The sequence below is a fragment of the Roseomonas gilardii genome (assembly GCF_001941945.1).
GTDB lineage: Bacteria > Pseudomonadota > Alphaproteobacteria > Acetobacterales > Acetobacteraceae > Roseomonas.
The window spans coordinates 2345716-2400334 of record NZ_CP015583.1; the positions used below are offsets into that span (position 1 = coordinate 2345716).

General features: G+C 71.9%; 57 protein-coding genes and 1 other RNA gene (2 of these 58 running past the window's edge). 24 read left to right on the forward strand and 34 right to left on the reverse strand.

The features are described 5' to 3' along the window. The 4 genes from secD to RGI145_RS10735 form a co-directional block, all read left to right on the forward strand. Positions 1-371 carry the final stretch of a protein translocase subunit SecD gene (gene secD / locus RGI145_RS10720; protein ID WP_075799990.1) on the forward strand. It extends 1213 nt beyond the left edge of the window, so 371 of the gene's 1584 nt are visible here — the last part of the coding sequence; the start codon falls outside the window, past its left edge; its stop codon occupies positions 369-371. Positions 372-385: 14 nt separating this feature from the next. Then, entirely contained in the window at positions 386-1399 is a 1014-nt protein-coding gene (gene secF / locus RGI145_RS10725; protein WP_075798319.1) for a protein translocase subunit SecF, read from the forward strand. A gap of 75 nt (positions 1400-1474) precedes the next feature. Then, positions 1475-2449 carry a tripartite tricarboxylate transporter substrate-binding protein gene (locus RGI145_RS10730; RefSeq protein WP_156878491.1) on the forward strand — a complete coding sequence of 325 codons (975 nt, stop codon included), beginning with the start codon at positions 1475-1477 and terminating at the stop codon, positions 2447-2449. Positions 2450-2598: 149 nt separating this feature from the next. Continuing rightward, entirely contained in the window at positions 2599-3768 is a 1170-nt protein-coding gene (locus tag RGI145_RS10735; protein ID WP_075798321.1) for an EAL domain-containing protein, read from the forward strand. Here RGI145_RS10735 and RGI145_RS10740 read toward each other — a convergent pair. Continuing rightward, the gene (locus tag RGI145_RS10740) at positions 3734-6004 is read right to left on the reverse strand and encodes a glycosyltransferase family 4 protein (protein ID WP_167668265.1); all 2271 of its coding nucleotides are present in this window, start codon (positions 6002-6004) and stop codon (positions 3734-3736) included. The genes RGI145_RS10735 and RGI145_RS10740 overlap by 35 nt on opposite strands. A 182-nt stretch (positions 6005-6186) precedes the next feature. Here RGI145_RS10740 and RGI145_RS10745 point away from each other — a divergent pair, with 182 nt between their 5' ends. Then, positions 6187-7482: a serine/threonine-protein kinase gene (locus RGI145_RS10745; RefSeq protein ID WP_075798323.1), complete on the forward strand. Its 1296-nt coding sequence runs from the start codon at positions 6187-6189 to the stop codon at positions 7480-7482. A gap of 37 nt (positions 7483-7519) precedes the next feature. Here the strand turns inward: RGI145_RS10745 and RGI145_RS10750 are convergent, their stop codons facing one another. Both RGI145_RS10750 and RGI145_RS10755 read right to left on the reverse strand, forming a co-directional pair. Beyond that, a complete protein-coding gene (locus RGI145_RS10750; RefSeq protein ID WP_075798324.1) occupies positions 7520-8809 on the reverse strand; it encodes an adenylosuccinate synthase in 1290 nt (429 codons plus the stop codon). A 2-nt stretch (positions 8810-8811) separates the two neighbouring features. Then, the gene (locus tag RGI145_RS10755; protein WP_075798325.1) at positions 8812-9978 is read right to left on the reverse strand and encodes an ATP phosphoribosyltransferase regulatory subunit; all 1167 of its coding nucleotides are present in this window, start codon (positions 9976-9978) and stop codon (positions 8812-8814) included. 112 nt (positions 9979-10090) lie between these two features. On the opposite strand from RGI145_RS10755, the gene RGI145_RS10760 reads away from it, so the two are divergent. Beyond that, positions 10091-10645: a hypothetical protein gene (locus RGI145_RS10760; protein WP_075798326.1), complete on the forward strand. Its 555-nt coding sequence runs from the start codon at positions 10091-10093 to the stop codon at positions 10643-10645. 18 nt (positions 10646-10663) lie between these two features. Here RGI145_RS10760 and RGI145_RS10765 read toward each other — a convergent pair whose 3' ends face one another. Then, entirely contained in the window at positions 10664-11836 is a 1173-nt protein-coding gene (locus RGI145_RS10765; protein ID WP_075798327.1) for a phosphoserine transaminase, read from the reverse strand. A 243-nt stretch (positions 11837-12079) separates the two neighbouring features. On the opposite strand from RGI145_RS10765, the gene RGI145_RS10770 reads away from it, so the two are divergent. Together RGI145_RS10770 and RGI145_RS10775 are read left to right on the forward strand one after the other, a co-directional pair. Further along, on the forward strand, positions 12080-13117 hold the full coding sequence (locus RGI145_RS10770; RefSeq protein WP_075798328.1) for an AI-2E family transporter: 1038 nt from the start codon (positions 12080-12082) through the stop codon (positions 13115-13117). Positions 13118-13188: 71 nt separating this feature from the next. Continuing rightward, on the forward strand, positions 13189-14256 hold the full coding sequence (locus RGI145_RS10775; RefSeq protein WP_075798329.1) for an AI-2E family transporter: 1068 nt from the start codon (positions 13189-13191) through the stop codon (positions 14254-14256). Here RGI145_RS10775 and RGI145_RS10780 read toward each other — a convergent pair. The 3 genes from RGI145_RS10780 to glmM are packed head-to-tail and all read right to left on the reverse strand — an operon-like array spanning position 14223 to position 17289. Further along, the gene (locus RGI145_RS10780) at positions 14223-15041 is read right to left on the reverse strand and encodes a PhzF family phenazine biosynthesis protein (protein ID WP_167668351.1); all 819 of its coding nucleotides are present in this window, start codon (positions 15039-15041) and stop codon (positions 14223-14225) included. The genes RGI145_RS10775 and RGI145_RS10780 overlap by 34 nt on opposite strands. After that, entirely contained in the window at positions 15041-15874 is an 834-nt protein-coding gene (thiD, locus tag RGI145_RS10785; protein ID WP_075798331.1) for a bifunctional hydroxymethylpyrimidine kinase/phosphomethylpyrimidine kinase, read from the reverse strand. The genes RGI145_RS10780 and thiD overlap by 1 nt, the downstream gene beginning before the upstream one ends. Beyond that, complete coding sequence (gene glmM, locus RGI145_RS10790; protein WP_075798332.1) at positions 15871-17289, reverse strand: phosphoglucosamine mutase; 1419 nt, start codon at positions 17287-17289, stop codon at positions 15871-15873. The genes thiD and glmM overlap by 4 nt, the downstream gene beginning before the upstream one ends. 253 nt (positions 17290-17542) lie before the next feature. Between glmM and RGI145_RS10795 the strand changes: the two genes are divergently transcribed. Continuing rightward, on the forward strand, positions 17543-18709 hold the full coding sequence (locus tag RGI145_RS10795; protein ID WP_075798333.1) for an MFS transporter: 1167 nt from the start codon (positions 17543-17545) through the stop codon (positions 18707-18709). Between the two features lie 54 nt (positions 18710-18763). On the opposite strand, the gene RGI145_RS10800 is transcribed toward RGI145_RS10795, so the two are convergent. The 13 genes from RGI145_RS10800 to ruvB all read right to left on the reverse strand — a co-directional run bounded on the left by RGI145_RS10800 (position 18764) and on the right by ruvB (position 31964). Beyond that, positions 18764-18949 carry a tautomerase family protein gene (locus RGI145_RS10800; RefSeq protein WP_075798334.1) on the reverse strand — a complete coding sequence of 62 codons (186 nt, stop codon included), beginning with the start codon at positions 18947-18949 and terminating at the stop codon, positions 18764-18766. A 489-nt stretch (positions 18950-19438) separates the two neighbouring features. After that, complete coding sequence (locus tag RGI145_RS25040) at positions 19439-19873, reverse strand: hypothetical protein (RefSeq protein WP_156878492.1); 435 nt, start codon at positions 19871-19873, stop codon at positions 19439-19441. Between the two features lie 488 nt (positions 19874-20361). Beyond that, positions 20362-21408, reverse strand: a complete 1047-nt coding sequence (folP, locus tag RGI145_RS10805; protein ID WP_075799991.1) for a dihydropteroate synthase — start codon at positions 21406-21408, stop codon at positions 20362-20364. Positions 21409-21504: 96 nt separating this feature from the next. Beyond that, the gene (ftsH, locus tag RGI145_RS10810; RefSeq protein ID WP_075798335.1) at positions 21505-23433 is read right to left on the reverse strand and encodes an ATP-dependent zinc metalloprotease FtsH; all 1929 of its coding nucleotides are present in this window, start codon (positions 23431-23433) and stop codon (positions 21505-21507) included. A gap of 247 nt (positions 23434-23680) precedes the next feature. Further along, on the reverse strand, positions 23681-24832 hold the full coding sequence (gene tilS, locus RGI145_RS10815) for a tRNA lysidine(34) synthetase TilS (protein ID WP_167668266.1): 1152 nt from the start codon (positions 24830-24832) through the stop codon (positions 23681-23683). A gap of 91 nt (positions 24833-24923) precedes the next feature. Then, entirely contained in the window at positions 24924-25796 is an 873-nt protein-coding gene (locus RGI145_RS10820; RefSeq protein ID WP_083670599.1) for a tetratricopeptide repeat protein, read from the reverse strand. A 9-nt stretch (positions 25797-25805) separates the two neighbouring features. After that, the gene (gene pal / locus RGI145_RS10825; RefSeq protein ID WP_019459974.1) at positions 25806-26300 is read right to left on the reverse strand and encodes a peptidoglycan-associated lipoprotein Pal; all 495 of its coding nucleotides are present in this window, start codon (positions 26298-26300) and stop codon (positions 25806-25808) included. Positions 26301-26404: 104 nt separating this feature from the next. Further along, positions 26405-27745: a Tol-Pal system beta propeller repeat protein TolB gene (tolB, locus tag RGI145_RS10830; RefSeq protein ID WP_075798337.1), complete on the reverse strand. Its 1341-nt coding sequence runs from the start codon at positions 27743-27745 to the stop codon at positions 26405-26407. A gap of 143 nt (positions 27746-27888) precedes the next feature. Continuing rightward, entirely contained in the window at positions 27889-29145 is a 1257-nt protein-coding gene (locus tag RGI145_RS10835; protein ID WP_075798338.1) for a hypothetical protein, read from the reverse strand. Positions 29146-29169: 24 nt separating this feature from the next. Then, positions 29170-29724, reverse strand: coding sequence for a protein TolR (gene tolR, locus RGI145_RS10840; protein ID WP_390889906.1), 555 nt, complete (start codon positions 29722-29724; stop codon positions 29170-29172). Positions 29725-29733: 9 nt separating this feature from the next. Next, entirely contained in the window at positions 29734-30468 is a 735-nt protein-coding gene (gene tolQ, locus RGI145_RS10845) for a protein TolQ (RefSeq protein WP_051417745.1), read from the reverse strand. A 30-nt stretch (positions 30469-30498) separates the two neighbouring features. Continuing rightward, on the reverse strand, positions 30499-30921 hold the full coding sequence (locus RGI145_RS10850) for a YbgC/FadM family acyl-CoA thioesterase (protein WP_075798340.1): 423 nt from the start codon (positions 30919-30921) through the stop codon (positions 30499-30501). Further along, positions 30921-31964, reverse strand: coding sequence for a Holliday junction branch migration DNA helicase RuvB (gene ruvB, locus RGI145_RS10855; RefSeq protein ID WP_075798341.1), 1044 nt, complete (start codon positions 31962-31964; stop codon positions 30921-30923). The genes RGI145_RS10850 and ruvB overlap by 1 nt, the downstream gene beginning before the upstream one ends. Before the next feature lie 203 nt (positions 31965-32167). On the opposite strand from ruvB, the gene aqpZ reads away from it, so the two are divergent. Next, positions 32168-32911 carry an aquaporin Z gene (aqpZ, locus tag RGI145_RS10860; RefSeq protein WP_075798342.1) on the forward strand — a complete coding sequence of 248 codons (744 nt, stop codon included), beginning with the start codon at positions 32168-32170 and terminating at the stop codon, positions 32909-32911. A gap of 119 nt (positions 32912-33030) precedes the next feature. Here aqpZ and RGI145_RS10865 read toward each other — a convergent pair whose 3' ends face one another. From RGI145_RS10865 to RGI145_RS10915, 11 genes are all read right to left on the reverse strand, one after another. Further along, complete coding sequence (locus tag RGI145_RS10865; protein WP_075798343.1) at positions 33031-34314, reverse strand: MFS transporter; 1284 nt, start codon at positions 34312-34314, stop codon at positions 33031-33033. Between the two features lie 145 nt (positions 34315-34459). Further along, positions 34460-34972: an NMCC_0638 family (lipo)protein gene (locus RGI145_RS10870; protein WP_075798344.1), complete on the reverse strand. Its 513-nt coding sequence runs from the start codon at positions 34970-34972 to the stop codon at positions 34460-34462. A gap of 180 nt (positions 34973-35152) precedes the next feature. Further along, positions 35153-35758 (reverse strand): Holliday junction branch migration protein RuvA, encoded by a 606-nt coding sequence (gene ruvA, locus RGI145_RS10875; protein ID WP_027280335.1) that lies wholly within the window; start codon positions 35756-35758, stop codon positions 35153-35155. 10 nt (positions 35759-35768) lie between these two features. Beyond that, positions 35769-36299, reverse strand: coding sequence for a crossover junction endodeoxyribonuclease RuvC (ruvC, locus tag RGI145_RS10880; protein WP_075799993.1), 531 nt, complete (start codon positions 36297-36299; stop codon positions 35769-35771). An 85-nt stretch (positions 36300-36384) separates the two neighbouring features. Next, positions 36385-37134 (reverse strand): YebC/PmpR family DNA-binding transcriptional regulator, encoded by a 750-nt coding sequence (locus RGI145_RS10885; protein ID WP_075798345.1) that lies wholly within the window; start codon positions 37132-37134, stop codon positions 36385-36387. A gap of 155 nt (positions 37135-37289) precedes the next feature. Then, a complete protein-coding gene (locus tag RGI145_RS10890; RefSeq protein WP_075798346.1) occupies positions 37290-37913 on the reverse strand; it encodes an MSMEG_1061 family FMN-dependent PPOX-type flavoprotein in 624 nt (207 codons plus the stop codon). A 98-nt stretch (positions 37914-38011) separates the two neighbouring features. Then, positions 38012-38845, reverse strand: a complete 834-nt coding sequence (locus RGI145_RS10895) for a TIGR00282 family metallophosphoesterase (RefSeq protein ID WP_075798347.1) — start codon at positions 38843-38845, stop codon at positions 38012-38014. Then, positions 38842-39465 carry a 5-formyltetrahydrofolate cyclo-ligase gene (locus tag RGI145_RS10900; protein WP_075798348.1) on the reverse strand — a complete coding sequence of 208 codons (624 nt, stop codon included), beginning with the start codon at positions 39463-39465 and terminating at the stop codon, positions 38842-38844. Before RGI145_RS10900 ends, RGI145_RS10895 begins: the two co-directional genes overlap by 4 nt. Beyond that, positions 39452-39606, reverse strand: a non-coding RNA gene (ssrS, locus tag RGI145_RS10905) — 6S RNA. The genes RGI145_RS10900 and ssrS overlap by 14 nt, the downstream gene beginning before the upstream one ends. 9 nt (positions 39607-39615) lie before the next feature. Continuing rightward, positions 39616-39936 carry a cell division protein ZapA gene (locus tag RGI145_RS10910; protein WP_027280341.1) on the reverse strand — a complete coding sequence of 107 codons (321 nt, stop codon included), beginning with the start codon at positions 39934-39936 and terminating at the stop codon, positions 39616-39618. A 3-nt stretch (positions 39937-39939) separates the two neighbouring features. Next, positions 39940-40278 (reverse strand): hypothetical protein, encoded by a 339-nt coding sequence (locus RGI145_RS10915; RefSeq protein WP_075798349.1) that lies wholly within the window; start codon positions 40276-40278, stop codon positions 39940-39942. A 192-nt stretch (positions 40279-40470) separates the two neighbouring features. On the opposite strand from RGI145_RS10915, the gene RGI145_RS10920 reads away from it, so the two are divergent. From RGI145_RS10920 to RGI145_RS10940, 5 genes are all read left to right on the forward strand, one after another. Then, on the forward strand, positions 40471-41007 hold the full coding sequence (locus RGI145_RS10920; RefSeq protein ID WP_075798350.1) for a hypothetical protein: 537 nt from the start codon (positions 40471-40473) through the stop codon (positions 41005-41007). Between the two features lie 128 nt (positions 41008-41135). Further along, on the forward strand, positions 41136-42059 hold the full coding sequence (locus RGI145_RS10925; RefSeq protein ID WP_075798351.1) for a class I fructose-bisphosphate aldolase: 924 nt from the start codon (positions 41136-41138) through the stop codon (positions 42057-42059). Continuing rightward, positions 42059-42715, forward strand: a complete 657-nt coding sequence (gene thiE, locus RGI145_RS10930; RefSeq protein WP_075798352.1) for a thiamine phosphate synthase — start codon at positions 42059-42061, stop codon at positions 42713-42715. Before RGI145_RS10925 ends, thiE begins: the two co-directional genes overlap by 1 nt. 63 nt (positions 42716-42778) lie before the next feature. Beyond that, positions 42779-44089, forward strand: coding sequence for a hemolysin family protein (locus tag RGI145_RS10935; RefSeq protein ID WP_075798353.1), 1311 nt, complete (start codon positions 42779-42781; stop codon positions 44087-44089). 23 nt (positions 44090-44112) lie between these two features. Then, positions 44113-44709 (forward strand): GDSL-type esterase/lipase family protein, encoded by a 597-nt coding sequence (locus RGI145_RS10940; protein ID WP_075798354.1) that lies wholly within the window; start codon positions 44113-44115, stop codon positions 44707-44709. Between the two features lie 13 nt (positions 44710-44722). On the opposite strand, the gene epmA is transcribed toward RGI145_RS10940, so the two are convergent. Continuing rightward, on the reverse strand, positions 44723-45790 hold the full coding sequence (epmA, locus tag RGI145_RS10945) for an EF-P lysine aminoacylase EpmA (RefSeq protein ID WP_075798355.1): 1068 nt from the start codon (positions 45788-45790) through the stop codon (positions 44723-44725). Positions 45791-46127: 337 nt separating this feature from the next. Between epmA and RGI145_RS10950 the strand changes: the two genes are divergently transcribed. Together RGI145_RS10950 and RGI145_RS10955 are read left to right on the forward strand one after the other, a co-directional pair. Continuing rightward, positions 46128-46454, forward strand: coding sequence for a hypothetical protein (locus tag RGI145_RS10950; protein ID WP_075798356.1), 327 nt, complete (start codon positions 46128-46130; stop codon positions 46452-46454). A 180-nt stretch (positions 46455-46634) separates the two neighbouring features. Then, complete coding sequence (locus RGI145_RS10955) at positions 46635-47750, forward strand: lysine-2,3-aminomutase-like protein (protein ID WP_075798357.1); 1116 nt, start codon at positions 46635-46637, stop codon at positions 47748-47750. 84 nt (positions 47751-47834) lie between these two features. Here RGI145_RS10955 and RGI145_RS10960 read toward each other — a convergent pair whose 3' ends face one another. Beyond that, complete coding sequence (locus RGI145_RS10960; protein WP_237183045.1) at positions 47835-48416, reverse strand: AAA family ATPase; 582 nt, start codon at positions 48414-48416, stop codon at positions 47835-47837. Positions 48417-48569: 153 nt separating this feature from the next. On the opposite strand from RGI145_RS10960, the gene efp reads away from it, so the two are divergent. The 5 genes from efp to RGI145_RS10985 all read left to right on the forward strand — a co-directional run bounded on the left by efp (position 48570) and on the right by RGI145_RS10985 (position 53583). Next, positions 48570-49139 carry an elongation factor P gene (efp, locus tag RGI145_RS10965; protein ID WP_075798358.1) on the forward strand — a complete coding sequence of 190 codons (570 nt, stop codon included), beginning with the start codon at positions 48570-48572 and terminating at the stop codon, positions 49137-49139. 230 nt (positions 49140-49369) lie between these two features. Then, a complete protein-coding gene (locus RGI145_RS10970) occupies positions 49370-50218 on the forward strand; it encodes an inositol monophosphatase family protein (protein ID WP_027280349.1) in 849 nt (282 codons plus the stop codon). 203 nt (positions 50219-50421) lie between these two features. Continuing rightward, on the forward strand, positions 50422-51018 hold the full coding sequence (locus RGI145_RS10975) for a hypothetical protein (RefSeq protein WP_075798359.1): 597 nt from the start codon (positions 50422-50424) through the stop codon (positions 51016-51018). Between the two features lie 7 nt (positions 51019-51025). Then, positions 51026-52153, forward strand: a complete 1128-nt coding sequence (locus RGI145_RS10980; RefSeq protein WP_075798360.1) for a flagellar motor protein MotA — start codon at positions 51026-51028, stop codon at positions 52151-52153. Positions 52154-52194: 41 nt separating this feature from the next. Beyond that, positions 52195-53583 carry a peptidoglycan -binding protein gene (locus tag RGI145_RS10985; protein ID WP_075798361.1) on the forward strand — a complete coding sequence of 463 codons (1389 nt, stop codon included), beginning with the start codon at positions 52195-52197 and terminating at the stop codon, positions 53581-53583. A gap of 34 nt (positions 53584-53617) precedes the next feature. On the opposite strand, the gene RGI145_RS10990 is transcribed toward RGI145_RS10985, so the two are convergent. Then, positions 53618-53950, reverse strand: a complete 333-nt coding sequence (locus RGI145_RS10990; protein ID WP_075799995.1) for a DUF1491 family protein — start codon at positions 53948-53950, stop codon at positions 53618-53620. Between the two features lie 117 nt (positions 53951-54067). Between RGI145_RS10990 and RGI145_RS10995 the strand changes: the two genes are divergently transcribed. Both RGI145_RS10995 and RGI145_RS11000 read left to right on the forward strand, forming a co-directional pair. Then, a complete protein-coding gene (locus tag RGI145_RS10995; RefSeq protein WP_075798362.1) occupies positions 54068-54283 on the forward strand; it encodes a hypothetical protein in 216 nt (71 codons plus the stop codon). Between the two features lie 32 nt (positions 54284-54315). Next, positions 54316-54619: the start of a DUF429 domain-containing protein gene (locus tag RGI145_RS11000; protein ID WP_075798363.1), read on the forward strand. It continues 641 nt past the right edge of the window; 304 of the gene's 945 nt are visible here — the first part of the coding sequence; its start codon is at positions 54316-54318; its stop codon lies beyond the right edge, outside the window.

Sequence of the window (54619 nt, forward strand, 5' to 3'; positions counted from 1 at the left end):
CCGCGCTGTCCCTGCTGGGGGCCACGCTGACCCTGCCCGGCATCGCCGGCATCGTGCTCACCCTGGGCACGGCGGTGGATGCCAACATCCTCATCAACGAGCGCATCCGCGAGGAGGCGCATGCCGGGCGCGCGCCAGCCTCCGCGCTGGAGAGCGGCTTCAGCAAGGCCTATGGCACCATCCTGGACAGCAACGTCACCAACCTGCTGGCCATGGCCGCGCTCTACATCTTCGGCTCCGGCCCGGTGAAGGGCTTCGCCGTGACCGTGGCGCTGGGCACCTTCGTGCACCTCTTCACCGCCACGACGCTGGTGCGGCTCATGATCAGCGTCTGGTTCCGCTCGCGCCGCCCGCGCAGCCTGCCGGTCTGAAGGGGGCAAGCCCAATGCTTCGACTCTTGACCCACCCCCTCTTCCGCGTCGTCCCGGACGGCACGCGCATCCCCTTCATGCGCGGCCGCTACATGGGCATCCTGGTCTCGGCGATCCTGTCGCTGGCCTCGGTGGTGCTCGCCTTCCATCCCGGGCTGGAAAAGGGCATCGACTTCAAGGGCGGCATCCTGATGGAGGTCCGCACCCCCGGCCCCGCCGACCTGGCCCGCACCCGCTCCGCGCTCGACGCGCTGGGCGTGGGCGAGGCCGGCGTGCAGGAATTCGGCAGCCCCGACAGCGTGCTGATCCGCCTGCCCGTGCAGGGCGACGAGGCGGCGACGCAGCAGGTCGTCAACCGCGTGCGCGGCGCGCTCGACCAGGTCGCCCCCGGCAGCCGCATCCTGCGCACCGACGCCGTGGGCAACCGCGTCTCGGACGAGCTCTTCCGCAACGGCCTCTACGCCCTCGGCTTCTCGCTGCTGGCGATGCTGATCTACATCTGGATCCGCTTCGAGTGGCAGTTCGCCGTGGGCGCGGTGACGACGCTGATCCTCGACACCACCAAGGCGGTGGGCTTCCTGGTCGTCACGCAGATCGAGTTCAACCTGACCACCGTCGCGGCGATCCTGACGATCATCGGCTTCGGCGTGAACGACAAGGTCGTGGTCTATGATCGCGTCCGCGAGAACCTGCGCAAGTTCAAGACCACCCCGTTGCGGGAGGTCATCGACCTCTCGATCAACCAGACGCTGAACCGCACCGTGGGCACCTCGGTCACGCTGCTGCTTTCCGCCCTGCCGCTGGCCCTCTTCGGCGGCGACACCCTGTCCGGCTTCGCCTGGACGGTGATCTTCGGCATCGTGGTGGCGACCTCCTCCTCGATCTTCATCGCGGCACCCCTGCTGCTCTTCCTGGGCGAGCACCGGCTGCGCCGTGGCGAGGCGCGCCCCGCCGCACCCCCGGCAACCGCTGCCGGGAAAGCCGCGCAGAAGGCCGCGCAGAAGCCGGAGGCCCAGCCGCAGCGATGACGGCTGGCCTTTGAGGCGGGACCGGTGAGGCGAGGCCGGAAAGAGACCGGCCGGGTTCCTGCGGAGGCCCGGCCCGTGGCTTTGCCGCCGCATCCGGCGACCGGGCTGGCAACGCCACTCCTGACGGCGGCACCGCGCAGGCGCCTGCTGCTGGGTCTGGCGGCGGGGCTGGCGGCGGGGCTGGCCACGCCTTTCCTGGCACGGGCCCATCCCGCCGAACCCGTGACGGAGGTCACGCTTCTGACCGGCGGGGCGGAGGGCGGGCCAACCGATCTCTGGCTCCGCGCCTTCGCGCCCTTCCTGGAACGCCACCTGCCGCACCGTGCCGTTTCGGTCTCGAACCGCCCGGAGGCCAGCCGGGCACAGCTTCTCGTCACGATCGCCTCCGCACCCGCGAATGGCCGCAGCCTCGGCTATGCGGTCACGCCCGACATCTTCGCGCAGCCGGGAACGGGCCGCGCCTCGGGCCTGCTCAAGCGCCTCCGCCTGCTGGGCGCGGTGGCGGAGGACCCTCTCGTCCTCGTCGCGCCGCCGGAAACGAGCCTCGCCAGCCTGCAACGGGAACGGGAACCGCAGACCCTGGCCTTGCCACCGCAAGGCTCCACCGCCGCCCTCGCCACCCCGGCCTTGCAGGAACACCTGCCGCTGGCACCGCTGAATTTCCCCTCCGCCGCCGCCGCCCGGCAGGCCACCCTTTCGGGCAATGTTTCCGCGGCGCTGGTTCGGCTCTCCGATGCCATCGCCGCACTCCAGGAAAGCCGACTCGCGGCGCTGGGGCTCGCCCTGGCGGAGCGGTGCGCCCTGCTGCCGGAAACCCCGACCCTGGGCGAGCGGGGCATTCCCCTGGTGGCTTCCGCCCGGCGTGGCTTCGTACTGCCTGCCGGCACGCCGGATGCCGTGGCCGCTCCACTGGCCGCGGCACTGGCCAAGGTCGTGGCGGATCCGGAATACGTGGCCCAGGCGAATGCCTCAGGCATCCTCCCTGGGTTCCTGGACGAGGCCGACTGGACGAGACTGGTGCGCCAGCAACTGGCCGCGCTGAAGCTATAGTTCCTTCCACGGACCGGCGAAGAGCATGATGTTTCCGCGAGGCGCCGTTTTTATGTTGTCTATTTTTTGATACTAATGTAACTTCTTTCCCCGTGACCGATTCATACCCATATGCTGCCGATCAGCGGGAGGAACGCTTTGCGGGGCCCATGATCAATTCCGGCGACAGGGCGGGAGATTCCCAGGCACCCATCATGGTCCTGACCCAGGACCAGGGCGTGCTCCGGGCGGCGCGCAGCGCAGTGAGCGCGCTCGGCCAGCCGGCTTCCGCGCTGCAGCACGCCTTCTCCCCGCAGGAGGCCCTGAACGCCGTCCTGGCGGCGGATGAGCCGCCCCGCCTGCTGATCCTGGAGGACGGAGCCAGCGGCGACGGGATCGACGAACTCCGTGTCGCCACCTCCGATGCCTTCGGCGCCACCCGCAGCATGGTGCTGCACCGCGATCATGCCGCCGCTCTTTCGCCCCGCGCGATCCGCGCCGCCATGCGCCCCCTGCCCCCCGCCACGCCGCTGACGGAGGACACGGAAGCAATCCGGCTCGGCCTGCTGCAAGGTCAGGTCTCGGTGCGCTACCAGCCCATCGTCCGCATCCGCGACGGCCGGCCCGCCGGCGCCGAGGCCCTGGCGCGCTGGGAAGCTCCGACCGAGCGCTGCTCGCCCGAGAGCTTCGTGCCGATCGTGGAAAGCGCCGGCCTCGGACTGGACCTGTCCATCGCCGTGGCCCGCCGCGCCGCGCGGGAATTCGCCGTGGTGCGCCGCAGCCGCCGCCGGGGGACGAACTGCCGCGTCTCGGTCAACCTTCCGCTGGCCGTGCTGCTGCAGGATGACACCGCGGCCTGGCTCGGCCGCATCCTGGCCGAGGCCGGCCTGCCCGCCCATGCCCTGGCCCTGGAGCTGACCGAGACCACGCCGGTCGAGGACCGCAGCCTGCTGCGCCGCGCCCTGCTCCGGCTGCGCCGGGCGGGCCACGAGGTGCTGTTGGACGACCTCTGCCTCGACGATCCCCGTGAATCGCTGCTGGAACTTCCCTTCGGCGGCGTGAAGCTCGACCGCAGCGTCACCGCCGCCATGCGCCACAGCCACCGCGCCCGGAACATGGTGCGGCGTGTGGTGCGCCGGGCCGATTCGGCCGGGATGCGGGTGGTCGCGGAGGGCATTTCCGACCCCTGCCTCTGGCACGCCGCCGCCGCCGCCGGGGTCTCGCACGCCCAGGGCTATGCGGTCGGCCGCCCCATGCCGGCGGAGGTGCTGCCCGTCTGGTCGCGGAGCTGGACGCAGCCGCGCTTCAACCCGGCCCGCCGGACCCCGGCTCCGGAGTGACCCCGCCCGCCCGCAGCAGCGCGGCGAAGCGGTCCAACCCTTCCTCCACCGATGTCCGCCACCGCCCGGCCAGTTCCCGGGAGGCTTGCAGGATTTCCGTGCGCAAGGCGGGGCTGGCGCGGTACTCCGCCATCCATTCCGCCACCGCCGCCGCGTCCTCGGCCTGCTGCGCCGGATGCCGCGCGCCCAGCCCGGCGAAGGCATGGCGCGTGCCGATCACCGGATGCCCGAGGCCCAGGGCCTCGACGGTCTTGATCTTCAGCCCCGTGCCGCCCTCGACCGGATTCACGACACAGTCCACCAGCCGGTAGAAGGCGCCCGCCTCCTCCACCGGCCCGAGCGCGGTGCCGGCGGACCGGAATCCACCCTCCACCCTCGCCTCCCCCGCCAGGAGCCAGGGAATATCCGGATGATGGGCCAGGGCCCGGTCCAGCGCCGCCGCGCCGTGCTGGTTCCAGACATTGCCGCTGGCCAGCAGCCCGAATTCCCAGGCCGCCGCGCCGCCGGCATGGGGCGCCGTCCCACTTGCCCCACCAGGCGCATGGCCGACCGTCAGCACCGCCCGGGCGCCACGCTGGCGCAGCACCTCGCTTTCCTCCGGCTGGATGCCCAGCACCAGATCGGCCCGTGCCAGCCCCGCCGCCTCCTCCGCCAGCCCGGTCCAGTACCAGGACGGCGCCAGGCCTAGCCTCGCCGCCTCGCCCGCGCGGCCGCCGACCAGATCATGTGTGTCCAGCACGCGGAAGGCCCCCGGCACGGCCTCCAGCACCGCCGACATCCAGGTATAGGAGGCGATCACCACGTCGTGGCGTCCCTGCCGGTGCAACGCCGCGACCGCCTCCACCGTCTCCGGCGGGCACCAGTCGTCCAGCGCCCAGCGATCCGCATGGGCGGGGAAGCGCGCCGGCCGCCAGGGAATGGGATGCCATGCCAGCCAGGGCGAGGCCCCGGAGCCCGCCGAGCCGGGCGGAATGACAGGTGCCGCCAGTTCCATCGGCAACCCGCGGCTGGCCAACGCCCCGGCCAGCCGGGCGATCCGGGCCGCATTCCCCGCCCGCACCGGCACTGGCGAAAGCGGCGAGACCAGCAGGATGCGCGGCGGGGCGCCACGCGCCGCCGCTGGCCGCGCGAGAGGTCCAGGCACGGCCAGGGGCGGCGGCGCGGCACGGAAATCCTCGATCACGGCGCGATAGGCCCGCGCCACCGCCTCGGGCGAGAGCACCGTCCGGGCGAAAAGCCGCGCCCGCTCCCCGATCGCGTCGCGCAGGCCCGGATCGCAGCTCAGCGCCGCCAGGGCCGCCACCATCGCGCGCTGTGGCGCCAGGGCGGGCACGGCCAGCACCGCGTCGCGCGGCAACTCGGCATAGGCACCCGTGTCCGACACCAGCGCGCAGCGGCCGGCGGCCAGGGCCCGCGCCAGCGTGCCGGAGCTTTCCCCCACCGAGGGCGCGCGCAGATTGGCCAGCACGTCGCAGGCGGCGATATGGAGGCCGAGCCGCGATTCCTCCAGGAATCCGGTGACACGCAGCCGCCCCTGAGCCCGCAGGCGCTCCACCGCCGCGCCGGGCGGCCCCGTCACCGCCTCGTCCCATTCGCCGGCATGGACCCAGAGCAGGTCCGGACGGCGCGGCGCCAGCGCCGCCACGGCCTCCGCCACCCAGCCGAGGCGCTTGGCGCGGGAAGCGAAGCCCGCGGTGAGGACCACGAAGGCGTCGCCCGGCAGGCCCAGCGCCGCGCGCGCCGCCTCCCGGTCGGAGGGCCCCGGCAGGGCCAGATGGGGGATGACCGCGCAGCGCAGGGCCAGTTCCGGGCAGCGCTGCCGCAACAGTTCTTCCGCGTGGCGCGAATGCACCACCACGGCCCTCGCCCCGCGCAGGGCGGGCCGCAGCAGGTCCAGCGCCGAGGCCGCCGCGCCGGGAAGGCGCCCCCGCTCCAGCCACGGCCTCGCCAGCCCCTCCCACAGCGCCGGACAAGCCTCGCGGATCTCCCCGGGCGGCAGGGCGAGGCGCGCCGGCACGGCGAGGGTCATGTCATGCAGCGTCACCACCCCCGGCACCCGGCGCAGCGCGCGCAGCACGAAGGCATGGCTGGGATTGTTGCCAAGCTGGTGCAGCGCTCTCGCCCCCGGAGGGATGGCGGCCCCGGCAGCCTCCTCCGAGTCGCGGATGTCGCAGTCGTAGGCGCCGGAAAGTGCGTCGGTCAGGGCCCCGGCGTAATCGGCGATCCCGTTCCGCATCGGCGGCATCGGGGAAAAGACATGCAGCCTGGGTCGCAGAAGCCTGGTCTCCGGCCTTAAGGGGGCACTCTCGCCCAATGGTTGATGATTGATTAACCTCTCAGGATGATTGCGTCACGTCCATCTGGGCCCATCCCGCCCAGGTAGCAGGGCGCCATGCCGGAGCAGGAGAGGAACACGGTTTGACGGATGCTGGGCCGAGACCTCCCGCTTTCGAGCATGCGGGGCTGGAGACAGGCCTCCTGCGCCTGCGCTGCGTGACGCCGGGCCGGCTGGAGGCGCCCCTGGTCGCCTGGCTGGGTGGCATGGAAGCCGGCCGCGCCGAACTGCCGGAAGGCTCCGCCGGGTTCCAGCCCGGCGATCCGCTCACGCTCCGCATCGGCCGCCTGCCCTGCGCCGCGCCCGGCGAGATGCTGCGCTTCGCCCAGCCCGGCGGCGGCGGCGGGGATCTGGCGCCACCCCTCGCCCTGGCGGATGGCCGCGTGGCCTGGGCGCTGCTCGGCCCGGGCGAGCCTGTGGTGGAGGCGCTGGAGGCGCACCAGGGCGTGCTGCACGGCCGTCTGGTGAACGCCGTGAACGGACTCTTCGCCCCGCCCTTTTCCGCACGGGTGAACGGCGCCCTGCCCCGCGCCGTGGTGGCGGAAACGCCCCGCCCCCGCCCTGACGGCGCCTCGGTGATCCGCTTCGCCCTGTCGCTGCGCCCGGAGGAGATCGGCGAGGCAGGGCTGAGCGTGGAGATCCGGGCGGAAGGCGTGGAGGCGCCCCTGGCCCGCTGGGCCCTGGCGCCGGTCGTGCTCCAGGAGGCCGAGACCCTGGCCGGCCTCGCGGCCCGGCTGCGCCGGCTGGAACAGGCCAGCACCCTGCGGGCCGCACGGCTGCGGCTGGACCTCGACCACGGCTTCGCCACGCGTGACGCCCGCTTCGAGGCCTTCGTCGAACACGTGGTGGGCCTGATCGCGGGCGCCGGCCCGGCGGGCGGCCGGATCGCCGCGCCCGATGACAGGATCGAGGCCCTGCTCACCCCCTTGCGCGCCCTGCTCGACGAGGCGACGCCGCCCCCGGCCACGCTGCCGGCGGAACGGCGCCTCGGCCCCGGCGACGGCGCCTTCACCCTGGGCTGGCATCCGCCCGAGGAAGCCTTCCGCTGGATGGGGCCCAGCGGCATGGTGGAGAACCCGGACCCCTGGCGCCCGGTGCGCGCCGTGCGGCTGCGCGTGGCCCAGGTCTATGGCAGCGACCGCCCCCGCCTGCTGGCCAGCCTCGATGCCCGCCACGCGCCGCTGCGCCTGGAACCGGTGGAAGGCGGGACGGAGGTGCTGATCGAGCCGGAGGAGGCGCTGGCCTTCGACGTGCTGCGCCTCGACAGCCTCACCCATGGCAGCCCGGCGCGCGAGGGCCGGGGCGACGACACGCGAGAACTCTCGCTCGCCGTGACGGAGGTGGTCTTCCTCTATGCCGGGGATGGCGGCGGGACCTGACCCGCCGCCCCCCCGGGGCGCATGGAACCGCGAGGGCTCAGCCCGCGAAGGGGTCGCTCATCAGGATGATGTCGTCGCGCTCCGGGCTGGTGGAGAGCATCGTCACCGGCGCCTCGACCAGCTCCTCGATGCGGCGGACATACTTCACCGCCGTCGCCGGCAGCTCGGCCCAGGAGCGCGCGCCCTTGGTGCTCTCGCTCCAGCCTTCCATGGTCTCGTAGATCGGCTCGACCTTGGCCTGGGCGGCGGCCGAGGCCGGCAGGCGCTTCACCACCTCGCCATCCAGGCGATAGCCGGTGCAGACCTTGATCTCCTTCAGCCCGTCCAGCACGTCCAGCTTGGTCAGCACCAGGCCCTGCACGCCGCCGACCTTCACCGCCTGCCGCACCAGCGTGGCGTCGAACCAGCCGCAGCGGCGCGGGCGGCCGGTGACGGTGCCGAACTCGCGGCCCCGCTCGCCCAGGCGCTTGCCGATCTCGTCATGCAGCTCCGTCGGGAACGGCCCGGAGCCGACGCGGGTGGTGTAGGCCTTGGCGATGCCCAGCACCATGCCGACCGCATGCGGCCCGACGCCCGCCCCCGCCGCGGCATTGCCCGCCACGGTGTTGGAGGAGGTGACGAAGGGATAGGTGCCGTGATCGACGTCCAGCATCACCGCCTGGGCGCCCTCGAACAGCACGCGCTTGTTCTCGGTGCGGGCGGCGTCCAGCCGCTCCCAGGCCGGCTCGGCGAAGGGCAGCAGCTTCGGCGCCAGCGCCAGCAGGTCCTTGAGCAGGTCCTCCTTGCGGAACTCCTCGGCTCCCAGGCCACGCAGCAGCGTGTTGTGGTGCAGCAGCAGCTCGTCCAGCTTGGCGGACAGGATCGCCTCGTCCGCCAGATCGCAGAGGCGGATAGCGCGGCGCGCCACCTTGTCCTCATAGGCCGGGCCGATGCCGCGGCCCGTGGTGCCGATCTTGTTGTCGCCCCGCGCCGCCTCGCGCGCCTTGTCCAGCGCCGGGTGCAGCGGCAGGATCAGCGGCACGTTCTCAGCGATGCGCAGGTTGTGCGGGCCGACCTCCAGCCCCTGGGCGCCGACCTTCTCGATCTCGCTCAGCAGCGCCACCGGGTCCAGCACCACGCCATTGCCGATGATGCCCAGCTTGCCGCGCACCACGCCGGAGGGCAGCAGGCTCAGCTTGTAGGTCTGGTTGCCCACCACCAGCGTGTGGCCGGCATTGTGGCCCCCCTGGAAGCGGACGACGATATCGGCGCGGCTGGCCAGCCAGTCCACGACCTTGCCCTTGCCCTCGTCGCCCCACTGGGCGCCGATCACGGCGACATTGGCCATGTTCAGTCCTTTCCGGAAACCGGCGCGGCAGCGCCGTCGAATGGCACGGCCTCCTGGCCGCGCAGGATATGGGAACAACGCAGGCGGCGCGGATCGTCATCCTGCGACAATGCCTGCACGGTGACGAAGCCTTTCGCGCGCAGCGCCGCCCCGGCGGCGGGATCGGCCCCCGCCGGCAGGAAGACCCGCGCCGCCCCGGCCCGCCGCGGCGCGGCGCGCAGCACGGCATCCGGATAGAGCGTCAGCCCCGTCGCGGGCTCCTCGCCCGACATGTAGCGGCCGCCCCGCGCCATCTCTCCCGTGCGCCCGGGGCCGAAGATCGTATAGGCCACGCCCGTGTGATACCGCAGCCCGCGGAACTCCACCGGGTCCAGCGTGATGCGCAGATCCGGCGCGCGGGCGCGGATGGCGGCGATCACCGCCTTGGCATTGTCGGCGATGGCGCGCGCCTGCGGCGGCAGAGCAGCCGCCTCCAGCGCCGCCAGCGCGGCATCGGCCGGCCCGGCACCGGCCAGCAGCCCGGGCAGGTACACGGCGGGCGGCCCGGCCTGCTCGGCCAGCGCGGTCACGGCGGCGGCATCCTTGCGGTCCAGCGCCCGAGCCAGCGCCTGCCGCGCCTCGCCGGTCAGCCCGGCGGCATCCAGCAGCGCCGGGGACATGGCCGGCAGGGTGATGTCCAGCGCGACATTCTCCACCCCCACCCGCGCCAGCGCCTCGACCCCCACCAGCGCCACCTCGGCATCGGCGGCGGCGCAGTCGACGCCGATCAGCTCGATCCCCGCCTGCGGCAACTGCCGCTCCGGCGCGATCTGCGAGCCGCGCACCCGCAGCACCTGGCCGGAATAGGACAGCCGCAGCGGCCGCTCCACGCCACGCAGCCGGGTCGCGGCCAGCCGCGCCACCTGCGGCGTCATGTCGGCGCGCAGCCCCATCATGCGCTGGCTCACCGGGTCCATCAGGCGGAAGGTCTGCTCCGCCACGGCGGCGCCCGACCCGGCCAGCAGCCCTTCCTCGAATTCCAGCAGCGGCGGCTTCACCCGCTCGTAGCCATGCGCGGCGAAGACGGCGAGCATCGCCTCCACCAGCGCGGCCTCGCGCGCGGCGTCGGGGGGGAGCAGGTCGGACAGGCCCGCCGGCAACAGGGCGGGGTTGGGACTGTCGGAGGGCATCTCGTCTCGCGGTCTCGAACGGCATGAAAAGCGCGCGCGGCTGTGTGGCAGTCTGTACGGGGAACGGCAAGGCCGGAGAACCGTTCACATCCGGCATCAACGAGGGTCTGCCATGAAAAGGCCTGCCGCTCTTCTCCTTCTTGCCCCCCTCCTGCTGGCCGCCTGCACCACGCCCCAGCCCGGCCCGGACGTGTCCGGCTGGGGCGATCCCTTCACCCTCGGCGCCCAGGATGCGCTGGAGGATTTCGGCCATACCGCCGGGATGGAGGGACGTCTGGACAAGTCGCTCTTCGCCGCGCTGCGGGTCGAGCAACTGGCCGAGGCGGCGCAGACCGACCCGCTCTGGCAGACCGGGCGCATCTCCAGCCTCCAGCCGCAGCTCCTGATGGCCCGCCGCCAGATGCGGCAGGCCGCCGGCATCGCCGAGAACGCACCGCCCCGCCCGGTCCAGACGGGCCTCTACCGCGCCCTCCAGGCCTCCCAGGCCGGCGACATGGCGCGCGCCCAGGCGGCCCTCACCGGCCCGGCCTTCCCGCTCGGCGGTGCCGCCACGCTGCAGCGGCTGCAACACCTGCCCCGGCTGCCGCTGGTCGATCAGGCCGCCGCCCAGACCGCCCTCGTGGCCAGCAGCCCGGGCGGCCGCAGCAATTCCGGCCTGCCCTTCTGACGGCAGGCCAGCCGGGCCTCAGCCCGCGAAACGCGCCCTGGTTTCCGCATAGGCCCAGTCGAGCCAGGGCAGCAGCGCCTCGATATCCGCGGTTTCCACCGTCGCGCCGCCCCAGATCCGCACCCCCGGCGGCGCGTCGCGATAGGGGGCGAGGTCGAAACCCGCCCCTTCCGCCTCCACCAGCCCGGTCAGCAGCTTCGCCGCCTTGCCCTGCGCCTCGGCGTCGAGCCCGGTGAACCAGGGCGCCACGATACGCAGGCAGATCGAGGTCGAGGAGCGCGTCGCCGGGTCTTCCGCCAGGAACTCCACCCAGTCGCGGCTTTCCACCCAGCGCGCGACGGCGGCCAGGTTCGCCTGCGACCGCGCCTTCAGCCCCGCGAGCCCACCCACGGATTCCGCCCAGCGCAGCCCGTCCAGCGCATCCTCGACGCAGAGCATGGAGGGCGTGTTGATCGTGTCCCCCGCGAAGATCCCCTCGATCGGCTTGCCGCCTTTGGCAAGGCGGAAGACCTTCGGCAGTGGCCGGTCCGGCGTGAACGTCGCCAGCCGCTCCACGGCGCGCGGCGAGAGCGCCAGCATCCCGTGCCCGGCCTCGCCCCCCAGCACCTTCTGCCAGGACCAGGTCACCACATCGAGCCGGTCCCAGGGCAGGTCCATCGCGAAGGCCGCCGAGGTGGCATCGCAGATCGCCAGCCCCGCGCGGTCCGGCGCGATCCAACCCGCATCCGGCGCCCGCACGCCCGAGGTCGTGCCGTTCCACACGAAAACCACGTCCCGCGCCCAGTCCACGGCGCCAAGATCCGGCAGCCGCCCATAGGGGGCCTTCAGCACGCGCGCATCCGGCAGGCGGAGCTGCGTGACGATGTCGTTGGCCCATTCGCCGGAGAAGGACTCCCAGCTCAGCACATCGACGCCCCGCGCCCCGAGCAGCGACCAGAGCGCCATCTCCACCGCCCCGGTGTCGGAGGCGGGCACGATTCCCAGCCGCCAGCCCTCCGGCATGCCCAGCACGGCGCGCGACCGCTCGATCACCTCGCCCAGCCGCGCCTTGGGCTCCTTCGCGCGATGACTCCGTCCGACCAGGGCCGTGGCCAGCACCTCTGGCGACCAGCCCGGCCGCTTGGCGCAGGGGCCGGAGGAGAAACAGGGGTTGCTCGGGCGGAGATTCGGCTTTTCGGTCGCGGCGGGCATCGGCGTGCGGTCTTTCCAGGTGGCGAGCCCTCGGCTCGCTCGGAACCCGGGCGCGGCGGCCCGGAAAGAAGCGAGGGTTACGCCCTGCCTCACCCGGCGGGCAAGGCATGCCGCCCGCCGGTCAGCCCCCGCCGGTCAGCCCCCGCGGTCAGCCATGACGCCCGGCATGGCACCGGAGGCACGACGATCCCCGTGCGTCCCGGCCCGCCGCAACCGGAACGGGGCTGCACGCTTTCTGCCGCGATGACCCGCCCGCACGCCTCCGTGACGATCCTGCTCGTCCTGCTCCTGGCCCTGTTCTGGCTGGTGCCGAGCTTCCCGCTCACCGTCTTCGTGGCCGTTCTCCTGGCCGTGGCGCTGCGGGCGCTGGCGGAGCCGCTGATCCGGCGCCTCGGCCTGCCCGAGCCCCTGGGCGTGCTGGCGGTGCTGCTTTGCCTGGGCGCCCTCGCCGCGCTCGGCATCCATCTGGCCCTCGACCCGCTGAGCGCCCAGGCCCGGCAGCTCGCCGACAGCCTGCCGGGCTCGCTCGGCGAGCTGGAGCGGCATCTCCATGCCGAGGGCTGGGGCCGCTGGTTGCTCGACCATCTCGACGGCGGGCTCATGGAGGATATCGAGACCCGGGACGTCCTCCAGCGCGGCGGGCAGGCCGCGGCCGGCGCCGCCAGCCTCATGGGGGGCCTGCTGGGCGGCCTGTTCGGCGGCCTTGGCACCGGTCTCTTCACCCTGCTGCTCGCGCTCTACTTCGCGCTGCACCCGGAAACCTATCTGCGCGGCCTCCGCGCCCTCCTCGCCCCGGAACTCCAGGAGGAGGCGAAGGCCCTGCTGTCGCAGCTCGGCACCGTGCTCCGCTTCTGGCTGGCTGGGCAGCTCTTCTCCATGGCCTTCACCGGCACACTGGTCTGGCTCGGCCTCTGGTTCCTGGGCATCCCGCTGGCGGCGATCCTCGGCGTGCTGACCGCGCTGCTCGGCTTCATCCCGATCGTCGGCCCCATCCTGGCAGCCGTGCCCGCCGTGCTCATGGGTGCCTCCCAGGGCTTCGACACCGCCCTCTGGGTGGTGGCGCTCTTCCTGGTGCTGCATGTGCTGGAGGGCGACATCCTCACCCCCCTCATCCAGTCCAGGGCGGTGGACCTGCCGCCCGGCATGCTGCTCATGTCCCAGCTCTTCCTGGGCGCGCTGTTCGGCCTGCTCGGCCTGGCGGTCGCCGCGCCGCTGGCGGCAGTCACCATCACGGTGGTCAAGCGCAGCTACGTGCGGGACTGGTTGCGCCGCCTTCGGTGATCGGCGGGCGGCTTGCCCGGCCCACGGGCGCCCCGCATAGACAGGCATCCGCACGGAATCCACCCAGCAGAATGACCCGCTCGACCCTCTCGCTCACCGTCCTGCTCATCGCCTTCGCGCTGATGTGCTGGCTGGTGCCCAATGCGCTCCTGATCGGCTTCGCCGGCGCCATCCTGGCCGTGGGGCTGCGCGCCCTGGCCGGGCCCATCGTGGTGAAGACCGGCCTCGGCGGCGGCTGGGCCGTGCTGCTGGTGGCCGTGCTCATCGTCCTCGTGCTCGGCCTGGGCGTCTGGGCCTCGATCACGCCGCTCTCCGCCCAGGTCCAGCTCTTCGCCCAGTCCGCCCCCCAGGCGCTGCGCTCGCTGCAGAACTATCTCTCGGACTTTCCCTGGATCCAGCAGCAGATCGAGCACTTCCAGCCCGAACGGGTGATCTCCGCGGTCGGCGACCAGGCAGCCGGCATGGCGGCGATGGGCATCAGCGGCACGCTGGGCGGCCTCGCCAACATCGTGCTGATCGTGCTGCTGGCCCTCTACCTCGCCTCGGAGCCCTCGCTCTACCGCCGCGGCTTCGCCGCCCTGCTCTCGCCGGACCTGCGGCCGGACGGGATGCATGTGCTCGACGCCGCCGGCGGCGCGCTGCGCGGCTGGCTGCTCGGTGCCCTCTGCGCCATGGTCTTCAACGGCGTGCTGATCTGGCTGGGCCTCTGGGCGCTGGGCGTGCCGCTCTCGCCCCTGCTCGGCGCCATCGCCGGGCTGACCAGCTTCGTTCCCTATATCGGCGCCATCGCGGCGGCGCTGCCGGCGGCGCTGATGGCACTGGGCAAGGACCCCTCCCTCGTGCCCTGGGCGCTCGGCGTCTATTTCGTGGTGCAGATGCTGGAGGGCAATGTCCTCACCCCCATGGTGCAGAAGCAGACGGCCGACCTGCCGCCCGCCCTGCTGCTGCTGTCGCAGACCGTCATGGGCACGGTGGCCGGCCTGCTCGGCGTGGTGCTGGCCGCCCCGATCCTGGCCGTGGCGATGACGGTGGTGCAGGCCTCCTACATCAAGCTCCGGCTGGAGGACCGCGAGGATGCGGAGACGGTGCAGGCCGAGGGCCGGGCTCACCCCGGCAGCGGCAACTCCATCCGCCCGTAGAGCACCGCCTTCCCGCCCAGAAGGGCACGGGCCTGCCCGCCGGGCCCGTCCCGCAGCTCGCACCAGAGCGTGCCGCCGCGCCGGCTGGCCTGGCGGCAGACCAGCCTCCGCCGCCCCAGCCGCTCCGCCCAGAAGGGCAGGAGCTGGGTATGCGCCACGCCGGTCACCGGGTCCTCCGGCACGCCGACGCTGGCCGCGAAGAAGCGGGAAACCACGTCATGCACCCCGTCATCCCCGGGGGCGGTGACGATCACCCGGGCCGGCACGGCATCCCCGCCGCCCAGCGCCGCGATGCGCCCATGGTCCGGCCGCAGCCGCCGCACCTCCTCCGCCGTATCGAAGACGCAGAGCCAGTCGCGCGAACGCCACACCTCGCGCGGCATGGCGCCCAGCGCCTCGGCGAGCCCGGCGGGCGGCTCCGCCCGGACCGCGCCGCGGGCCGGGAAGTCCAGCACATAGAGATCGCCCTCGCGCGCCACCCCCAGCATCCCCGACAGGGTGCGGAAGCGCAGCGGCCCGTCCACGCCGAGTTCCGTGGCCAGCACATGCGCCGTGGCCAGCGTGGCATGGCCGCAGAGCTCCACCTCCGTCGCCGGGGTGAACCAGCGCAGGTGCCATTGCCCCGCCCCGTCCGGGATCAGGAAGGCCGTCTCGCTCAGATTGTGCTCGGCGGCCATGGCCTGCATCACCGTGTCCGGCAGCCAGGTCTCCAGCGGCACCACCGCGGCCGGATTGCCCTCGAAGACCCGCTCAGCGAAGGCATCCACGAAGAAGGCGTGCAGCATCACGGGGACGGACCCTCCCCCGAAAGGGCCGCGATCCGCGCCGGGTCCACCGTCACCCCATGGTCCAGCGGCCCATGCCCCTTGCCGAAGCCCGGCGCGTTGCGGATCGCCGCGCGCACATAGGCCCGCCCCCGCGCCACCGCGTCCCGCAGCGTCAGGCCCTGCGCCAGTCCCGTCGCGATGGCGCTGGCCAGGGTGCAGCCCGTGCCATGGGTATGCACCGTGTCGATATGCCCGCTCTCGAAGACCTCCTCGCCCTCCGGCGTGGCCAGCAGGTCATAGAGCCGCTCGCCCGGCAGGTGCCCGCCCTTCAGCAGCACCGCCGGCACGCCCAGCGCCAGGATCGCCGCCGCCGCCGCCCGCATCCCCGCGAGGTCGCGGATCGTCCCACCGGCCAGCACCTCGGCCTCCGGGATGTTCGGCGTGACCACCGTGGCGAGCGGCAGCAGCAGCCGCTTCAGCGCCTCCACCGCCTCCTCCGCCAGCAGGCGGGAGCCGCCCTTGGCCACCATCACCGGGTCCAGCACCAGCGGGATGCCGCGCCCATCCCGCTCCAGCGCCGCCGCCACCGTGCCGATCGTGTCGCTGTCGCCCAGCATGCCGGTCTTCACCGCATCGGCGCCGATATCGGCCAGGCTGAGCGCGATCTGCTGCGCGATGAAGTCCTGCGGCACCGGATGCACCGCATGGACGCCCAGCGTGTCCTGCGCCGTCAGCGCCGTGATCGCCGTGGCAGCATAGCCGCCGAGCGCCGTGACCGCCTTGATGTCCGCCTGGATGCCGGCGCCGCCACCGGAATCCGATCCGGCGACGATCAGGATGCGCCCCTTCATTCCGCGGCCTCCTGCCGGGCGGATTTCGCAGCGGGTTTCCGCTCCGGCGTGGCCGCCACCGCCCGGATGGTTTCGGCCAGTTCCGCCGCCAGCCGCTCGACCATAGAGGCCTCCTCCGCCTCCACCATCACCCGGATCAGCGGCTCCGTGCCGCTCGGGCGGATCAGCAGCCGCCCGCGCGCGCCCAGCTCCGCCTCGGCGGCCCGGATCGCCTCGATCACCAGCGGGTTCGCCAGCGGGTCGCCGCCCGAATGCCGCAGGTTCACCAGCTTCTGCGGCAGCGGCTCGAAGCGCCGGCAGACCGCGCTCGCCGGCCGCCGCTCCTCCACGATCGCCGCCAGCACCTGCAGCGCCGCCACCAGCCCGTCCCCCGTGGTGCCGTGATCCGCCAGGATCAGGTGCCCCGACTGCTCGCCGCCCAGGTTGCAGCCCAGCTCCCGCATCCGCTCCCCGACATAGCGGTCGCCCACCCGCGTCCGCTCCAGCCCGATGCCCTGCGCCTTCAGCCGGCGCTCCAGCCCCAGGTTGGACATCACCGTGGCCACCACCGCCCCACCGCGCAGCCGCCCCTGCGCCGCCCAGGTCTCGCCCACCAGCGCCAGGATCTGGTCGCCATCCACGATGGCCCCCGTCTCGTCGCACATCACCAGCCGGTCGGCATCGCCGTCCAGCGCGATGCCCAGATCGGCCCGGCGCTCGCGCACCAGCTCCGCCATCCGCCCCGGCGCGGTGGAGCCGCAGCCGGCATTGATGTTGAACCCGTCCGGATTGACGCCCAGCGACACCACCTCGGCCCCCAGTTCCCACAGCACGGTGGGCGCGACGCGATAGGCCGCGCCATTGGCGCAATCCACCACGATCCGCATCCCTGCCAGGGTCAGCCCCTTGGGGAAGGCCGACTTCGCCGCCTCGATGTAGCGCCCCGCCGCATCCTCCAGCCGCGAGGTCCGCCCCAGCCGCCCCGGCGCCGCCAGCGCGGCGGAAAGGTCGCCCGCCATCAGCGCCTCGATCTCGTTCTCCTGCGTGTCCGACAGCTTCAGCCCATCCGGCCCGAAGAGCTTGATGCCGTTATCCTCGAAGGGATTGTGGCTGGCCGAGATCATCACCCCGAGATCGGCCCGCAGGCTGCGCGTCAGCATGGCGATGGCCGGCGTCGGCAGCGGCCCCAGCAGCACCACGTCCATCCCGGCACTCACGAAGCCCGCCGTCAGCGCCGGCTCCAGCAGATAGCCCGAGAGCCGCGTGTCCTTGCCGATCACCACCCGGTGCCGGTGCCCGCCCCGGTTGAAGTAGCGGCCCGCCGCCTGCCCCAGACGCAACGCCGTCGCCGCATCCATCGGCGCTTGGTTCGCCACGCCACGGATGCCATCCGTCCCGAAGAGGCGGCGTTGGGAAGACGGGGCGGGTTTGCTCATGCACCATGCTCGCAAGGACGGCCCGGGAGCCGGGCGGAAAGGGCGAAAGCTCTAGAGCGGATTGGCCCGCCGTGGAACAACCCGGACGCGCCCATCGGTCACGGCTTCGGGCGCGAAGCGGGCCGGGTCCTGCTCCGATGCATGGACCGCCCCGCCACCCCGCGTTTTTCGCAATTGTGCGGCGCACAAGGCTCCGTCCACATTCGGGGAGGTTCCGCCGCCGCCACCGGAACGCTCCCTGCCGGACATCCGCATGCCCCTTCCGCTCCTGGCCCTGGCCGTCGCTTCCTTCGGGATCGGCACGACCGAGTTCGTCATCATGGGCCTGCTGCCCGACCTCGCCCTGGACCTGGGGGTGGACATCCCCTCCGCCGGGCTGCTGGTCAGCGGCTATGCACTCAGCGTGACCTTCGGCTCCCCGCTTCTCGCCCTGGCCACCGGGCGGCTGCCGCGCAAGGCGGCGCTGATGGGGCTGATGCTGATCTTCATCCTGGGCAACGCGCTCTGCGCCATCGCTCCGGGCTACTGGACGCTGATGGGGGCCCGCGTGGTCACCGCCCTCTGCCACGGCGCCTTCTTCGGCACTGCCTCGGTGGTGGCGGCGGACCTGGTGCCGAAGCACCGCCGCGCCTCCGCTGTCGCCATGGTCTTCTCCGGCCTGACGCTCGCCAACGTTCTGGGCGTGCCGCTCGGCACGGCGCTGGGCCATGCGCTCGGCTGGCGCTCCACCTTCTGGGCCGTGGTGCTGATCGGCCTCGCCGCCGCCGCCGCGCTGGCGCTGTGGATGCCCACCGGCCTGCGCGGCCAGCCCGCCCGGCTGCGGCAGGAACTCCGTGCCCTGGGCAGCCGGCAGGTGCTGCTGGCCATGGGAATGAGCTGCCTCACCTCGGCCAGCCTGTTCAGCGTCTTCACCTATATCGCGCCGATGCTGCAGACCCGGACCGGCCTGGGCGAGCACATGGTCACCCTGGCCCTGCTGCTCTTCGGCCTCGGCCTCACCTTCGGCAACTTCCTCGGCGGCCGCCTCGCCGACTGGCGGCTGATGCCGTCCGTGGCGGGAATCCTCGTGGTGCTGGCCCTGGTGCTGGTGCTCTTCACCGCCACCCTGGCCTCGCCCGTGCCGGCTGTCGCCACGATGATGGTCTGGGGCGTGCTGGTCTTCGCCCTGGTCTCGCCCCTCCAGATGCGGGTGGTGGATCAGGCGCGGGACGCGCCGAACCTCGCCTCCACGGTCAACCAGGGCACCTTCAACCTGGGCAATGCCGCCGGGGCCTGGATCGGCGGACAAGCCCTGCTGCACGGCATGGGCTACGGCCAGCTTCCCTGGCTGGGCGCCGGGCTGGCCGTCCTGGCCCTGCTGCTGGCCCTGGTGGCGATGCGCGCCCCGCGCCAGCCGATGGCGATGGTGGCCGGGGAATAGCGTCCCGCGCCCGGGGAGAGCCGGGCCGGTCCCGGCTCCCCCGTCAGCCACGCGTCAGCGGTCGCAGAACAGCACGCCACCCTTGGCCTTGTCGGTCTTCGGCGCCTCCACGATCTGCACTGTCACGACGTCGGCCGGAACGCCGAAATTCTTCACCATGGCTTCGGTGAGATCCTTCACCAGCCCGCGCTTCTGTTCGAGCGTCCGCCCCTCGGCGGCGAAGACCATGATCTCGGGCATACCCTATCTCCTTGGCTGCGAGGGCGGCAGCAGGACATGGCGCTGGCCCGAAGGCAATCCCGCCTGGGTGCGGCTTCCGGAGAGGTTGTTCATCTCCCGTGGGAGGCTGAGGGTGGTTGTTGCGACGCGACCGGCCGTAGGACACGAGGATGAACAGCCCGCATCAGAATGCGCGGATGACGCCGCTTGGCCGGGCCGAGAGGTTCGGCGGATCATCGAGGGACGATCAGTTTGGCCAGCTCTGGTGAGAACTGGCCGTCCGCCTGCGCCGGGACGATCAACTGAGTGGCAAGGAAATCGCCCTCCGGCTGGGGCATGCCCGCCCCACCGTCGCAGGCTGGCTGACGCGGAAACGGTTCCGGAAGCCGTGCCGCGCTGATGCCGACGGGGCCGGTACGCCGCTGTCAGAGCGAGCGACCGGGCAGACTAAGGATGGCGATGAGGCAAGCGCCTTGCCACTTCGTCAGGGAACCGCTTGCGGAAGCAAAGTCAGAGACTCCAGTCGACCAGAATGCCGTTCTGGAAGGTTAGATCCAGCGAGCTTCCGCGTACATCGGTATTGCCGGACGACGCGTCGGCGGCCTGCTGTACCTTCTGTTGTTGCTCACGGAAGTTGGTGAGACTATTGGATAGCGCAACTCCGGGCACTATTTTCGAGATTCCAGTCAACATGCCCATTGAGCCAGTCTGCTCTGGCCTATAGGTCCAGTAGACGCGGTTCCCACCTTGCGTACTACGGCGGAATGGCTGCCCATACAGCGCCTGTACGTCCTGCATCGTCGTGCGGCCCTTGATCAGATGCGTTTCCACATATGACTGGCTGAACTGATCCTCGCCGCCAGGCATACCTGGCTGCCCACAAGCCCCCAGAGCAAGGGTAGCGAATAAGTAGGAAATGGCGGCGGCCGAGCGCAAGCGCGTCAAGGGGAGGACTCCTCACCTGAGGTTGACAGAGTTATGTAACATACAATCTATAAGGCTGCGTATTGATAGGCCAGAGAGTGCCCGCAGCTTCTACGATCCCGCATTCACCATAAATTTCCCGCGATCGAACTATGAGGTCAACCCGCCAAGCAAGTTGCTGTTCCTCCGCGGTGGATGTGATGGCCCCATGGGGATAGGTTCAGATTCCGATTTTTCTCGGCGGCGCTGCTCGATATCGCAAATCCTCTGTATCCGAGCCGCATCACCTCCGCGATTTAGTTGCTATACCGGCACGAATAGAGGCCACGATGCCGATCCTGCTTGAGCAGGTCCTGAGTAGCCTGATTGCTACAGCTTCCTCGCCAGCTCTCACCCAGACCCCACAGTGCTCATTGGCCGATGGCGCGGTGAATTCATGGGACTGGAAGGCAATCCACGCATTCTCAGAAGGCGTCATGACGGGCACGTGGGTCGCTGCAGCCTAAGCGTCAGGCTGCGGCGTCCGCACGTTCCACGGCACATCCCAGGCGCAGCGCCTGCACCGTCTCCGCCACGTCATGGACCCGCACCATATCGGCGCCCCGTTCCGCCGCGGCCAGCGCCACGGCCAGGCTTCCCGGCACCCGCCGCTCCGCCACCGGCTCCCGCCCCAGCCGGCCAATGAAGGCCTTGCGGGAGGCCGCCATCAGCACCCGGCACCCCAACCCATGCAGCAGAGGCAGCCGGTCGATCAGTTCCAGGTTATGCGCCAGCGTCTTGCCGAAGCCGATCCCCGGGTCGACGCAGATGCGCGACCGCGCGATCCCCGCCGCCTCGCAGGCCGCGATCCGTTCTGCCAGGAAGCGCTGCACCGCCAGCGCCACGTCCGGATAATCGGCGCGCGACTGCATGGTGGCGGGGTCCAGCCCCGGCATGTGCATCAGCACCACGGAACAGTCTGAATCCGCCGCCGCCTCCAGCGCCCCCGCCCCGCGCAGCGCGGCGATGTCGTTCACCACGCGCGCCCCGGCGGCGATGGCGGCGCGCATCGTGGCGGCATGGCGGGTGTCGATGGAGACCGTGGCATGCGGCGCCAGTTCCCGGATCACCGGCTCCACACGGGCGATCTCCTCCTCCGGCGTCACTGGTGCGGCGCCCGGCCGCGTGCTCTCGCCGCCCAGGTCCAGAAGGTCGGCCCCCGCCTCCAGCATGGCATGGCCCGCCGCCACGGCGGCGCGTTGGTCGAGATAGCGCCCGCCATCCGAGAAGCTGTCCGGCGTCACGTTGAGGATGCCCATCACCAGCGGGCGGCCCTCCCGCCGCTCCAGCCCGGCAAAATCCGGCAGGGCCGGCGCCAAGTCCGCCAGCAGCGGCCGCCACGCCTCCGGCAGGGCCGCCACGGGAAGAGGACCAGCATGCTGGCCCGTCTCGACCAGCCGGGCCAGGGTGAAGGCTAGCCCCTCCCCCCGCAGCGCGGCGGCATGGCCTGCCGCCAGCGCCGCCCTCGCGGCTTCCCCGTGCAGCAGGCCCAGGGGCTCCAGCCAGCGTTCCACCATCTCCGTCATCCCCCACAGCCAGAACGGAAACGGGGGCCCGAAGGCCCCCGTCGCATTCCATACCATTCATGCCCCCCCCGAGAGGGACGCCGCGGATCAGGCCCCGGAAGGCGCCGGGTTCTGCCACGGGCCAGCCGGGCGCGGCGGCGTGGACCGGCCGGAAGTGGGCACACTGCCGCGACCCTGGTTCACCGGCTCGTCCGGACGGTTGCGCACCACTGGCTCGCCGCGCAACAGGGTGCGGATCTCGTCGCCCGAAAGCGTCTCGTATTCCAGCAGCCCCTTCGCCAGCGCGTGCAGGCTCTCGATGTTCTCCGTCAGGATCTTGGTCGCCCGCGCATAGGCCGCGTCGATGATCCCACGGATCTCGGCATCGATCTCCCGCGCCGTGGCCTCGGAGATGTTCTTGGTCTGGGTCACGCTATGGCCCAGGAAGACCTCCTGGTCGTTCGAGCCATAGGCGATCATGCCGAGCCTGTCGGACATGCCCCATTCCATGACCATCCGCCGCGCCTGGTCGGTCGCCATCTTGATGTCGCCCGAGGCACCGTTGGACACCTTGTCCGGGCCGAAGATGATCTCCTCCGCCACGCGGCCGCCCATGGCCATGGCCAGCTCGGCCTTCAGCTTGCTCTTGTGCTTGGAATAGCGGTCGCCCTCCGGCAGCGACATCACCAGACCCAGCGCGCGGCCGCGCGGGATGATGGTCGCCTTGTGGACGGGGTCGCACTCCTCCTCGCTCAGCGCCACCAGGGCATGGCCCGCCTCGTGATAGGCGGTCATGCGCTTCTCCGCCTCGCTCATCACCAGCGAGCGGCGTTCGGCGCCCATCAGCACCTTGTCCTTGGCCTGCTCGAACTCCAGCATGCCCACGGTGCGGCGGCCGATGCGGGCGGCCAGCAGCGCCGCCTCGTTCACGAGGTTGGCGAGGTCGGCGCCGGAGAAGCCCGGCGTGCCCCGCGCGATCACCTTGGGATCGACGTCGGAGGCCAGCGGCACCTTGCGCATGTGCACGCGCAGGATCTTCTCGCGCCCGTTCACGTCCGGGTTCGGCACCACCACCTGCCGGTCGAAGCGGCCGGGGCGCAGCAGCGCCGGGTCCAGCACGTCCGGCCGGTTGGTGGCCGCGATCAGGATGACGCCCTCGTTGCTCTCGAAGCCGTCCATCTCCACGAGCATCTGGTTCAGCGTCTGCTCGCGCTCGTCATTGCCGCCGCCCAGCCCGGCACCACGGTGGCGGCCCACCGCGTCGATCTCGTCGATGAAGATGATGCAGGGGGCGTTCTTCTTGCCCTGCTCGAACATGTCGCGCACGCGGCTGGCACCCACGCCCACGAACATCTCCACGAAGTCGGAACCGGAGATGGTGAAGAAGGGCACGTTCGCCTCGCCGGCGATCGAGCGCGCCAGCAGCGTCTTGCCGGTGCCCGGCGGGCCCACCAGCAACACGCCCTTGGGGATCTTGCCGCCCAGGCGCTGGAACTTCTGCGGGTCGCGCAGGAACTCGACGATCTCCTCCAGCTCCGCCTTGGCCTCGTCGATGCCGGCCACGTCGTCGAAGGTCACGCGCCCCTGCTTCTCCGTCAGCAGCTTGGCGCGGCTCTTTCCGAAGCCCATCGCCCTGCCGCCGCCGCCCTGCATCTGGCGCATGAAGAAGACCCAGACGCCGATCAGCAGCAGCATCGGGAACCAGCTCAGCAGGTAGTGGAAGAGCGGGTTGACGTCGCTCTCCTCGGGCCGCGCCTCGACCCGCACGCCCTTGTCGGTCAGCTTGCCGACCAGGGCGGGATCATCCGGCACATAGGTGCTGTAGGTGCGCCCGTCCGTCAGCTGGCCGGAGACGACCCGCCCCTGGATGCGCGCGTCACGGACCCGGCCGGCCTGAACCTCGTTCAGGAAGTCCGAATAGGCAACCTGCTGCCCCCGCGCCTGATTGGTCCCGGAGGGTTGGAACAGGTTGAAGAGCGCCACGAGCAGCAGCGCCACGATGACCCAGAGCGCGAGGTTCCGGCCGAAATTATTCACTGAAGCTGTTTCCGTCCTGACCGACAGGTTGTCCCCGGCACGCCGCGCCGAATTTCCCTGGAAGCCCGAGGGGGCAGGCCAGGGGAAATGCGGGGTCACGCACCGGTTTTCTCCCGTCCTGCACAACATAGGGAGGGCCGGCGCTTTCTGGAACCTCAACCTCACAAAATCGCAAGATTCTCGCGGGCTTCTCATATCGGCCCACCAGCCCGCACGCGACACCGGGGGCCGGGGGGGGCAGGCGGCATCAGGCCGGCGGGCCACCAGCGGGTTGGAAGGAGACCCCGCCGGGCAGGAGTTCCACCCGCCCATCCCCGTGGCGCAGCGCCGGACAGCCCCGCAGCACCATGGCCGGCAGGCCCCGCCGCGCGGCCGGCTCCAGCCAAGCCAGGTCGGCCCCCGGCGCTCCGATGGTGGCACCCGGCACGTCCCGGTCCAGATGCCAGCGCCCGTCCCAGGATGCGCCGCGCCGGGCCTCGACGGGCGGCGCGCAGGCGGCGGGCTCCCGGCACAGGACACCACCCCGCCAGAGCACCCCGCCCAGCGTCCCGCCCCCCTGTGCCAGCAGCCGCTCCACCCCCTTGCGCGGCGGTGGATGAGGCTGGCCGGACACCGACCGCAACAGGCGCGACAGGGCCTGCCGCGCCACGGCGTCGCGCCCCAGCGACACGGCATCCAGCCGCACCCAGCCCTCGGGCCGGAACACGGCGGCCAGGGCCAGCCGTTCCGCCACCGCCGCCTCGCCCCGCGCGCGGCGGCGCGCGAAGGCATCCGCCGCCAGGGCCAGCGCCCGCGTCCCCGCCGCATCCCCGGACGGATCGCCAAGCGCCGCGCGCAGCCGGGCCCGGGCGAAGCGTGGATCGCCATTGGACGGGTCGCGCACAGGCTCCAGCCCGGCACCGGCCACGGTCGCCTCCAGCCGCACCACCGGCATGTCCAGCAGCGGCCGCAGCACCATCACGCCCGGCATGGCCCGCGCGGGCGCCATGGCGGCCAGCCCGGTCTCGCCCGAGCCACGTAGCAGCCGGAACAGCAGCGTCTCCGCCTGATCCCGCCGGTGATGGCCCAGCAGCAGCCAGGGCGCGCCCGCTTCCGCCGCGGCCGCCTCCAGCGCCGCGAGCCGCGCCCGCCGCGCCCTTTCGTGCAGCGCAGGACCGGAAGGCAGGTCGAGGGACAGGATACGGACCTCATGCCCGCGCGTCCGCAGGCGGCCGGCCACGGCGGCGGCCTCGGTGGCGCTGTCCGGACGCAGGCCGTGATCCGCCACCAGGGCCAACGCGGACCCGCCACGTGCCATGGCCCAGCGATGCGCGAGAAGGAAGGTGGCGAGGCTGTCGGGCCCGCCCGACACGCCGACCGCGAGGCGCGGGGACGGAGCGAAGGGCCCCAGCGGTGCCATCAGGGCCGCGAACTCCTCCTCCCCCACCGGTTCGCCGACTGCCCCCCCGACTGGCATAGGAGCGGCGCCCCGGGCGAGGCCCGTCAGCGGATCAGCGGCAGCCCGCGCGCTGCCGCGCCTGCGCCGCCTGACTGGCAAGGCCGCCGGAGGGCTTGGGGAACTCGCTGTTCAACTGGTCCAGCGTCTGGCAGGCCTCGCGCTTCGCCCCGAAACCGTTGAAGGCATTGGCGAGGCCGAGCAGCGCCTCCGGGGCGCGGCCGGACTTGCGGTTGCGGCGATAGGCGTCGTCATAGGCCAGTGCCGCGTTCTGGTAGTCCCGACGCCCGAGCAGCGCATCGCCCAGGAGGATCTGGGCATCCTGCTGCCGGGGCGCGCTGCGGGCACCGATCACCTCCCGCGCCGCGGCCTCGGCGGCGGTATAGTCGCGACGGGACAGGGCGGCCTGCCCATCGGACAGGGCACGTTCCGGCGTGCGCGGCGCGGCGGCCGGCGCGGCAGCGGCCGGGGCACTGGCCGGAGGGGCGGCCGCGGGGCCCGGCGCAGGCGTCGCGGGGGCCTGGGAACGGCGCGCCGCCCCGCCACCCTGCTCCACCTGCTGCAGGCGATAGTCCGTGTCGCCCTGCAGCTTCTCCATCTGCTGCTGCAGGTTCCGGTTCTGGAATTCGAGCTGGTCCACGCGGCCACGCAGGCGCTTGGTCTCGTCCTCCAGTGCACTCACCCGGTCGAGCAACTGCCCGACCAGTTCCCCCCCGCCCCCGGCGGCACCACCACGGGAAGGAGGCGGCAGGGCGGGCGCCGCATAGCCCCCGCCCCCACGCGCCCGCAACTGCTCCATCTCCTGGCGGAGCTGCAGGATCTGGTTCTGCAGCGTGATGCCCTCCCGGCTCTCCACCTGCGCCCGGGCGGAAGGCCCGAGTGCCAGGGAGGCCAGGAACACGGAGGCGAGCAGCGCGTGGCGCATCATGGGTCTGCCTTAGCGGACGACCGTGACCGCGCGACGGTTCTGCGCCCAGGCCGACTCGTCGGAGCCCAGGGCCGCCGGGCGGTCCTTGCCGTAGGAGATGGTGGACAGGCGGCTGCCGGCCACGCCGGAGGCCACCAGCACGTCGCGGGCGGAGTTGGCGCGCCGCTGGCCGAGGGCCAGGTTGTACTCGCGCGTGCCGCGCTCGTCGGTGTGGCCCTCGATCGTGGCCTGCACCTGCGGATACTGGTTCAGCCAGCCCGCCTGGCGCACCAGCACGTCGCGCTGGTCGCCGCGAACGGAGCTGGAGTCGAACTCGAAGAAGACGCGGTCGCCGACATTGGCGACGAGGTCTTCCTGCGAGCCCGGGCGGACGGAACCCAGCCCGCCGGCACCCGCGCCGGCGGAGGCACCGGCGCCCGTGGCAGCCCCGGCCTGGTCGTTGCTGTTCGAACAGGCGGCCAGCAGAGCGAGGGCGCCCAGCGCGCCCAGCAGCTTCGTTTGCATCGATCCGTTTTCCTCGTGTTGTGCGGGGGGCACAAAACACGCGATCGCGGCGTTACGGCTGCCGTCCGATACGGTCAAGCCGAACAAACCGCGCCTCTCCCGTGTCAGGACAGCAAAGGGGACCAATTCGGATCGGTTGCATCGGTCGGCGTCACAATCTGCCTCTCGTTGAATCCGGCGATATCGATCATCGCCATGCGTGCACCATAGCCATTGCCGCGCGAGTCCCGGGCCGGAGTCTCGCGGTAATAGGCCAGGACACGGCCATTCGGGGCAAAGGTGGGGCCTTCCATGCCCCAGCCCTCGGTCAGAATGCGCTCGCCACGCCCGTCCGGCTGCATCACGCCGATGGCGAAGCTGCCACCGCCGAAGCGGGTAAAGGCGATCAGGTCGCCGCGCGGAGACCACACGGGTGTGGCATAACGGCCACGGCCGAAGGAGATGCGCCGCACCCCGCCGCCGCCGGCATCCATGACATAGAGCTGCTGGTCGCCGCCCCGGTCGGAGTTGAAGACGATCTGCGACCCGTCGGGGCTGTAGCAAGGGGAAACGTCGAGCCCGTTGCCCGAGGTGAGCTGCCGCTCCCGCCGCGAGGCCAGGTCCACCACGTAGATGTTGGAATCGCTGCCCTTGGCATAGCTCAGGATCACCGAGCGCCCGTCCGGCGAGAAGCGCGGCGACAGCGTCATGCCGGAGAACTGGCCCAGCACCTCCTGCCGCCCGGTGTCCAGGTTGAACAGATAGACCCGCGGCTGGTTCTGGTAATAGCTCATGAAGGCGATCTGCCGCGCATTCGGATGGAAGCGCGGGCTGAGCACCTGGAAGGAGCCGTCGGTCAGGAAGCGGTTGTTCTCCCCGTCCTGGTCCATGATCGCCAGCCGCCGGGTGCGCCGGTCGCGCGGCCCCGATTCGGCGACATAGACGATCCGCGTGTCGAAATAGCCCTTCTCGCCCAGCAGGCGGGAATAGATGGCATCCGCGATCAGATGCGCGATCCGCCGCCACTGGGCGGCCGGGGCGGTGAAGGCCGTGCCCTCGATCTGCTGCCCCGGCAGCACGTCCCACAGGCGGAACTCGACGCGCAACTGCCCGCCCTGGTCGGCCACGCGGCCCGTCACCAGTGCGTTGGCACCGATCACCCGCCAGTCCTGGAAGTTCGGCTGCGCCGCCGCCGCCTCGGCGCTCTGGATGAAGGCGGCGTTCTGCACCGGCCGGAACAGGCCGGAATTCTTCAGATCGTTCTGGATCACCTGGGCGATCTCGGCGCCCCTCGTGCCCGGCAGGGAGGGCACCGCGATCGGGATCGGATCGGTGCGGGCGCGGGTGATGTCCACGCGGCTCTCGGCCGCGGCCGGCTGGGCCAGCACCGAGCGCAGCGGCGGAATGGCGCCAGCCGCGGCGGTAATCCCCAGAAGCGCGGCACGTCGGGTAAAGCGGCCGTCCATCGTCGTGTCTCTTCCCCTGCAAACCGGTTCGGACCGGGAGAAGCCCCGGTCCTGCCGTCAAATCAAGCCCCTGTCCCGTCACGAAGCGTGGCGGGCCGTATCGTTCCGCCGCGACAACACCGGCGGACTCCGGGATGCGCGCCTCAGCGCAGACCCAGATCCCGCGGGTTGAAGCGGAAGACCGTGTTGCGCAGTGCCTCCAGCCGGTCCTTCGGCAGCGGCAACGGGTTACATTGCGGATTCAGCAACGCGCGCCGTGCCGCCTCATAGACGGACCGCGCCTGCGGATCGGCGGGGACACCGCCGTTCGGGCGCACGTTCCGCACCGTGCCGCCGGCATCCACCTCCACCCGCATCTCCACGATCACCGAGCGGATGTTCAGCGCCCCGCCATCCACCGACCAGCATTCGCTGATCGTGTTGGCCAGCGCCGTCTTCTCGCCCGAGCTGAGCGCAGCCGTCCCGGTCGGCGCCCCGCCCGCCTGGGTGGAGCCCGAGGGCGCCGGATTGGCGCGCGACTTCGGCGCCTCGTTCTGCGCCTGCATCGCCCGCAGCTTCTCCAGCGTGCTCAACACGGACTGCGACCGCTCATCCGTGTTCTTGGCCGGCGGCGTACGTCCGGTGCCCGGCTTGTCCGAGGGATTCGGCGGCGGCACCACCTTGCCCGTGCCCTGCTGGTTACTGGGCTTGGGCTGCTGCACCGGCGGCTGTGGCTTCGGCGGTTCCGGCTTCGGGTCGGGCTTCGCCTCGGCATGCTGCTGCGGCTTCGCCTCCGGCTTGGGCGGCGTCGGCTTGGGCGGGTCCGGCTTCGGCGGCTCGGGCTTGGGCGCGGGCTTCGGCGGTTCCGGCTTGGGCGGCGCCGCCTCCGCATGCTGCTGCGGCTTCGGCGGCGCGGGGGCCGGCGGCGGCGGCAGGGGCAGCACGGCATCGGCGGCCGGCGGCGGCGGGGTCGCCTCCGCCTGTTGCTGCGGCGGCGTGGGCGCGGGCGGCGGCGGGGCCGGGGGTGGCGGCAGAGGCGGCGCGGCCTCGGCCTGCTGCTGCGGCGGGGCCGGCCTGTCGGCGGTGGAGGGCGCGGCCGAGGTCGGCGCCAGCGCCGGGGCAGGCGGCGGCGGGGGTGGCGGCGGCGGGGCCGAGACCGGCTCCGGACGCGGCGGCTCGACCGGCGGCGGCAGCGGCAGGGGCTCGTCCTTCGCGGCGGCCGTCTTGCTCGGGGATGGCGAGGGCTTGTCCGCCTGGGCGAGCTGCGCCGCCTCGGGCGTGATCACCTCGATGGGAATGCCCTGCTCCATCGGCTCATCGACCTTGTGGGCGGGGAGCTGGATCAGGATCACCAGGAAGGCGAGCAGATGGAGCGCCGCCGAGACGTACGCCCATTCCCGCAATCCGCGCGGCCAGCGCATCGTGGGTTCGTTCCTTCCCCGGCCTCAGCGCGCCGGCGCGCGCGCCGCGCCCTGGGTCTGGTTCTGGCCCTGGGTTTGGCCCGGCGCCGCGCCACGGCCCGCCGCCCCCTGCCCGCCCGCCGGAGCCGTGCCGGAACGCGCAGGCGCGCCCGCGGGCTGTTCCGCCAGCAGGGCGACGCGGGTGAAGCCGGAGGAGATGATGGCGCCCATCACCTCCATGATGCGGCCATAGCTGTTGGTGCGGTCGCCGCGCACGAAGATGCGCCGCTCCGGTGCCCCCGCTGGCTGGTTCTGCATGATGGCCTGGAGCTGCGGCACCAGCGTGTCGAGCTGCACCTCGGTGTCCTGCAGGAAGATCCGCCCCTCCGGGTTCACCGAGACGGTCAGCGGCTCCGTTTCCTGGTTCAGCGGCGCGGCCGCCGTCTTGGGCAGGTCCACCGGCACGCCGGAGGTCATCAGCGGCGCCGCCACCATGAAGATGATCAGCAGCACGAGCATCACGTCCACCAGCGGCGTGACGTTGATCTCGGCCATGGGGCGGTAGCGGGAGCGGCCCTTGCCCGGGCCGCCTGTGGACATGCCCATGCTTCAGCGCCCCGCCGGAGTCTCGTCCGCCTGGCGCGAGAGGATCGTGCCGAACTCCGACGCGAAGGCCTCCAGCCGCGCCGCGTAGCGCGACAGGTCGGTGTTGATCTTGTTGTAGGCCAGCACCGCCGGGATCGCGGCCACGAGACCGATCGCGGTAGCGAACAACGCCTCGGCGATGCCCGGCGCCACCACGGCGAGGTTGGTGTTGTTGTTGCCGGCGATGGCGGCGAAGGAGTTCATGATGCCCCAGACCGTGCCGAACAGGCCGATAAAGGGCGCCACCGAGCCGACCGAGGCCAGGAACACCATCCAGCGCTCCATGCGCTCCATCTCACGGCCCACCGTCACGCCCATGGCGCGGTCGGCGCGCTCCTTGACGCCCATCAGCGAGATGGCGGAGCCGACCGAGGCCTGGGCGCTCGCCTGCCATTCCCGCATCCCGGAGCCGAAGACGGCCGCCATCGGATGGTTCGGGCGCTCGCCCTCGCTGCGATAAAGCTCCTCCAGCGATCCGCCGGACCAGAACTTCTCCTCGAAGGCATCGGCGGCGCGGTTCGCCCGGCGCACCGAGGTCACCTTCTCGAACACGATCGCCCAGACCCAGATGCTGGCGAACAGCAGCCCGATCATCACCAGCTTCACGACCCAGTCGGCCTGGAGGAACAAGTTCCAGAGCGACAGGTCATGTGCCATCGGCGCCAGATTGGTCGCCGTCACGCCCTCACCCACGGGCATCCTCCATTCCCCCTCGCCCCGCGCAGCCCCTCAGCCAGCCGGGGGAGACACCACATTCCGCAGGGCGCTGGACCAGGGTTCCGGAATCCGCACGGCGCGCAGTTCATCGCGCGACACGCAGACCAGGCCCACCTTGAGACGCGCCCGGTAGGCACCCGCCTCGTCCACCACATCCTGCGCCAGCTCGACCGAGGCCCCGCCGACCCGCAGCACGCGGGTCTCCACGACCAGGGCCTCATCCAGCCTGGCCGGCCGCAGATACTCCACTTCGGCGCGCCGCACCACGAGGAACAAATTGTGACGTTCCACGAGAAGACCGTGCGGCAAGCCCATGTCCCGCAACGATTCGGTCCGGGCCCTTTCGGCCCATCTCAGATAGTTGGCGTGATAAACGACGCCGCCGGCGTCGGTGTCCTCGAAATAGACCCGTACAGGGTAGCGATGGGCGCTCATCAGCCCTCATCCAGAAGCAGGTCGCCCTGCGATGCCAGGGCATTGCGCGGCGGGGCGAGGCCGAGATGCCGCCAGCCCGGCAGGCCCAGCACCCGCCCCCGCTGGGTGCGCAGGATCAGCCCCTCCTGGATCAGGAAGGGCTCGATCACCTCCTCCAGCGTATCGCGGCTTTCCGCCAGCGCGGCAGCCAGCGTCTCCACCCCCACCGGCCCGCCGCCATGGTGCTCTGCCAGCCGCCGGAGATAGCGCCGGTCCATCGCATCCAGCCCCAGCACATCCACCTCCAGCCGCCGCAGGGCATCGTCCGCCAGCGCCCGGTCCGCCGGACACCCGGCCACGGCGGCGAAGTCCCGCACCCGGCGCAGCAGCCGCCCCGCGATGCGCGGCGTGCCGCGCGACCGGGTCGCGATCTCCCGCGCCCCGTCGGACGTCAGCTCGAAGCCCAGCTTCCCCGCCCCGCGCGCCACGATCCGTTCCAGCTCCTCCGGCGAGTAGAACTGGAGCCGCAGCGGAATCCCGAATCGGTCGCGCAGCGGCGTCGCCAGCAGGCCCGCCCGGGTGGTGGCGCCGACCAGCGTGAAGGGCGGCAGGTCGATCCGCACCGTCCGCGCCGCCGGCCCCTCCCCGATGATCAGGTCGAGCTGGAAATCCTCCATCGCCGGATAGAGCGTCTCCTCGATCGCCGGCTGGAGGCGGTGGATCTCATCGACGAAGAGCACGTCGCGCGGCTGCAGGTTGGTCAGGATCGCCGCCAGGTCCCCCGCCCGCTGCAGCACCGGGCCCGAGGTGGCGCGGAACCCCACCCCCAGCTCCCGCGCCACGATCTGCGCCAGCGTGGTCTTGCCCAGGCCCGGCGGGCCGAACAGCAGCACATGGTCCATCGCCTCGCCGCGCTCGCGCGCGGCCTGGACGAAGACGGACAGGTTTTCCCTCAGGGCGGGCTGCCCGGTGAAATCGGCCAGGGTCTGTGGCCGCAAGGCGGCGTCGTTGCCGTCCTCCTCCAGCCGCGCCCCGCTGGTCAGGCGGGCATCATGATCGCTCATGGCGGGAACATAGAGGGATCACGCCGCCAAGTCGCGGGGTCCCTCGCAGCTTCGGGCGCCACGACTCCCAGGGCCGTTCCGGCACTGCGCCGCTCCGGATCGCCGCAGTGCAAAAAAATGAATCGTTTCCGAAGATTTGAGAAGCGGCAAATAATCCTTCCGGGTCGTGACTGATCGACTCCATCAACGATCGAGAGTCTCCCATGCACAACGACACCATGCGGCGCGTCGTCGCCGAATTCTTCGGAACCTTCTGGCTCACCTTCGGCGGCTGCGGCGCCGCCGTGCTGGCGGCCAAGTTCCCGGACGCGCTGGGCATCGGCTTCCTGGGCGTCGCCTTCGCCTTCGGGCTGACCGTGCTGACCATGGCCTATGCGGTCGGCCATATCTCCGGCGGCCACTTCAACCCGGCCGTCACGCTGGGCCTCTGGTCGGCGGGCCGCTGCGCCAACCAACATGTGGTGCCCTATATCGTGGCCCAGGTCGCCGGCGCGATCATCGCAGCGGCGGCGCTCTGGATCATCGCCTCCGGACAGCCGGGCTGGGTGCCGGGCGGCTTCGCCGCCAACGGCTACGGCGCGCTCAGCCCGGGCAAGTATGGCCTGGGCTCGGCCTTCCTGACCGAACTGCTGCTGACCTTCTTCTTCCTGCTGATCATCATCGGCACGACCTCGAAGGGCGCCGCCACGGGCTTCGCCGGCATCCCCATCGGCCTCGCCCTGACGCTGATCCACCTCGTCTCGATCCCGGTCACCAACACCTCGGTGAACCCGGCCCGCAGCACCGGCCCCGCCCTCTTCGCCGGCGGTGAGTATATCGGGCAGCTCTGGCTGTTCTGGGTCGCGCCGATCCTGGGCGCCATGGTGGCCGGCGCCGTGACCCGGATGCTCTACGAACCCGCCGATCCGGTGGACACGGTGGTGGTCGAGCAGCGCAAGGCAGCCTGACAAGGGGCTTCCTGGAAGGGGAACCCCGAAGGCACCGGCCAGGGACACTGTCCGTTCCGGCCGGTGCGCTCCCGATCCGGGCCGCCCCGGATCGGGCGGCCCAGACCAAGTGGCCGAGATCAGGCGGCCCGGTGCCGTGCCTCGCTCCGGTTCAGGCGCAGCAGACGGATCGCCGCGAGCAGGGCGAACAGCACCATGGTCAGCGCGAAGCCGACCACGCCCGGCCAGCCGGCCCGGCTCCAGAACCAGCCGCCCGCCGAGCCCACGACGCTGGACCCCAGGTAGTAGGAGAGCAGGTAGAGCGAGGCCGCGTGCCCCTTGGCGCCGCTGGCCATGCGGCCAACCCAGCCGCTGGCGACAGAATGGGTCATGAAGAAGCCGATGGTGACTGCCACGACACCGCCGAAGATGGCCGGCAGGGCCGTGGACAGCGTCAGCATCACCCCCGCCCCCATGGTCAGGACGCCCAGGATCAGCACCGGCCCGCGGCTCCAGCGATCGGCCAGATTCCCCGCCGCGCTCGACGCCACCGCCCCGAACAGGAAGACCACGAAGACCGCGCTGATCGCCCCCTGGCCGAGGCCATAGGGTGGCGCCGAGAGGCGGAAGGTCAGGTAGTTGAACATCGCGACATTCACGCCGAGCGCCAGGAAGCCCATCAGGAACAGCAGGGGCAGGCCCGGATGCCCGAGATGGCGCAGCCAGGCGTCACGGTGGTAGCGGAACCCCAGCCCGGCCCTGGGGGTGAAGTTGCGGGAGGCGGGAAGCAAGGCCAGGAAGCCCAGCGCCGCGAGAAAGTCCAGAAGCCCCAGGGTGCCCAGCGCCGTGCGCCAGGAGACCACCTCCGTCAGGGCGCCGATCCCCAGCCGCCCCATCATCGCCCCGAAGGCGGTGCCGCCCACATACAGGCCCATCGCCGAGCCCAGCGCCCGGGGATCGATCTCCTCCGCCAGATAGGCCATGGCCACCGCCGGCACGCCCCCCAGCACGAAGCCCTCCAGCGCCCGCAGCAGCAGCATGGCGTGCCAGCCCGGCACCAGCGCCGCCGCCACATGCAGGGCCGCCGCCCCCGCCATCGAGGCGAACATCAGCCCCCGCCGGCTCACGCGCTCGGAAAGGGCCGCGGCGAGCAGGATGGCCAGGGCCAGCGCGCCGGTGGAAAGCGACAGTGCCAGCGAGCTCTGTGACGGCGTGACGCCGAATTCCACCGCCAGATCCGGCAGCAGCGGCTGCACGGCATAGATCAGCGAGAAGGTGGAGAAGCCGGCCAGGAACAGGGCCAGGCTGATCCGGCGATAGGCCGGAGTGCCTCGTGTCACCCAGCGCGCCACCTCCCTCGCCTCGCCCGCCGCCGGAGCGGCGACCGAGGCTGCGTTGAAAGACGGTGCGGTGAGGCTGCTCATCTGGCGCTCCTGTGCGGCGGCGCAACATGATGGGAATCCGCTTCATGCACCGCAGCAATTTGCGTCAAACAGCTATAGCATTCTGCAATAACTCAAGCGGAGCTTATCATATATATGATAGCTTAGGCGGCCACACCCATCCCGCTCAGCGGGAAACGGGCGCGGCGCGCGACGCGGTCATCAGCAACGCGACGCCGCCGGGCTGGGGCGGGGCGGCGGTCAGTGCCAGCAACAGGCCACCATTCACGTCCACCGGCTTTCGCCCGAGGCGGATGAACACGCGCCGTCCGCGCCGTTGCCCCAGCGTCACTTCCTCATCCTGGTCCTTCCGGGCCTCGATCCCGGCGGCACCCGCGCCATCCGGCCGGGACCGGGCCAGCAGCGTGTCGCTGAAAAGCTTCGCCGCCAGCTCCGGCTCCGCGGTCGGCGCCATGACCTGGCAGAGGACATCCCCGGACGCCCGGGTGATCACGGCCAGGGGCAGCTTCGGCTCCGTGCTCAGCCAGACATGGCCCGGCTTGCCCATCGCGAGTTGCTGCGCAGCCTGCGGCGCGGCGGGGCTGAAGGGATGCAGCCGGAGCCAGGCATCCATGGCAGCCTGATCGCCGAACTTGGTCACGCAGACCTCGGCGAAGGCGGTCATGGCCGCCTGGGTCACATCGGCGGGCCGGGCTTCCTGTGAATGTCCGGACGATGGCTGGCAACAGACCGCACCCACCGCGGCGAGAATAACCGCACGCAACGAAATTCGCACCCGCTTCTCCGACAGACGACACGATCCCGAATCGGGAACTTCAACCGCAGGGTGCATCATCCGCCTGGAAGCGTGAATCCGCCCCTACCGCGGCGCCAGTTCCTTCAGGCTTTCGCGGATCAGCTCGCTCAGCCCCGCCCCGTCGCCCAGCCGCTCGCGCACCCGGTTCACCGCCGCCGCCGCCTCGGCCCGCTTCCAGCCCAGGTTCAGCAGCGCGGAGACCGTCTCTTCCGCCGCCCCCGCCGGCACCGGCGGCGGGATCGTCACGCTGAAGCTCCCGGTCGGCATCGCCCCCACCCGGTCGCGCAACTCCGCCACCAGCCGCGCCGCCAGCTTCGGTCCCACACCCGGCGCGCGGCCCAGCGCGCCCCGGTCCCCCGCCATCAGTGCGGCGGCGAGGTCCGCCGGGCTCAGCGTGGAGAGCAGCGCCAGCGCCACTTTCGGCCCCACGCCCTGGATCGCGGTCAGCAGCCGGTACCAGTCCCGCTCCGCCGCATCGGCGAAGCCATAAAGGGTGATCGCGTCCTCGCGCACCACCGTCTCGATCCAGAGCGTGCCCTGGGCCGGCGGCGGCGGCAGCGCGGCCACGGCTCGGGAGGAAGCGGCGACGACATAGCCCACCCCGTTCACGTCCAGGATGCAGCCGCCCTCATGCACCGAATCCAGCACGCCGCGCAGCTTGCCGATCATCTCGCCCGTCCTATCGCGGCTGGCTGACGGCGAGGTTCGCCATCCGCGCCAGCGCCATGCGGCTGCCCCGGTGATGCGCGTGGCAGATCGCGACCGCCAGCGCATCCGCCGCATCCGCGCGCCGGATCACCGCGCCGGGCAGCAGCCGCCGCACCATGTCCGTCACCTGCACCTTGTCGGCATGGCCCGTGCCGACCACGGCGCGCTTGACCTCCATGGCCTGGTACTCGGCCACCTCGATCCCCGCGAGCGAGGGTGCCAGCAGCACCACGCCGCGCGCCTGGCCCAGCTTCAGCGCGGCGCCGGGGTTCTTGTTGACATAGGTGTGCTCCACCGCCGCCTCGTCGGCCTGGTGCAGGTCCAGGATCGCGCGCAGGGCGCGATAGATCTGCGACAGCCGCTCCGCGAGCGGCAGGTCGGCGGTGGTGCTGATCACCCCATCCGCCAGATGCCGCAGGCGGGAGCCGCTGCTCTCGATCAGCCCCCAGCCCGTGTGCTGCAGCCCGGGGTCCAGCCCCAGGATGCGGATGCTGCCCGACATGCCATTCCCCATTGGCCATCCCCCCTTCCGGCCAATCCCGGCCGGGACCGCCGGCGGACTTCCCCCGAAGCCCGCCACCCGGCCCTCAGGCCGAGAGCTTGTCGGCGATCTCGTCCGAGACCTCGAAATTGGCATAGACGTTCTGCACGTCGTCGTGGTCGTCCAGCACCTCGACGAGCTTGAGCACGGACTGCGCCTGCTCCTCGTTCAGGTCCACGGACACGTTCGGCCACCATTCGAGCTTCGCGCTTTCCGCCGCGCCGAACGTCTCCTCCAGCGCGTCGCGCACCGCGGTGAAGTCCTCGACCGAGGTGGTGACCTCGTGGATGCCGTCATAGCTCTCCACGTCGCTGGCGCCCGCCTCGATCGCCGCCTCCATCATCGCCTCCTCGGAGGCCACGCCCTCCTTGTAGGTGATGACGCCGCCGCGCTCGAACTGGAAGCTCACCGAGCCCGTCTCGCCCATCGCCCCGCCGAACTTGGAGAAGGCGGAACGGAGGTCGGAGGCGGTGCGGTTGCGGTTGTCGGTCAGCGCCTCGACGATGATGGCCACGCCCGCCGGGCCATAGCCCTCGTAGCGGACCTCGTCGTAGTTGTCCGTGTCCGTCCCGGCGGCGACGCGCTTGATGGCGCGGTCCACCGTGTCGCGCGGCATGTTCGCCGTCAGCGCGGCCTTCACCGCGGCGCGCAGGCGCGGGTTGTGCGCCGGGTCGGGCATCCCCGCCTTGGCGGAGACGGTGATCTCCCTGATCAGCTTGCCGAAGGCCTGGGCCTTCTTGGCGCTCTGCCCCGCCTTGCGGTGCATGATGTTCTTGGCGTGCGAATGGCCGGCCATGGTCGTCTGTGCCCGTAACGTCAGGAATAGGAAGGGTTTGGCGGCACCTATAGCCCCGCGCGCGGCGGACGGCCAGCTTGACGCCCGGCGCGCCCCCTAGCCTGCCCCTTCTGGCCTGCCCCTTCTGGCCTGCCCCTTCTGGCCTGCCCCCAGCCTCAGTAGAGATGCTTCTCCAGATCCGGCGAGCGCGCATCCACCTCGGCGGCCTCGACCATCCCGCCGGTATGGGCGGCGATCATCTGCCCCGGCGTCGGCGTCCCGGCCGGGCGTGCGTCGCAGGGCCACAGCTTCGCCCGCGCCACCGCCCGGCGGCACTGCATGAAGACCTCCCGCACCTCGATCAGCATCACCGTGGCGGGCTCGCGCCCCTCCATGGCCAGCCGCGCCCGCAGCGCCGGATCGGTGGTCAGCCGCGCCAGTCCGGCGACGCGCAGGGTCTCGCCCGATCCGGGCACCAGGAAGAGCAGCGCCACGCGCGGATCGTCCAGCACGTCACGCAGCGCGTCGATCCGGTTGTTGCCGCGCCGGTCCGGCAGCGCCAGGGTCCGCTCGTCCAGCACCGCCACGAAGCCCGGTGCGTCGCCGCGCGGCGTGCCATGCGCGCCGCGGTTCCCCACGGTGGAGAGCACGCAGAAGGGGCTGTGGGCGATGAAGGCGGCAGCGGTGGCATCCACCACGGGGCTGACCTTGCGCAGCACCACCGGCCCCGGCGGGGCGTAGTACTCAGCCAGTTGTTCCGGCGTGGTGATGGCGTAGGGGTCGGGCGGCAGGCTGTCCATGACGGGTATCCTGGCACGGGATCGGCACGGCTGCGAGCGGTTCTCAGACCAGCCGGCGCCGCGAGGAACCGGCGGCCCGCCGGCCGTACCCTGGCGGCTCAGAACCCCGGCTTCACCGCCGCCAGCCGTCCGCCGACCCGCAGCGGGCCGATCCGCTTGGCCAGCCCCGTGGCATCGTCCGTCTCCACCAGCGCGCCGCAGAGCGTGGCCTCGCCCTCGGCCGGGGAAAGCCGCTCCCCGGGCACGCGGCGCCAGAAGCGCAGGGCCGAGGCGCCCTTGCTCATGCCGATCACGCTGTCGTAGTCGCCGCACATCCCCGCATCGGTCATGTAGGCGGTGCCACCCTCCAGCACCTGATGATCCGCCGTCGGCACATGCGTGTGCGTGCCGATCACCAGCGAGGCGCGCCCGTCGAAGGAATGCCCGAAGGCCAGCTTCTCGCTCGTCGCCTCGGCATGGATGTCCACCACCGCCGCCTGGATCGTACCGGGCGTGCCCGCCGGCCCGCCCAGGATGTGCTTCGCCAGTTCCGCCTGCACGCCGCGGAAGGGGTCGTCCAGCGGCTCCATGAACAGCCGGCCCATGACATTGACCACCAGCGCCCGCCGCCCGCCGGAGACCTCGACCACCGTGGCGCCCCGTCCCGGCGTGCCGGGCGGGAAGTTGATCGGGCGGATGATGCGCGGCTCCCCTTCCATGAAGGGGATGATCTCCTTGCGGTCCCAGGCATGGTTGCCCAGCGTCAGCACATCGGCCCCGGCCTCCAGGAAGGCCCGCGCCATGTCGGGGGCGAGGCCGAAGCCGTGGCTGGCATTCTCCGCATTGACCACGACGAGGTCGGGGGCGAGTTCACGCCGCAGCGCAGGCAGGCGGGACACCAGGGCATCACGGCCGCTGCGCCCCACCACATCGCCCAGGAACAGTATTCTCAAGCCTTCTCCTCGGAACCCTCTTCGCGGGGCGGCGGTTCGCAATGGATCACGCCACGCTCCGTCGCCACGGCCCGCAGCGGCCGGTCGCCCGGTCCGGTCGGGACGCGTGGCACCTCCTGCCCGGCATAGGCGAAGCCGAGCGCCACGGCGCCCGGCAGCGATTCCAGCGTGCGGTCATAATAACCCGCGCCATAGCCCAGCCGATGCCCGCGCCGGTCGAAGGCCAGCAGCGGCACCAGCAGCCAGTCGGGGCGCAGTTCCGGCGCCTCGGGCGGCGGCTCCGAGAGGCCGAAGCGGGCGGACGTCAGGGGCTCGCCCGGCCGCCATTGCCGGAAGCGCAGGGGCTGGCCGCGCCGCGTCGTCACCGGCAGGGCGACGGCATGACCGCGCGCCGACAGCGCCTCCAGCAGCGGCCTCGGGTCCAGCTCGTCCCCCAGGGGCCAATAGCCGGACACCACCGCGCCCGGCGGCGGCGGGGACTCTTCCAGGATCACCCGCGCCATGGCGCGGGCGGCATCCGGCATGGCGATGCCCGCGCGATGCGCCAGCATCTCCCGTCGCAGCCGCGCCTTGGCGGCGGCGAGGTCGTCGGTGTCGGGAACGAAGTGCGGAGCCACCATGACCGCTGGCGATTCATCCTCCCAAGGCCTGCTGAAGCAGGTGGGCACCAGATACCCGGACCAGGGTCCGGACAGAGCCAGTTCCCGGAGGATGCACATTGGCCCCGGGGATGAGATACCTGGCGCGAAAGGCAGCCCCGCCCGACCTAGTTAAGGGCGCTCGAGCCCCGCCGCAATGCCCTCGATCCTCTCGGCGACGCGGACCAGCCGTTCGGCCATCGCGGGGTTGTCCAGGGTGGGCTGGCCCGCCCGGGCCTGGGACAGCTCGACCTTCAGGTCATGCACCTCGTCGGCCAGCAGCAGGGCGGCCAGCAGCAGCAGCCGGTTCTCGCCGAAGGAGCCGCCCATGGCGCGCACGGAATGGACGCGGCGGTCCACCTCCGCCGCCAGGGCGACGAGATGCGCCTCCTGCCCGTCCTCGCAGGAAACGGGGTGGCTGTAGCCGCCGACGCGAACCGTGACCTGACCCAAGCCCTAGACCTCCTGCCTGTTCTGCGGCTCCGTCCGGTGCCGCGGGGCGTCCTCCGGCTCCGGCCCGGGCGCACCGCCGGCCTGCCCGGCCTCCTCGGCGCCGTCTTCCTCCCCGGCCGCGTCGAGGGACAGGTCCTCGGCTTCCGGCTCGGACTCCATCTCCCCCTCGGACTCCTCCCGGGCCAGCGCCAGGCGCAGCCGGGCCAGGGTCGAGTCCAGGCGCCGGCCCAGCTCCGCCACCTCTTCCGCCGAGATGGACGAGCGGGGGCGCGAGGCCGCGGCAGCCAGGCGCTCCACCGCCGCTTCCAGCCGCGCCGCGGCTTCGCCCAAACGATCCGCCATCAAGCAAGAACCCCGAACGCGTGATATCCTGGGGCATTAGGCATGGCATGGCGCGAGGGTCAACGCCACGCTGGCCGGGCGGGCGGCAAATCCGGCGGCGGACGGAGGGCGGGCCATGGGCCGGACGCGGACCGCACCGATCCCGGCGGTGGGCCGGAGGGAGCGCCAAGGGGAAAGGAAGACGCGGAGACCATGGATGAGGCGTTCGCACCGTGGCGGCACGCGGCCCCGGAAGCGCCTGGCCCGGCCACGGCCGGCCTTTCCTGGATGCCGGCCGTCACGGTGCACGGGCTGCAGGAGGCCGAGGCCGTGCTGCGCGTCGCGGCCGAGGGATGCGGCGAAGGGCGGGGCGCGGTGCTGCTTTCCGCCCCCGGCGCCGCCATCTGGCCCGGGCCCGCGGGCTTCGCCGCCGTGATCCGCCTCGCGCGGGCACGCCATCCCACCCTGCCCTGCCGCGCCCTGCTGGACTGCGGCACCATGCCGGGGCTGGCGCTGCGGGCGCTGCGGGAGGGCTGGCGCGAGCTGATCCTGGCGGAAACCTGCCCCGCCTTCGCCCAGGTGTCGGGCGCGGCCCGCATGGCGGGCGCGGTCCTGCACGGGCGGGCGCCCAGGGCGCTGTCGCTGGACGGCATCGACCTGCGCCGCCCCGGCGGGATGGCCATCCTGCGCCGCTGGCTCACGGTTTCGCCAACCGGTGGCGAGATGACAGGAGAGGCCGGGCGCGGCTAGACAGGCGGCGCCTTCCAGGAATCACCGACCCGTTCCCGACATTGCGACGCGCCATGGCGCCCCGGGACAATCCACGGGAACATCCACCGGCAGCCCCGAGGGGGCTGGAAGAAGGAAAGGGAAACGCGATGCAGCTCACCCCTCAGGTCCGGGACATCCTCTCCTGGTACGAGAGCGACAACCCCGGCACCAAGACCAACATCGCCCGCATCCTGAACACCGGGAAACTGGCCGGCACCGGCAAGATGGTGATCCTGCCGGTGGACCAGGGCTTCGAGCACGGCCCGGCCCGCTCCTTCGCCCCCAACCCGGCGGCCTATGACCCGCGCTACCACTTCGAGCTGGCGATCGAGGCCGGGCTGAACGCCTATGCCGCCCCGCTCGGCATGATCGAGGCCGGCGCCGCCAGCTTCGCCGGCACCGTGCCTACCATCCTGAAGGTCAATTCCTCCAACTCCCTCTCCACCACCAAGGACCAGGCGGTGACGGGCACGGTAGCGGATGCGCTCCGCCTCGGCTGCTCGGCCATCGGCTTCACCATCTATCCGGGCTCGGAATACCAGTTCGAGATGATGGAGGAGCTCCGCGAGCTGGCCGAGGAAGCCAAGGCCGCCGGCCTCGCCGTGGTGGTCTGGTCCTATCCGCGCGGCCCGATGCTGGACAAGGTCGGCGAGACCGCACTCGACATCTGCGCCTATGCCGCGCACATGGCCGCGCTCACCGGCGCCCACATCATCAAGGTCAAGCCGCCCACCGAGGCGATCTCGCTGGATGCCGCGAAGAAGACCTACGAGAAGTATCCGGTCCCCGACATCGCCACCCTGGCCGGGCGCATCCGGCACGTGGTGCAGGCCTGCTTCGGCGGCCGCCGCCTCGTGGTCTTCTCGGGCGGCGAGGCCGGCACTCATGACGCGATGGTGGAGATGGCCAGGGGCATCCATGCCGGCGGCGGCAACGGCTCGATCGTGGGCCGCAACAGCTTCCAGCGCTCCAAGCCCGAGGCGCTGAAGCTACTCTCCGCCATCATCGACGTGTACAAGTCGCCGCTCTGATGGCCGGTTCCGCGAAGCAGGCGTCCGGGGAAGCCCCCGGCTGCCGACTCTACCTGGTGACCCCGCCGGCGCTGGAACCGGCCCGCTTCGCGGAGGAGCTCGCCCGGGCGCTGGATGCCGGCGACGTCGCCTGCGTCCAGCTCCGGCTCAAGGACGCGGAGGACGACGCCATCCGCCGCGCCATCGACGCGCTGCGCCCGGTGGCGCAGGCGCGCGACGTCGCCTTCCTGTTGAACGACCGTGCCGACCTCGCCGCCCAGACCGGCTGCGACGGCGCCCATCTGGGGCAGGAGGACGGCGACCACGCCGCCGCGCGGGCGCTGCTGGGGGATGGCATCCTCGGCATCACCTGCCACGACTCCCGCCACCTCGCCATGCAGGCAGGGGAGGCCGGCGCCGACTACGTGGCCTTCGGCGCCTTCTTCCCCACCACCACCAAGGAGACCGTCCACAAGGCGGAACCCGAGCTGCTTTCCTGGTGGGCCGATGTGATGGAGATCCCCACCGTCGCCATCGGCGGCATCACCGCCGCGAACTGCGCCCCGCTGGTGCGGGCCGGGGCGGATTTCCTCGCCGTCGTGGGGGCGGTGTGGCACCACCCCGAGGGACCCGCCGCCGGTGTCCGCGCCATGAACGCGGCGATCGCCGCCGCCTGAGCCGGCCGGCACGGGCCCGGCAGGGTCCACGACGCCGAAGCCCCGCAACGAAGGAACCGCCGCGTGGACATCGCCCTGGGACTTTTCCTGACCTTCCTGCTGGTCGTCGCCAGCGTGGTCATCTCCCTGGCGGAAATCTCCTTCGCCGCCGCGCGCGAGACGCGCCTGCGCGTCCTGGCGCAGGAAGGCGACCTGCGCGCCAGCCGCTTCCTGGCGCTGCGGCGCGACACGGCCAGCGTCGTCACCGCCATCCAGATCTGCCTGAACGCCGTCGGCGTGCTCGGCGGCGTGGTCGGCGAGGGCCTGCTCTCCCCGCCCTTCTCCGCGGCGCTGATGGAGGCGGGCCTGAGCCCCGCCACCGCCGCCACCGCCGGCTCCATCCTCTCCTTCCTGCTGGTCACGATGCTCTTCGTGCTGCTGGCGGACCTGGTGCCCAAGCGCATCGCCATGCAGGCGCCGGAGAAGGTGGCCCTCTCGGTCGGCTGGTTCCCCGCGCTGGCGGTCCAGGTGCTGCGCCCGCTGGTCTTCGTCTTCAGCCGGCTGGCGGACGCCGTCCTGCGGATGCTGGGCATGCCCACCACCTCGGTGGCGGAGCTGGTCACCGCCGAGGAGCTCCGCGCCACCCTGGCCGCCGGCGTGACCTCCGGCGCGCTGGAGGCGGGCGAGCACCGGCTGATCGAGAACGTCCTGGCCCTGCGCGAGCGCACCGCCGCCTCCGCCATGACCGCGCGGGACGAGATCATCTACCTGGACATCAAGGAATCCCCCGAGGTCTGGCAGGAGAAGGTCCGCCGCCACCCCTATTCCCGCTACCCGGTCTGCGACGGCAGCCTGGACCGCGTGCTCGGCCTCACCCGCGCGGAGGACGTGCTGGCCGCCGTGCTGAACGAAGGCCCGGGCGGCATCGACCCGGCCCGCCTGCGCCGCGACGCCCCCGTGGTGCCGGACACGCTGGATCTCTGGGAGGTGCTGTCGCAGTTCGAGGCGCAGAAGGCCGGCTTCGCCGTGGTGGTCAGCGAATACGCCATGGTGGTCGGCGTCATCACCTACAAGGACGTGCTGGCGGTGCTGGTCGGCGGCCTCGCCGATCCCTTCGAGGAAAGCGTCATCGTCCAGCGCGACGAGAACTCCTGGCTGGTGGACGGCATCGCCCCCATGGCCGATGTGGTGCAGACCCTGGGCATCCCGATCTCGCCTGATTCCGGCCCCTACGAGACCGCCGGCGGCTTTGTCATGCACCACCTCCGCCGCGTGCCGCGCAAGGCCGACAAGATGGAGATCGCCGGCTTCACCTTCGAGGTCGTCGATGTCGAGGGCTTCCGCGTGAACCAGCTCCTCGTCACCCGCCGCGCCTTGCCGCGGGAGCCCGCCTGACAGCTCATGCCGGAGCCATGACAATGAGCTGTTTCCGCCTCTGCCTCTTCGGAGATAGTTTCGCCAACGGCACAGGTGACGATACGATGATGGGCTGGGCCGGCCGTGTCTGCGCCTCCGCGCGGCGGCGTGGCCATGACGTCACGCTTTACAATCTCGGCATCCGTCGTGACACCAGCAGCGATGTCTTCGCCCGTTGGCAGGAAGAAGCGACCCGGCGCCTGCCGCCGCAGCATGAGGGGCGCCTGATCTTCGCTTTTGGTGCCAATGACTGCGTCATCGAGAATGGCGGGCCACGCGTACCGCTGTCGCGTAGCCTGGAGAATGCCCACGCCATCCTCACCACGGCCCGCCAATCTCATCCCGTGCTGATGCTCGGCCCTGTTCCGGTCAGCGATCCCGTGGCGGATATTGGTATCGAAGCTCTCACCTTGGAGCTGGCTAAACTCTGCGCCAGCCTAGCTATTCCATTTCTGCCACTGCGCCCGGTGATAAGGGCCTGTCCTTCCTGGATCGCGGAAGTCGAGGCCGGCGACGGCGCACATCCCAATGCCGGGGGCTATGCTGCCATCGCCGAGGCTGTCGAAAGTTGGGAGGCTTGGCGCGCCTGGGTGCCGTGAGCCAGGGCGCCCCCTAGCCGTAGGGCCACCGCCCCAGCCACCGCGTCAGCGCGATCTCCTCCACTCCCGCCGCCAGCATGGCCAGCCGGTCGAAGCCCAGCGCGATCCCGCTTCCCCCTGGCATGCCGTGTTCCAGCGCGCGGAGGAAATCCTCGTCCACCTCCCAGCCTTCCTCGCCATAAAGGCGCTGCCGCTCGGCCACGTCGCGCTCGAAGCGGTTCCGCTGTTCCACCGCGTCGGTCAGCTCGTCGAAGGCATTGGCCAGCTCGATCCCCGCCACGAAAAGCTCGAAGCGCAGCGCCGCCCGGGGGTCCGCCGGGTCGCGCCGGGCCAGCGCCGCCTGGGGGGCCGGCCAGTGGGTCAGGAAGCTCGCACTTCCCCGCCCGAGATTCGGCTCCACATGGTCCAGCATCAGGCGGAAGAACAGCTCCTCCCAGCCCTCGCCTTCCGGCGCCTCCAGCCCCGCCGCCCGCGCCGCCGCGCGCAGCGCCGCACCATCCCCCTCCCCGTCCGCCCCGACCGTGGCCAGGATGTCCAGCCCGCCGCACCAGCGGCGGAAGGCCTCCGCCACGGGGATGCGCTCGAAGGGCAGGCCGAGATCCGTCTCCACCCCGTGCTGGGCCACGCGGGGCGGCAGCACGGCGCGCAACAGCGCCTCCGCCTCGTCCATCATCCCGTCCAGCGACAGGCCCGGCGCGTACCATTCCAGCATGGTGAATTCCGGTGCGTGGCGGGGCGAGACCTCGCCGTTCCGCCAGACCCGCGCCAGTTCGAAGACCGGCCCCACCCCCGCCACCAGCAGCCGCTTGAGCGCCAGTTCCGGCGAGGTCCGCAGCCAGAGGTCCCGTGCCTCGCCCGGCCCCAGATGAGGGCGGAAGCGGGAGCGGAAGCCCTGCAGGTGCACCTCCATGCCCGGCACCGGTACCAGCGCGGGGGTCTCCACCTCCGTATAGCCCCGGCCGGTGAAGAAGGCCCTGGTTTCCGCCAGGAGCAGGGCACGGCGGCGCAGCGCCGGCAGGCGGGCCGCGAGGCGTTCGGGAAGCCAGTCCGGCCGGGAAAGAGGGGATGGGGAAGACGGCATTTCAGCCGGCTTATAGCGCTTCCGCCGCCGCCTGGCGTCGGTGGAAAGCCGGTGACGGTCCCGCGTATTGTGGCGTCACAGGAAACGAACGCGGCATCAACCGAAGCGCCTCATCTTCCGGAATGCGGATCTGCCATGCATCTGGCGCGGAAAGCAGCGGTTTACCGCGCACAGCTTTCCCGGCCGACTGGCGCCACAGGCGACGGATCAGGGAATTGTCCGTCCGAAGGCGACAAACAATCCGGAACATCGCTGTTTTTCCAGTTATGTTAGCATCCTATCTAACGACCATGAGAACGGGACGATGAAGCCCCGCTCAAAAGGATCGGAAAACACCATGCGCACCCTCTCGAAGATCGGCCTCGCCGCCCTGATGGCCACCACCCTGATGGCTGCCCCCGTGGTGAGCCACGCGGCGGAAGGCGGCGGCTACAGCCACTACACCGTCGGCTCCACGCCCCGTGATACCAGCGGCGCCGGCTCCTCCGCCACCCGCGGCACGCCCAGCTTCGACATGGCCATGAGCTACGCCACCCCGGGCAGCGTCGTGCGGAACAACAGCAACGCGGGCTCCTCGGCCGTGTCCGGCACCCCGCTCGGCAACATGCCGGCCAGCCACTTCACCGCCGGCTCCACCCCGCTGGACGTCAGCAACAACAACTGACCTTCCGGCCGGCCCCCGGCTGGATCACGAAACAGGGGCGCCCCATCCGGGGCGCCCCTGTTTCGTCATGGCCCCCTTCGTCACGCCCCCCGCCGGATGGCAGCCGCCCCGCGGGCGCGGCCCAGTCCCCCGGCCCTGTCGCTTCCACCGCCCCCCATCCTGGTCTAGCTGCTGGCCGCCATGCCCGATGGCCTTTCCCACCCCGCCATGCCGAGCCCTGCCCGCACCCTCCGCAGCCCGGAGGCCCTGGCGGAAGCCGGCCTCGTGCCCGCGGCGGCCCTGCCCGGCCTGCGCGCGGTGTCGGAGCGCTATGCCATCTCCGTCACGCCCGCCGTGGCGGCGCTGATCGACCGCACCGACCCCGCCGACCCCATCGCGGCGCAGTACATCCCCCGGGCGGCGGAACTCCTCGTCTCCGCGCAGGAGCTGGAGGACCCCACCGCCGACCACCCGCATTCCCCGGTGAAGGGTGTGGTCCACCGCTATCCCGACCGTGCCCTGCTGAAGCCGCTCCTGGCCTGCCCGGTCTATTGCCGCTTCTGCTTCCGGCGGGAACAGGTCGGCCCCGATGGCGGCCTGCTCTCGGAGGCGGAGCTCGACGCCGCGCTGGACTACTTCGCCCGCACGCCGCAACTGCGCGAGGCGATCCTGACCGGCGGCGACCCGCTGATGCTCTCGCCCCGCCGCCTGGGCACGATCGTCGCCCGCCTCTCCGCCATCCCGCATATCGAGATCATCCGCATCCATTCCCGGGTGCCGGTGGCCGACCCCGCCCGCGTCACCCCCGCGCTGGCCGAGGCGCTGAATACGGAGAAGGCCCTCTTCCTCTGCGTGCACGCCAATCATGCGCGCGAATTCTCCCCCCCGGCCCGTTCCGCCCTGCGCCTCCTGGCGCGGGGCGGGGTGGCCCTGCTCGGCCAGTCGGTGCTGCTGCGCGGGGTGAACGACAGAGAGGCCGCGCTGGAGGACCTCTTCCGCGCCATGCTCGCCAGCCGGATCAAGCCCTACTACCTGCACCAGCTCGACCGCGCCCCCGGCACCGCCCGCTTCGAGGTGCCGGTTGCCGAGGGCCGCCGACTGCTTCGCGCCCTGCGCGGCCGCCTCACCGGGCTGGCCTGGCCGGTCTATGCGCTCGACACGCCGGGCGGCGGCGGCAAGGCACCCATCGGCCCGGAATTCGCCACGCCGGAGGGCGCGGACTGGGTGGTGGAACGGCCGCTGGACGGCGCCCCCTACCGCCATGCCGCGGCGGAACCGTCGCCGGAGCATTCCCTGCGAGACACCCCGCAGGGCTGAGCCGGGCACCGGCCTCCGGCGCGGTCATGGCCTCCCCGCCCCCGCGCGCGGGCCATACTCACGTCCCGGGCTCACGTCCTGGGCTCACGTCCCGGCCGCCCCGCCGTTTCCGGCCCGGAGGCGACGCAGCAGCGCTTCCGCCGCGTCCGGGTGCCGCAGCCGGTGCCTTTCCAGATGCGCCAGCGCCGGGTCCGCCAACAGCGCCGCATAGGTCCGCTGCTGCTCCGGATAGCTGCGCCACGCCCAGCGGACCGGGTGATCCGCATCCAGCCACTGCCGGAACGCTTCCCGGTTCCCGGTGCCCGGCCAGATCTCCCGCCGCGCGACCGCCCGCCACAGGGAGCGCCAGAGGACCCGCCGCATGACCAGGGAGCGCGGATAGTCGAGCCAGATCGCATGCGTCGCGCGCGCCAGGACGAGGTCGCGCACCCGGCCGTAATTGCCGTCGCTGACCCACCCCTCCCCCGCCACGGCCCGCGCCACGCGCCGCCGGAACTCCGGCAGGTCATGCGTGTTCAGGTCGTGCCAGCCCGCCTGCCAGTTGATCGCGTCCAGATCGACATGCGGCACGCCCAGCGCGGCGGCGAGGCGCCGCGCCAGGGTGGACTTGCCCGATCCCGATACGCCGAAGACGGCGATGCGCACCCTTGCCTCCTCCCGCTTCACGGCCCGGCCCTCCTGCCCGCGCCCCGGCCTCCCGCTCCGCTCCGCGCCGGTCCCGGTTGCCCGAAAGCGCCCGGAGGTCTAAACGCCGCCCTTCAGCGCGGGCGCCCGCCGCCCGCCCGCTCCTTTCCAAAAGACCGAGGACGAGCCGCCCCCATGGCGAAGCAGCAGGCCAACCAGATGCGCCCTGGCCAGGTGATCGAATTCGAGGGCCGCCGCTGGTCCGTGCTCAAGATCAACATCATGACCCCCGGCAAGGGCGCGGCCGTGATCCAGGTCGAGATGCGCGACGTGAAGTCCGGCACCAAGAAGGACCAGCGCTGGCGCACCCAGGACACGGTCGAGCGCCTGACCACCGAGGACAAGGAGTACACCTACTCCTACGCCGATGGTGAGACCCTGATCCTCATGGACCCGGAAACCTTCGAGCAGCACAGCGTGCCCAAGGAGATCCTGGGCGACCGCCTGCCCTTCCTGGTCGAGAACATGACCGTCAACGTCCGCCTGATCGAGGGCGACCCGGTCTCCATGGACCTGCCGGACACGGTGGTGCTGGAGGTGACCGAGGCCGATCCGGTGATCAAGAACCAGACCGCGACCTCCTCCTACAAGCCCGCCATGCTCGCCAACGGCGTGAAGACCCAGGTGCCCCCCTTCATCGCCACCGGCGAGAAGATCGTGGTCCGCACCGAGGACGCCTCCTACGTGGAGCGCGCCAAGGGCTGAGGCCGCGCCGGGCCCCCGTGCCCGGCCCCTCCCCGCCGTCCGGGCGGGGATTCTTCCGAACGCGGCGGCGCCCTTTCCCGGGCGCCCCGATCCGGGCAGGCTGCGGCCTGCCCATTTCCGTCATTTCCGCCCGGCGCGCTTCCGACCGGGCCGCGCCCCCGGACCTGGCCCATCCGGCCCCGGGGGCAGCCGGCCGGCCCCACGCCCCGGGCGCAGCGAGGATCCACGCGATGCGCCCGAGCCCCCGACTCTCCCCCGCGCTCAATGTCGTCATCCAGGCCGCGCAGAAGGCCGGCAAGCGCCTGCTGCGCGATTTCGGCGAGGTCGAGAACCTCCAGGTCAGCGTGAAGGGCCCCGGCGACTTCGTGTCCCAGGCCGATCTGCGCGCCGAGGAAAGCCTGCGCGCCGACCTCACCAAGGCCCGCCCCGGCTTCGCCCTCCTGATGGAGGAAAGCGGCGAGAGCGGCGACAAGGACTGGGAGTGGCGCTGGGTGGTGGACCCGCTGGACGGCACCAGCAACTTCCTGCACGGCATCCCGCAGTGGTGCGTCTCCGTCGGCATCGAGAAGCGCACCGGCGAGAACAGCTCCGAGCTCATGGCCGGCGTCATCTACAACCCGGCGATGGACGAGCTGTTCTGGGCCGAGAAGGGCATGGGCGCCTTCCTGAACGACCGCCGCCTCCGCGTCTCCGGCCGCCGCAACATGCAGGAAGCCCTCTTCGCCACCGGCATCCCCTTCGCCAACGTGCCGAAGCGCGCCGAATTCTCCGCCACCCTCGCCCGGCTGATGCCGCAGGTGGCCGGCGTGCGCCGATTCGGCGCCGCGGCGCTGGACCTCGCCTGGGTGGCGGCCGGCCGCTACGAGGGGTTCTGGGAACTCGGGCTGAAGCCCTGGGACTGTGCCGCCGGCATCGTCCTGGTCAAGGAAGCCGGGGGCTATGTCACCGATCCGGACGGCAACGACCCCTGGCCGCACGGCAACATCGTCGCCGGCAACCCGAACCTGCACGGCCCGCTGCGCGAGGCGGTGGCCGAGGGGATCGCCCGGGTCGCGGCCAGCCGCAGCACGGCGGGCTGAGCCGGGGGCCCTCCCCCGCGCCATCCCCCCGACCGCATCCCCCCCGGACGGGCCGCAACCGCGGCCCGTCCCGCTGCTCCTCCACCACCCTCCCACGACCGGCACGGAGCGCCGCACCGGCGCTCCGGCGGTCACATGGGCCCGGCAAAGCGCGACAGGGGGCTGTTCCGGCCCCCGCCGATCTGCTCTAGCCTGCGCGGCCGATGCCTTCGGTTCCAAACTTTCTCCGGCCCGCCGCGATCCTGGCCTGCCTGCTCGGCCTCATCCCCGGGGCCGGCTGGGCGCAGTCCGACCTGCCCTTGCCACCACCGCCCCCTCCGGCCCCGCCGCCGCCGGTGCAGCTGGCCCCCACCCCGATGCCGCGCGCGCCCGCCCCGCCCGCCACCGCCTCCTATGCCGACATCCCGCTGGCCGACGGCATCGCCACGCTCCCTGAGGGGCTCTGGCGCATCCAGGGCACCGTCACGCCGGCCCAGCAGGCCGCCCTGCAACGGCTCGCCGCGGCCATGGCGGAACGCAGCCGGGGCCGTGTCACCGTGCTGGCCCGCGTCTCCGGCCCGGCGGACGACCTGTCCACCGCCCGGCGCGACAGCCTGGCCCGGGCGCAGGACATCAAGCGCATCCTCGAATCCGGCGGCCTGCCCGGCACGCGCATCGACCTGCGCCCGCTCGGCCTGACCATCGAGGCGACCGACAGCATCGACCTGATCCCGCCCGCCCCGCCCCGCCCCGCCGCGGCCTCCACCGCCCCTTCGCCCGCCCCGCCACCGGCGGCCACGCCCGCCCCACGCAGAGGATGAACATCCCATGACCCGCCCCACCCGCTACCTGCTGCGGATGGTGGTCTTCCTGGCCGTGGTGCTGGCCATCGCGGCCCTGCTCTCGGCGCAGCTCCTGGTGGCCTTCATGGCCAACCCGGTGCTGAACGGGGTGATCCTCGGCGTGCTGCTGCTGGGCATCGTCTGGACCTTCCGCCAGGTGCTCACCATCCGGCGGGAGGCCGACTGGCTGGAGGAGTTCCGCAGCCAGGGCCCCGGCCAGACGGCGCAGCCCGCCCCCAGCCTGCTCGCCCCCATGGCCTCCATGCTGGGCAGCCGGCGCGGCGAGAGCTTCTCCCTCTCGGGCCCGGCGATGCGCTCGGTGCTCGACGGCATCGCCGCGCGGCTGGACGAGAGCCGCGAGCTTTCCCGCTACATGACCGGACTGCTGATCTTCCTCGGCCTGCTCGGCACCTTCTGGGGCCTGATCCAGACCATCGGCGCGGTGGGCGAGGTCATCAACGGCATGTCGGTCGGCTCCGGCGACCTGAACACGCTGTTCAACCAGCTCAAATCCGGCCTCGCCCAGCCGCTCGGCGGCATGTCGATCGCCTTCTCCTCCTCGATGCTGGGCCTCGGCGGCTCGCTGGTGCTGGGCTTCCTCGATCTCACCGCCGGACAGGCGCAGAACCGCTTCTATAACGAGCTGGAGGAATGGCTCGCCTCCGCCACCCGCCTCTCCTCCGGCGTGCTCGGCGCGGAGGGCGAGGGCGGCTCCGTGCCCGCCTATGTCCAGGCCCTGCTGGAACAGACCGCCGAGAACCTCGAAGGCCTCCAGCGCATCATGGCGCGCGGCGAGGAACGCTCCGCCCATGCCGGACAGGCGCTGAACACGCTCACCGAACGCCTCTCCGTGCTGACCGACCAGATGCGCGCCAGCCAGGTGCTGATGCAGCGCATGGCCGAGGGGCAGGTGGCGCTGAACCCGGTCCTCCAGCGGCTGGGCGAGGCGCAGGGGCATGGCGAGGCCTCCTATGCCCATCTGCGCAACATCGAGCTCTACCTCGCCCGCCTCGTCGAGGAGGTGAGCCAGGGCCGCGCGCAGTCCACCCAGGAGATCCGCAGCGAGATCAAGCTGCTCGCCCGCACCATCGCCGCCCTGGCGGAATCGCCCTGATGGCGGCCCCGATGGCGGCCATGCAGGCGGGGCGCTGAGCCATGGCGCGCGGCATCCGGCGCTCACAGCGCGAGGGGCTCAACGCCTGGCCCGGCTACGTGGACGCGCTGTCCACCCTGCTGATGGTCATCATCTTCGTGCTGCTGGTCTTCGTGCTGGCGCAGGGCTTCCTGTCCGTCACGCTCAGCTCCCGCGACCGGGCGCTGGACCGGCTGAACCGGCAGGTGGCGGAGCTGGCCGACCTGCTCTCGCTGGAACGCTCCCAGACGGACGAGCTTCGCGCCAGCCTCGGCCGCGCCCAGGACGAGGCGCGCCGCGCCGCCACCGCCCGCGACGCGGCGCAGGGCGAGCTGACCGGGCTGCGCACGGAACGCGACCAGCTCCATGACGAGCGCGACACCCTGCGCGACGCCCGCGACCAGCTCGCCGCCCGCCTCTCCGATGCCGAATTGGCCGCGCGCGGCACGGGTGAACGCATCGCCTCGCTGGAATCGCGACTGACCGAGGCGCTGGGCCGGGCCGAGGCGGTGGGCGGCCAGACCGCCGAGGCGGTGCGCCAGCGCGCCGAGGCCGCCCGCGCCCTCGGCGCCGCCCAGGCCGGACGGCAGCAGGCGGAACAGTCGCTGACAGAGGCCCAGGCCCGGCTTGCCGCCCTCCAGGTCCAGGCCGCGACGCTCGCCGACCAGGTGCGCGCCCTGACCGCGCTGCGCGACCAGTTGGAGAAGCAGGCGCAGGACGCCCAGGCGAAGCTCGGCGAGGAACAGCGCGCCCATGGCGAGGCGGTGCGCCTGTCCGAAAGCGCCCAGGCCCAGGCCGCCCTGCTGGCCCGGCAGATCGACGATCTGAAGGCGCAGCTTCAGCGCCTTTCCGCCGCGCTGGACGTGCAGCAGAAGGCCGGGCAGGAAAAGGACGCGCAGATCGCCGATCTCGGCACCCGCCTGAACGCCGCCCTCGCCGCCAAGGTCGAGGAACTCCAGCGCTACCGCAGCGACTTCTTCGGCCGGCTGCGCGAGGTGCTGGGCGACCGGCCGGATGTCCGCATCGTCGGCGACCGTTTCGTCTTCCAGTCCGAGGTGCTCTTCCCCGTGGGCGGCGCCGACCTCTCCGACAGCGGCAAGGCGCAGATCCGCCAGATCGCCGGGGTGCTCAAGGACATCTCCGGCCGCATCCCGCCCGACACGCCCTGGATCCTGCGCGTGGACGGCCATGCCGACCGCACGCCCTTCCGCGGCGGCGGCCGCTTCGCCTCGAACTGGGAACTCAGCGCCGCCCGCGCCATCGCCGTGGCGCAGCTCCTGATCGGCGAGGGCCTGCCGGCCAGCCGCGTGGCCGCCGCGGCCTTCGGCGACAACCAGCCGATCGACCAGGGCGACAGCCCCGAGGCGTTGGCCAGGAACCGGCGCATCGAGTTGCGCCTCACCGACCGCTGACCCACGCCCCGGCCTCCACGGCCGGGGCGAAGCCTCAGATGATCTTCGCCTCGAAGGGCGGCAGCAGGTCCGGCGCCTCGAATTCCAGCACCCAGAGGTCGGGGTCGCGCTTCACCTGCCGGGCGACATAGGCATCGGCGGCCTCCTGGTTCACCGCCGCCGCGCCGGTGCCGCGCATCCAGGCCTGCCTTCCCTCCGCGTCCCGCACCTGGGACAGCACCACCATCCCCTCCCGCCCATGCAGGACGCAGAGGATGCCGCCGCTGTCGGGGTCCCCCTTCCGCAGCACCATGCCGGGGCGTCCGGCCTGATCCCCGAGGCGAAGGGCCATCGAGGCCCAGATGCCGGCTTTCACACGCGCTTCCATGCCCCAGCAGGTGCCGCCGCCACGGCTTCGGCGCAAGCCCCGCCAGAGCCTCTTGCCGCCGCCGCGCCGTCGCGCGAAACACCCGCCGCCGACAGGGCATATGGGATCGGGGAAAAGATGGCTGCACCGGAGCGCCGTTTGACAGAGGGCCAGCGCGCCTATGAGGCCAAGCGCGCGGCCAAGGCGGGCATGAGCCTGGAGAAGTGGCTGGCTTCCCGCGAGCGGGAACGCGAGGCGGCGAAGCCGGCCGCGCCCGTGGCCGTCAAGCCGCAAGGCAAGGCCCGCGCCTTCTTCAGCAAGTTGATGGAGAAGGCCAACAAGCCGATCGGCTGAACGCGCGCACCGGCCCGGCCGGAGGCCGCGCGATGATCGCCGCCCATGCCGACTGGTCGGTGAACCCGGCCAAGCGCTGGTTCACCCTTGCCCGGCGTGCCGGGTTGGGCGGCTGGCACGCCACCGCCCCGCGCCCGGTCGGCGATCCCGCCGCCTGGGCCGCCGCCCTGCTGGCGGAAGGGCAGGCCGTGGCATTGGGCCTCGACCTGCCGCTCGGCCTGCCCCGCGCCTATGCCCGCCAGCGCCCCGAACCGGACTTCCCCGCCTTCCTGCACGGCCTCGCGGGGCAAACGGGCTTCTGGCGCGTCGCGGAGAGCCTGGCCGGGGTCTCGGCCG

Excerpts from the sequence above, each read along its gene's own strand:
- secF (WP_075798319.1), top strand. The coding sequence starts at position 386 with ATGCTTCGACTCTTGACCCACCCCCTCTTCCGCGTCGTCCCGGACGGC.
- RGI145_RS10735 (WP_075798321.1), top strand. The coding sequence starts at position 2,599 with ATGATCAATTCCGGCGACAGGGCGGGAGATTCCCAGGCACCCATCATG.
- RGI145_RS10740 (WP_167668265.1), bottom strand. The coding sequence starts at position 6,004 with ATGCGGAACGGGATCGCCGATTACGCCGGGGCCCTGACCGACGCACTT.
- RGI145_RS10750 (WP_075798324.1), bottom strand. The coding sequence starts at position 8,809 with ATGGCCAATGTCGCCGTGATCGGCGCCCAGTGGGGCGACGAGGGCAAG.
- RGI145_RS10755 (WP_075798325.1), bottom strand. The coding sequence starts at position 9,978 with ATGCCCTCCGACAGTCCCAACCCCGCCCTGTTGCCGGCGGGCCTGTCC.
- RGI145_RS10760 (WP_075798326.1), top strand. The coding sequence starts at position 10,091 with ATGAAAAGGCCTGCCGCTCTTCTCCTTCTTGCCCCCCTCCTGCTGGCC.
- RGI145_RS10765 (WP_075798327.1), bottom strand. The coding sequence starts at position 11,836 with ATGCCCGCCGCGACCGAAAAGCCGAATCTCCGCCCGAGCAACCCCTGT.
- RGI145_RS10770 (WP_075798328.1), top strand. The coding sequence starts at position 12,080 with ATGACCCGCCCGCACGCCTCCGTGACGATCCTGCTCGTCCTGCTCCTG.
- RGI145_RS10775 (WP_075798329.1), top strand. The coding sequence starts at position 13,189 with ATGACCCGCTCGACCCTCTCGCTCACCGTCCTGCTCATCGCCTTCGCG.
- RGI145_RS10780 (WP_167668351.1), bottom strand. The coding sequence starts at position 15,041 with ATGCTGCACGCCTTCTTCGTGGATGCCTTCGCTGAGCGGGTCTTCGAG.
- thiD (WP_075798331.1), bottom strand. The coding sequence starts at position 15,874 with ATGAAGGGGCGCATCCTGATCGTCGCCGGATCGGATTCCGGTGGCGGC.
- glmM (WP_075798332.1), bottom strand. The coding sequence starts at position 17,289 with ATGAGCAAACCCGCCCCGTCTTCCCAACGCCGCCTCTTCGGGACGGAT.
- RGI145_RS10795 (WP_075798333.1), top strand. The coding sequence starts at position 17,543 with ATGCCCCTTCCGCTCCTGGCCCTGGCCGTCGCTTCCTTCGGGATCGGC.
- RGI145_RS10800 (WP_075798334.1), bottom strand. The coding sequence starts at position 18,949 with ATGCCCGAGATCATGGTCTTCGCCGCCGAGGGGCGGACGCTCGAACAG.
- folP (WP_075799991.1), bottom strand. The coding sequence starts at position 21,408 with ATGGTGGAACGCTGGCTGGAGCCCCTGGGCCTGCTGCACGGGGAAGCC.
- tilS (WP_167668266.1), bottom strand. The coding sequence starts at position 24,832 with ATGGCACCGCTGGGGCCCTTCGCTCCGTCCCCGCGCCTCGCGGTCGGC.
- RGI145_RS10820 (WP_083670599.1), bottom strand. The coding sequence starts at position 25,796 with ATGATGCGCCACGCGCTGCTCGCCTCCGTGTTCCTGGCCTCCCTGGCA.
- pal (WP_019459974.1), bottom strand. The coding sequence starts at position 26,300 with ATGCAAACGAAGCTGCTGGGCGCGCTGGGCGCCCTCGCTCTGCTGGCC.
- tolB (WP_075798337.1), bottom strand. The coding sequence starts at position 27,745 with ATGGACGGCCGCTTTACCCGACGTGCCGCGCTTCTGGGGATTACCGCC.
- RGI145_RS10835 (WP_075798338.1), bottom strand. The coding sequence starts at position 29,145 with ATGCGCTGGCCGCGCGGATTGCGGGAATGGGCGTACGTCTCGGCGGCG.
- tolR (WP_390889906.1), bottom strand. The coding sequence starts at position 29,724 with ATGTCCACAGGCGGCCCGGGCAAGGGCCGCTCCCGCTACCGCCCCATG.
- tolQ (WP_051417745.1), bottom strand. The coding sequence starts at position 30,468 with ATGCCCGTGGGTGAGGGCGTGACGGCGACCAATCTGGCGCCGATGGCA.
- RGI145_RS10850 (WP_075798340.1), bottom strand. The coding sequence starts at position 30,921 with ATGAGCGCCCATCGCTACCCTGTACGGGTCTATTTCGAGGACACCGAC.
- ruvB (WP_075798341.1), bottom strand. The coding sequence starts at position 31,964 with ATGAGCGATCATGATGCCCGCCTGACCAGCGGGGCGCGGCTGGAGGAG.
- aqpZ (WP_075798342.1), top strand. The coding sequence starts at position 32,168 with ATGCACAACGACACCATGCGGCGCGTCGTCGCCGAATTCTTCGGAACC.
- RGI145_RS10865 (WP_075798343.1), bottom strand. The coding sequence starts at position 34,314 with ATGAGCAGCCTCACCGCACCGTCTTTCAACGCAGCCTCGGTCGCCGCT.
- ruvA (WP_027280335.1), bottom strand. The coding sequence starts at position 35,758 with ATGATCGGCAAGCTGCGCGGCGTGCTGGATTCGGTGCATGAGGGCGGC.
- ruvC (WP_075799993.1), bottom strand. The coding sequence starts at position 36,299 with ATGTCGGGCAGCATCCGCATCCTGGGGCTGGACCCCGGGCTGCAGCAC.
- RGI145_RS10885 (WP_075798345.1), bottom strand. The coding sequence starts at position 37,134 with ATGGCCGGCCATTCGCACGCCAAGAACATCATGCACCGCAAGGCGGGG.
- RGI145_RS10890 (WP_075798346.1), bottom strand. The coding sequence starts at position 37,913 with ATGGACAGCCTGCCGCCCGACCCCTACGCCATCACCACGCCGGAACAA.
- RGI145_RS10900 (WP_075798348.1), bottom strand. The coding sequence starts at position 39,465 with ATGGTGGCTCCGCACTTCGTTCCCGACACCGACGACCTCGCCGCCGCC.
- RGI145_RS10915 (WP_075798349.1), bottom strand. The coding sequence starts at position 40,278 with ATGGCGGATCGTTTGGGCGAAGCCGCGGCGCGGCTGGAAGCGGCGGTG.
- RGI145_RS10920 (WP_075798350.1), top strand. The coding sequence starts at position 40,471 with ATGGATGAGGCGTTCGCACCGTGGCGGCACGCGGCCCCGGAAGCGCCT.
- RGI145_RS10925 (WP_075798351.1), top strand. The coding sequence starts at position 41,136 with ATGCAGCTCACCCCTCAGGTCCGGGACATCCTCTCCTGGTACGAGAGC.
- thiE (WP_075798352.1), top strand. The coding sequence starts at position 42,059 with ATGGCCGGTTCCGCGAAGCAGGCGTCCGGGGAAGCCCCCGGCTGCCGA.
- RGI145_RS10940 (WP_075798354.1), top strand. The coding sequence starts at position 44,113 with ATGAGCTGTTTCCGCCTCTGCCTCTTCGGAGATAGTTTCGCCAACGGC.
- epmA (WP_075798355.1), bottom strand. The coding sequence starts at position 45,790 with ATGCCGTCTTCCCCATCCCCTCTTTCCCGGCCGGACTGGCTTCCCGAA.
- RGI145_RS10950 (WP_075798356.1), top strand. The coding sequence starts at position 46,128 with ATGCGCACCCTCTCGAAGATCGGCCTCGCCGCCCTGATGGCCACCACC.
- RGI145_RS10955 (WP_075798357.1), top strand. The coding sequence starts at position 46,635 with ATGCCCGATGGCCTTTCCCACCCCGCCATGCCGAGCCCTGCCCGCACC.
- efp (WP_075798358.1), top strand. The coding sequence starts at position 48,570 with ATGGCGAAGCAGCAGGCCAACCAGATGCGCCCTGGCCAGGTGATCGAA.
- RGI145_RS10970 (WP_027280349.1), top strand. The coding sequence starts at position 49,370 with ATGCGCCCGAGCCCCCGACTCTCCCCCGCGCTCAATGTCGTCATCCAG.
- RGI145_RS10975 (WP_075798359.1), top strand. The coding sequence starts at position 50,422 with ATGCCTTCGGTTCCAAACTTTCTCCGGCCCGCCGCGATCCTGGCCTGC.
- RGI145_RS10980 (WP_075798360.1), top strand. The coding sequence starts at position 51,026 with ATGACCCGCCCCACCCGCTACCTGCTGCGGATGGTGGTCTTCCTGGCC.
- RGI145_RS10985 (WP_075798361.1), top strand. The coding sequence starts at position 52,195 with ATGGCGCGCGGCATCCGGCGCTCACAGCGCGAGGGGCTCAACGCCTGG.
- RGI145_RS10990 (WP_075799995.1), bottom strand. The coding sequence starts at position 53,950 with ATGGAAGCGCGTGTGAAAGCCGGCATCTGGGCCTCGATGGCCCTTCGC.
- RGI145_RS10995 (WP_075798362.1), top strand. The coding sequence starts at position 54,068 with ATGGCTGCACCGGAGCGCCGTTTGACAGAGGGCCAGCGCGCCTATGAG.